The organism is Nitrosomonas oligotropha (assembly GCF_900106555.1).
In the GTDB taxonomy this organism is placed as follows: Bacteria; Pseudomonadota; Gammaproteobacteria; order Burkholderiales; family Nitrosomonadaceae; genus Nitrosomonas; species Nitrosomonas oligotropha_A.
Genome location: NZ_FNOE01000001.1, coordinates 57672 through 115342, shown reverse-complemented (window position 1 = coordinate 115342; position 57671 = coordinate 57672). Strand labels below are relative to the sequence as shown.

The 57671-nt window shown below is 48.0% G+C and carries 60 protein-coding genes and 2 pseudogenes (2 of these 62 cut by a window edge); 29 read left to right on the top strand and 33 right to left on the bottom strand.

Annotation, left to right across the window (positions count from 1 at the left end):
- The 14 genes and pseudogenes from BLU57_RS00570 to sucD all read left to right on the top strand — a co-directional run.
- Positions 1–74: the final stretch of a ParB/RepB/Spo0J family partition protein gene (locus BLU57_RS00570; protein WP_090315271.1), read on the top strand. It extends 766 nt beyond the left edge of the window; 74 of the gene's 840 nt are visible here — the last part of the coding sequence; the start codon falls outside the window, past its left edge; the stop codon is at positions 72–74.
- Between the two features lie 21 nt (positions 75–95).
- Positions 96–278, top strand: coding sequence for a Trm112 family protein (locus tag BLU57_RS00565; RefSeq protein WP_090314933.1), 183 nt, complete (start codon positions 96–98; stop codon positions 276–278).
- Positions 279–283: 5 nt separating this feature from the next.
- Positions 284–1258: an ADP-ribosylglycohydrolase family protein gene (locus tag BLU57_RS00560; protein ID WP_090314932.1), complete on the top strand. Its 975-nt coding sequence runs from the start codon at positions 284–286 to the stop codon at positions 1256–1258.
- Between the two features lie 57 nt (positions 1259–1315).
- Positions 1316–1585, top strand: coding sequence for a hypothetical protein (locus tag BLU57_RS00555; protein WP_090314930.1), 270 nt, complete (start codon positions 1316–1318; stop codon positions 1583–1585).
- A gap of 79 nt (positions 1586–1664) precedes the next feature.
- On the top strand, positions 1665–1997 hold the full coding sequence (locus BLU57_RS15725) for a hypothetical protein (protein ID WP_143026925.1): 333 nt from the start codon (positions 1665–1667) through the stop codon (positions 1995–1997).
- A 34-nt stretch (positions 1998–2031) separates the two neighbouring features.
- Positions 2032–2262, top strand: coding sequence for a hypothetical protein (locus BLU57_RS00550; protein WP_143026924.1), 231 nt, complete (start codon positions 2032–2034; stop codon positions 2260–2262).
- 77 nt (positions 2263–2339) lie between these two features.
- A complete protein-coding gene (locus tag BLU57_RS00545; RefSeq protein WP_090314926.1) occupies positions 2340–2705 on the top strand; it encodes an RHS repeat-associated core domain-containing protein in 366 nt (121 codons plus the stop codon).
- Between the two features lie 405 nt (positions 2706–3110).
- Positions 3111–3497, top strand: coding sequence for a hypothetical protein (locus BLU57_RS16170; RefSeq protein WP_218131609.1), 387 nt, complete (start codon positions 3111–3113; stop codon positions 3495–3497).
- A 12-nt stretch (positions 3498–3509) separates the two neighbouring features.
- Positions 3510–4076 (top strand): annotated as a pseudogene (locus tag BLU57_RS00540) (RHS repeat-associated core domain-containing protein); the annotation flags it as partial.
- Positions 4048–4386: a hypothetical protein gene (locus BLU57_RS00535; RefSeq protein WP_090314922.1), complete on the top strand. Its 339-nt coding sequence runs from the start codon at positions 4048–4050 to the stop codon at positions 4384–4386. The pseudogene BLU57_RS00540 and the gene BLU57_RS00535, both read left to right, overlap by 29 nt.
- A 29-nt stretch (positions 4387–4415) precedes the next feature.
- Positions 4416–4691 carry a hypothetical protein gene (locus BLU57_RS00530; RefSeq protein ID WP_090314920.1) on the top strand — a complete coding sequence of 92 codons (276 nt, stop codon included), beginning with the start codon at positions 4416–4418 and terminating at the stop codon, positions 4689–4691.
- 296 nt (positions 4692–4987) lie between these two features.
- Entirely contained in the window at positions 4988–5938 is a 951-nt protein-coding gene (locus BLU57_RS00525; RefSeq protein WP_090314917.1) for an HpcH/HpaI aldolase/citrate lyase family protein, read from the top strand.
- Between the two features lie 96 nt (positions 5939–6034).
- On the top strand, positions 6035–7213 hold the full coding sequence (locus tag BLU57_RS00520; RefSeq protein WP_090314915.1) for a malate--CoA ligase subunit beta: 1179 nt from the start codon (positions 6035–6037) through the stop codon (positions 7211–7213).
- A 9-nt stretch (positions 7214–7222) separates the two neighbouring features.
- Entirely contained in the window at positions 7223–8110 is an 888-nt protein-coding gene (gene sucD / locus BLU57_RS00515; RefSeq protein WP_090314913.1) for a succinate--CoA ligase subunit alpha, read from the top strand.
- Between the two features lie 811 nt (positions 8111–8921).
- Here the strand turns inward: sucD and BLU57_RS00505 are convergent.
- Positions 8922–10097: a M20 aminoacylase family protein gene (locus tag BLU57_RS00505; RefSeq protein ID WP_090314910.1), complete on the bottom strand. Its 1176-nt coding sequence runs from the start codon at positions 10095–10097 to the stop codon at positions 8922–8924.
- 80 nt (positions 10098–10177) lie between these two features.
- Positions 10178–11644, bottom strand: a complete 1467-nt coding sequence (locus tag BLU57_RS00500) for a DegQ family serine endoprotease (RefSeq protein ID WP_090314908.1) — start codon at positions 11642–11644, stop codon at positions 10178–10180.
- Between the two features lie 136 nt (positions 11645–11780).
- Here BLU57_RS00500 and yaaA point away from each other — a divergent pair, with 136 nt between their 5' ends.
- From yaaA to phoU, 4 genes are all read left to right on the top strand, one after another.
- Positions 11781–12563 (top strand): peroxide stress protein YaaA, encoded by a 783-nt coding sequence (yaaA, locus tag BLU57_RS00495; protein ID WP_090314907.1) that lies wholly within the window; start codon positions 11781–11783, stop codon positions 12561–12563.
- Positions 12564–12594: 31 nt separating this feature from the next.
- Positions 12595–12975 (top strand): nuclear transport factor 2 family protein, encoded by a 381-nt coding sequence (locus BLU57_RS00490; protein ID WP_090314905.1) that lies wholly within the window; start codon positions 12595–12597, stop codon positions 12973–12975.
- An 88-nt stretch (positions 12976–13063) separates the two neighbouring features.
- Positions 13064–13723, top strand: a complete 660-nt coding sequence (gene rpiA / locus BLU57_RS00485) for a ribose-5-phosphate isomerase RpiA (RefSeq protein ID WP_090314903.1) — start codon at positions 13064–13066, stop codon at positions 13721–13723.
- Positions 13724–13790: 67 nt separating this feature from the next.
- On the top strand, positions 13791–14498 hold the full coding sequence (gene phoU, locus BLU57_RS00480; protein ID WP_090314902.1) for a phosphate signaling complex protein PhoU: 708 nt from the start codon (positions 13791–13793) through the stop codon (positions 14496–14498).
- 69 nt (positions 14499–14567) lie between these two features.
- On the opposite strand, the gene BLU57_RS00475 is transcribed toward phoU, so the two are convergent.
- From BLU57_RS00475 to BLU57_RS00450, 6 genes are read right to left on the bottom strand one after another with little or no spacing between them, the layout of a single operon-like run.
- Complete coding sequence (locus BLU57_RS00475) at positions 14568–15029, bottom strand: type IV pilin protein (protein WP_090314901.1); 462 nt, start codon at positions 15027–15029, stop codon at positions 14568–14570.
- A 52-nt stretch (positions 15030–15081) separates the two neighbouring features.
- Positions 15082–18588, bottom strand: coding sequence for a pilus assembly protein (locus tag BLU57_RS00470; RefSeq protein WP_090314899.1), 3507 nt, complete (start codon positions 18586–18588; stop codon positions 15082–15084).
- Between the two features lie 32 nt (positions 18589–18620).
- Complete coding sequence (locus tag BLU57_RS00465; RefSeq protein WP_090314897.1) at positions 18621–19193, bottom strand: pilus assembly PilX family protein; 573 nt, start codon at positions 19191–19193, stop codon at positions 18621–18623.
- Positions 19190–19990: a PilW family protein gene (locus BLU57_RS00460; RefSeq protein WP_090314894.1), complete on the bottom strand. Its 801-nt coding sequence runs from the start codon at positions 19988–19990 to the stop codon at positions 19190–19192. The genes BLU57_RS00465 and BLU57_RS00460 overlap by 4 nt, the downstream gene beginning before the upstream one ends.
- Positions 19987–20490: a type IV pilus modification protein PilV gene (pilV, locus tag BLU57_RS00455; RefSeq protein ID WP_256206040.1), complete on the bottom strand. Its 504-nt coding sequence runs from the start codon at positions 20488–20490 to the stop codon at positions 19987–19989. The genes BLU57_RS00460 and pilV overlap by 4 nt, the downstream gene beginning before the upstream one ends.
- Complete coding sequence (locus tag BLU57_RS00450) at positions 20487–21023, bottom strand: GspH/FimT family pseudopilin (RefSeq protein WP_256206041.1); 537 nt, start codon at positions 21021–21023, stop codon at positions 20487–20489. Before BLU57_RS00450 ends, pilV begins: the two co-directional genes overlap by 4 nt.
- Before the next feature lie 227 nt (positions 21024–21250).
- Between BLU57_RS00450 and thiO the strand changes: the two genes are divergently transcribed.
- Positions 21251–22357 (top strand): glycine oxidase ThiO, encoded by a 1107-nt coding sequence (gene thiO, locus BLU57_RS00445; RefSeq protein WP_090314886.1) that lies wholly within the window; start codon positions 21251–21253, stop codon positions 22355–22357.
- Positions 22358–22363: 6 nt separating this feature from the next.
- Here the strand turns inward: thiO and ispH are convergent, their stop codons facing one another.
- Positions 22364–23308, bottom strand: coding sequence for a 4-hydroxy-3-methylbut-2-enyl diphosphate reductase (gene ispH / locus BLU57_RS00440; protein ID WP_090314884.1), 945 nt, complete (start codon positions 23306–23308; stop codon positions 22364–22366).
- A gap of 671 nt (positions 23309–23979) precedes the next feature.
- Here ispH and BLU57_RS00430 point away from each other — a divergent pair.
- The gene (locus tag BLU57_RS00430) at positions 23980–25242 is read left to right on the top strand and encodes an ATP-binding protein (RefSeq protein WP_090314881.1); all 1263 of its coding nucleotides are present in this window, start codon (positions 23980–23982) and stop codon (positions 25240–25242) included.
- A gap of 5 nt (positions 25243–25247) precedes the next feature.
- Positions 25248–25808, top strand: coding sequence for a response regulator transcription factor (locus BLU57_RS00425; RefSeq protein WP_090315269.1), 561 nt, complete (start codon positions 25248–25250; stop codon positions 25806–25808).
- A 9-nt stretch (positions 25809–25817) separates the two neighbouring features.
- Here BLU57_RS00425 and ribD read toward each other — a convergent pair whose 3' ends face one another.
- The 5 genes from ribD to clpS all read right to left on the bottom strand — a co-directional run bounded on the left by ribD (position 25818) and on the right by clpS (position 31794).
- The gene (gene ribD / locus BLU57_RS00420) at positions 25818–26909 is read right to left on the bottom strand and encodes a bifunctional diaminohydroxyphosphoribosylaminopyrimidine deaminase/5-amino-6-(5-phosphoribosylamino)uracil reductase RibD (protein WP_090314879.1); all 1092 of its coding nucleotides are present in this window, start codon (positions 26907–26909) and stop codon (positions 25818–25820) included.
- Positions 26910–26977: 68 nt separating this feature from the next.
- Positions 26978–27460 (bottom strand): transcriptional regulator NrdR, encoded by a 483-nt coding sequence (nrdR, locus tag BLU57_RS00415; RefSeq protein WP_090314876.1) that lies wholly within the window; start codon positions 27458–27460, stop codon positions 26978–26980.
- Positions 27461–27526: 66 nt separating this feature from the next.
- Entirely contained in the window at positions 27527–28774 is a 1248-nt protein-coding gene (gene glyA, locus BLU57_RS00410) for a serine hydroxymethyltransferase (RefSeq protein ID WP_090314874.1), read from the bottom strand.
- 454 nt (positions 28775–29228) lie between these two features.
- Positions 29229–31484 (bottom strand): ATP-dependent Clp protease ATP-binding subunit ClpA, encoded by a 2256-nt coding sequence (gene clpA / locus BLU57_RS00405; RefSeq protein ID WP_090314872.1) that lies wholly within the window; start codon positions 31482–31484, stop codon positions 29229–29231.
- Between the two features lies 1 nt (position 31485).
- Complete coding sequence (gene clpS / locus BLU57_RS00400) at positions 31486–31794, bottom strand: ATP-dependent Clp protease adapter ClpS (protein ID WP_090314870.1); 309 nt, start codon at positions 31792–31794, stop codon at positions 31486–31488.
- 290 nt (positions 31795–32084) lie between these two features.
- Between clpS and BLU57_RS00395 the strand changes: the two genes are divergently transcribed.
- Positions 32085–32288 (top strand): cold-shock protein, encoded by a 204-nt coding sequence (locus BLU57_RS00395; RefSeq protein ID WP_013964362.1) that lies wholly within the window; start codon positions 32085–32087, stop codon positions 32286–32288.
- A 123-nt stretch (positions 32289–32411) separates the two neighbouring features.
- Here BLU57_RS00395 and icd read toward each other — a convergent pair whose 3' ends face one another.
- Positions 32412–33662: an NADP-dependent isocitrate dehydrogenase gene (gene icd, locus BLU57_RS00390; RefSeq protein ID WP_090314868.1), complete on the bottom strand. Its 1251-nt coding sequence runs from the start codon at positions 33660–33662 to the stop codon at positions 32412–32414.
- 365 nt (positions 33663–34027) lie between these two features.
- On the opposite strand from icd, the gene BLU57_RS00385 reads away from it, so the two are divergent.
- Together BLU57_RS00385 and BLU57_RS00380 are read left to right on the top strand one after the other, a co-directional pair.
- Positions 34028–34996, top strand: coding sequence for a phosphoglycerate mutase (locus tag BLU57_RS00385; RefSeq protein WP_256206056.1), 969 nt, complete (start codon positions 34028–34030; stop codon positions 34994–34996).
- An 85-nt stretch (positions 34997–35081) separates the two neighbouring features.
- The gene (locus BLU57_RS00380; RefSeq protein ID WP_090314863.1) at positions 35082–36596 is read left to right on the top strand and encodes an EAL domain-containing protein; all 1515 of its coding nucleotides are present in this window, start codon (positions 35082–35084) and stop codon (positions 36594–36596) included.
- An 80-nt stretch (positions 36597–36676) separates the two neighbouring features.
- On the opposite strand, the gene BLU57_RS00375 is transcribed toward BLU57_RS00380, so the two are convergent.
- The 13 genes and pseudogenes from BLU57_RS00375 to BLU57_RS00315 all read right to left on the bottom strand — a co-directional run bounded on the left by BLU57_RS00375 (position 36677) and on the right by BLU57_RS00315 (position 49314).
- Positions 36677–38056, bottom strand: coding sequence for an NAD(P)(+) transhydrogenase (Re/Si-specific) subunit beta (locus tag BLU57_RS00375; protein WP_090314861.1), 1380 nt, complete (start codon positions 38054–38056; stop codon positions 36677–36679).
- Positions 38057–38365, bottom strand: coding sequence for an NAD(P) transhydrogenase subunit alpha part 2 (locus BLU57_RS00370; protein ID WP_090314859.1), 309 nt, complete (start codon positions 38363–38365; stop codon positions 38057–38059).
- 15 nt (positions 38366–38380) lie between these two features.
- Positions 38381–39508 carry a Re/Si-specific NAD(P)(+) transhydrogenase subunit alpha gene (locus BLU57_RS00365; RefSeq protein ID WP_090314857.1) on the bottom strand — a complete coding sequence of 376 codons (1128 nt, stop codon included), beginning with the start codon at positions 39506–39508 and terminating at the stop codon, positions 38381–38383.
- 282 nt (positions 39509–39790) lie between these two features.
- A complete protein-coding gene (locus BLU57_RS00360; RefSeq protein WP_090314855.1) occupies positions 39791–40186 on the bottom strand; it encodes an Hpt domain-containing protein in 396 nt (131 codons plus the stop codon).
- Positions 40183–43722, bottom strand: coding sequence for an FAD-dependent oxidoreductase (locus BLU57_RS00355; protein WP_256206057.1), 3540 nt, complete (start codon positions 43720–43722; stop codon positions 40183–40185). The genes BLU57_RS00360 and BLU57_RS00355 overlap by 4 nt, the downstream gene beginning before the upstream one ends.
- 189 nt (positions 43723–43911) lie before the next feature.
- On the bottom strand, positions 43912–44532 hold the full coding sequence (locus BLU57_RS00350; protein WP_256206059.1) for an EAL domain-containing protein: 621 nt from the start codon (positions 44530–44532) through the stop codon (positions 43912–43914).
- Positions 44433–45032, bottom strand: a complete 600-nt coding sequence (locus tag BLU57_RS00345) for a response regulator (RefSeq protein WP_090314850.1) — start codon at positions 45030–45032, stop codon at positions 44433–44435. The genes BLU57_RS00350 and BLU57_RS00345 overlap by 100 nt, the downstream gene beginning before the upstream one ends.
- 72 nt (positions 45033–45104) lie before the next feature.
- A complete protein-coding gene (locus tag BLU57_RS00340) occupies positions 45105–45527 on the bottom strand; it encodes a response regulator (protein WP_090314848.1) in 423 nt (140 codons plus the stop codon).
- A 223-nt stretch (positions 45528–45750) separates the two neighbouring features.
- Positions 45751–46051: pseudogene (locus BLU57_RS00335) on the bottom strand (GTP-binding protein); the annotation flags it as partial.
- 16 nt (positions 46052–46067) lie between these two features.
- Positions 46068–46766: a phosphoadenylyl-sulfate reductase gene (locus BLU57_RS00330; protein ID WP_090314846.1), complete on the bottom strand. Its 699-nt coding sequence runs from the start codon at positions 46764–46766 to the stop codon at positions 46068–46070.
- On the bottom strand, positions 46763–47290 hold the full coding sequence (locus BLU57_RS00325) for a DUF934 domain-containing protein (protein WP_218131608.1): 528 nt from the start codon (positions 47288–47290) through the stop codon (positions 46763–46765). Before BLU57_RS00325 ends, BLU57_RS00330 begins: the two co-directional genes overlap by 4 nt.
- Positions 47291–47295: 5 nt before the next feature.
- Positions 47296–49038 carry a nitrite/sulfite reductase gene (locus tag BLU57_RS00320; protein WP_090314842.1) on the bottom strand — a complete coding sequence of 581 codons (1743 nt, stop codon included), beginning with the start codon at positions 49036–49038 and terminating at the stop codon, positions 47296–47298.
- 48 nt (positions 49039–49086) lie between these two features.
- Positions 49087–49314, bottom strand: coding sequence for a hypothetical protein (locus tag BLU57_RS00315; protein ID WP_090314841.1), 228 nt, complete (start codon positions 49312–49314; stop codon positions 49087–49089).
- A 428-nt stretch (positions 49315–49742) separates the two neighbouring features.
- Here BLU57_RS00315 and cysB point away from each other — a divergent pair, with 428 nt between their 5' ends.
- From cysB to BLU57_RS00290, 5 genes are all read left to right on the top strand, one after another.
- Positions 49743–50693 carry an HTH-type transcriptional regulator CysB gene (gene cysB / locus BLU57_RS00310; RefSeq protein ID WP_090314839.1) on the top strand — a complete coding sequence of 317 codons (951 nt, stop codon included), beginning with the start codon at positions 49743–49745 and terminating at the stop codon, positions 50691–50693.
- 82 nt (positions 50694–50775) lie between these two features.
- Entirely contained in the window at positions 50776–51330 is a 555-nt protein-coding gene (locus BLU57_RS00305; RefSeq protein WP_090314835.1) for a c-type cytochrome, read from the top strand.
- The gene (locus tag BLU57_RS00300) at positions 51302–51769 is read left to right on the top strand and encodes a DUF3293 domain-containing protein (protein WP_256206044.1); all 468 of its coding nucleotides are present in this window, start codon (positions 51302–51304) and stop codon (positions 51767–51769) included. The genes BLU57_RS00305 and BLU57_RS00300 overlap by 29 nt, the downstream gene beginning before the upstream one ends.
- 147 nt (positions 51770–51916) lie before the next feature.
- The gene (locus BLU57_RS00295) at positions 51917–52780 is read left to right on the top strand and encodes a Tim44 domain-containing protein (RefSeq protein WP_090314831.1); all 864 of its coding nucleotides are present in this window, start codon (positions 51917–51919) and stop codon (positions 52778–52780) included.
- 140 nt (positions 52781–52920) lie between these two features.
- The gene (locus BLU57_RS00290) at positions 52921–53409 is read left to right on the top strand and encodes a DUF2165 family protein (RefSeq protein ID WP_090314829.1); all 489 of its coding nucleotides are present in this window, start codon (positions 52921–52923) and stop codon (positions 53407–53409) included.
- A gap of 65 nt (positions 53410–53474) precedes the next feature.
- Here BLU57_RS00290 and BLU57_RS00285 read toward each other — a convergent pair whose 3' ends face one another.
- The 5 genes from BLU57_RS00285 to BLU57_RS00265 form a co-directional block, all read right to left on the bottom strand.
- The gene (locus BLU57_RS00285; protein WP_090314827.1) at positions 53475–53891 is read right to left on the bottom strand and encodes a GlcG/HbpS family heme-binding protein; all 417 of its coding nucleotides are present in this window, start codon (positions 53889–53891) and stop codon (positions 53475–53477) included.
- Between the two features lie 29 nt (positions 53892–53920).
- Positions 53921–54802, bottom strand: a complete 882-nt coding sequence (gene epsC / locus BLU57_RS00280; RefSeq protein ID WP_256206060.1) for a serine O-acetyltransferase EpsC — start codon at positions 54800–54802, stop codon at positions 53921–53923.
- 65 nt (positions 54803–54867) lie between these two features.
- On the bottom strand, positions 54868–55848 hold the full coding sequence (cysK, locus tag BLU57_RS00275; protein WP_090315268.1) for a cysteine synthase A: 981 nt from the start codon (positions 55846–55848) through the stop codon (positions 54868–54870).
- A 140-nt stretch (positions 55849–55988) separates the two neighbouring features.
- Entirely contained in the window at positions 55989–57422 is a 1434-nt protein-coding gene (locus tag BLU57_RS00270) for an OprO/OprP family phosphate-selective porin (RefSeq protein WP_176776332.1), read from the bottom strand.
- Between the two features lie 4 nt (positions 57423–57426).
- A protein-coding gene (locus tag BLU57_RS00265) for an alpha/beta hydrolase family protein (RefSeq protein WP_256206045.1) crosses the window boundary here: on the bottom strand, positions 57427–57671 show its final stretch. 574 nt of this gene lie beyond the right edge of the window; only the last 245 of its 819 coding nucleotides appear in the window; the start codon falls outside the window, past its right edge; the stop codon is at positions 57427–57429.

Here is a 57671-nt window from a genome sequence, read left to right as displayed (position 1 = left end):
AGAACGGTCAGGGCAATATCGTGATCCACTATACCAGTCTGGATCAATTGGATGATATTCTCAGTAAATTCTAGAAAGAACGAATAAGGAAAATTATGGACGCAAGGTTATTGGATATTTTGGTGTGCCCATTGTGCAAAGGGCCGCTGCTCTACAAAAAAGACGATAAGGAATTGATCTGCAAGCCCGATCGGCTGGCATTCCAAATCAAGGACGGCATCCCAGTGATGCTGGAGGATGAAGCGCGCCGGATACCGGACGAAGTTGAAATAAAATAATAACGATGAATTCGAGTATCAAGCTTGAGCCGCGTGTGGCGGCTATTCTGGGGGCCTTGGTTGGCGATGCCGCATCGCTGGGGTTGCATTGGCTCTATGATTCGGAGCGTATCGCTCAGATTGAGGAAAGCAAAGGATTGGTTTTTCTGCGACCGGATGCCAGCGATTATGCCGGTGTCAGCGGTTATTTCGCGCACGGCAATAAGCAAGCGGGCGACTCATCCGCTTATGGCGAATTGTGCTTGTTGATGCTGCGGCATATTGCGCGGCACGGCAAATTCTATCGTGTCGATTACCAGAGCGAATATCGCAGCTATTTCGGCCCCGGGGGCGGGTATCAAGGTTATATCGATTCGCCGTCGCGCTTAACCCTGCAAACATTGCTACCACTCAAGCCGGAAGATTTTCCGCTGCAATCCGGCGCGGATGACGATCAGTTTGCCGCATTGGCGGCATTGCCGGCAATCGTGGCGATCCATGATGAATCGCAAGATGCGCTCAACGCGAAAATCGAACAAGCGGTGCGGCTGACCAATAACAATGACACCGCCGTTGCGGCGGCGCAGTACGCAGGATGCGTTTTGCTGGCGGTATTGAACGGCCAGCCAGTTCAGCAGGCACTGGCCAGTTCACTTCCGCATGCCGGTGAGAAATTAAGACCGCTGCTGGAAGTGGCGCTGCAAGTAAAAACACTGGACTGCGTGGCTGTTGCCAAGCGTTTCGGTAATGCCTGCCATGTGCCGCAAGGTTTGCCGGTGATTGCGCATATCGTCCAACACGCCCCCGATTACCGTACGGCCATCGAAGAAAATATCCGCATCGGCGGCGATAGCTGCGGCCGTTCCATCATGCTCGGCGCGATCATGGCGGCTTATACCGCACAGCAAAACGGCGGGAATTCGATACCGCTGGAGTGGCTAGGGCGGTTGCGCAGTTTAAAGGTTGCCGCTGACGCTTGCGCACAGCTCTCGTCTCAGTAGACTTTCCTGTAAATTCGAAACTTACCAAGAATTCACCGCAGCCGGAATCCATTCTGGTTGCAAGCGGCAGCAATTGGATCAACATGGGTAACCATTCCAGGGCCTGCTGGAGCTACCAAAGCCGCAGTTGCGCTTTACCTGGAGCTCAAGATGCTTTCTCAACACCAAATGTGCGTACGCGGTATAGAGCGCCAAGTAAATCATATGGACCGAATGGCGCTTATATTGATACCGGCGATACTAGACATTGAAATATTCATGTCGGTGGCTCCTGTCCAAATAACAACTTTGGTGATTCTCAAGCGCCTCGACAAGGCTGGTATGTAACTTTGGGATGTACTCGAGGTCAGAATGAGGATTTTCAACGCCGATCCAGGTATTCCGATCCCATACACAGGGCATTAGCATGAAATCATTATTACTCAGTTTAGTTTGGATTTTATTTAGCTCTTCCTTGGTATTCGGGGAAATATTACCGGCAAAAGAACAAAGGAATAAGTGGCCGACTTGCATCGCGCAATTCTGCTTTGATCAACACGCACCAAAAGAGAGATTTTTGACTCAAATTTATGGAAGTGGCGCACTTAAGAATGAAGGCGAAGAGTCTTTTCATTGCTATGAAGCTCTCAACCAGAAATTATTTTTGAAGTTTACTATCCACAATGACACTCCACCATTAATCGTGAGTATTTTAGTAAGTGATAAGCGCAGTTTGCGCGAAAGCGGAACGACCGATTAAACCGTTCGATCAGCTTAAAACGCTGGAAGGACTCGTGGTTGGAGACAAATATGAAAAAGCTATTCAGCTATATGGATCTCCGCAGTATGTTCGAATTGGAAAAGAACTGGACGAACTGATTCGTGATGAATTTTTTGCATCAAGCCAAGAAATGGGTTTTGATAAAGCAGTAGCATATGGACCAAATAAAGCTGATGATTTATTAGTGACTTGGTTGTTTCTCCGTAACGATAAAATTGCGGCAATTTTGATGTCGATATTCTGAATAGCAAGTAGCCTGGATAAGCTTGCGTCATCCAGAGGTGATGCGTCATCAAACATGTCTCACTGAGTCCGAAGTTTTTGTTCTTTTACGTTCCCGGTGGGCAATTGATCGGCGAATATCGCGACAATGCATCAACAAGCGCGCCAATCGATGATTGCCTGGTCAGACAGGAAATCGGTTTGCACTACAACTATTTCCACTATCATGAACCGGTGACCGGCAGCTACATCTCGCCCGATCCGATTGATCTAGCAGGTGGAATGAATGTTTGGAGGATTGAATGCGAATTATTGGTGAAACATGCAGGTGGTAGGAACCCGGTACTTGATAGTCCGACCAATGGCAACTGGGGGGCAAATGGAGCGGCGGTTTTGGTGGTGGGAATAAAGGAGCCGCCCCCGCCCCGGAAGTATCATGTGACAAGAAGCTTGTCGACGAATTAAGGGCATTGCCAAGTGATCCAAGACGATGGTCTAGACCACCTGCACCTGAAACGGAAGGAGATTATGATCACTACCGTCGGGGTGCCATCATTATCTTCGGTCGATGACCATGACTAGCAAATTACTAGCGGCTCTAACTATCTGTGCTGGCATGGCTGCGCTAACTTTGTGGGCACAAAAAACATACTGGCTGGGTGACAATAACTTCTTATTGCTCAACGTGCTTTTGATAGCACATGTCATTACAGCAGTTTGATCTTGAGGTTGATCCCGGGTAGTATGTTGTTCAAAATGGCAGTGATAGTTTTTTTGATTATAGGCCAATGGTGGGGGATCCAATTTATTGCAATGCTGGTAATTTGGCACCTACGAGGATTTGCTCCGTAGCAAGTAGTCTGGATAAGCTTGCGTCATCCAGAAGTAACGCGTCATCGAACATTCTCGCTGAGTCCGAAGTTTTTGTTCTTCTACGATCCAAGCGGACAATTAATCGGCGAATACCGGGATAATGTATCAACAACCACGTCAACCGATGATTGGCTGGTCAGGCAGGAAACCGTCTGGCTAGATAATATTCCGGTTGCCGTAATCACGAAACCCGCCGCCACCAATCCGCTCCGTGCATTATGTTCATACCGATCATCTCACAACACCCCACGAGTGATCGTGAACCAAAGCAACACCCCGGTCTGGCGCTGGGAAAACACCCGCGCTTTCGGTGCCAATCTGTCCAACGAAGACCCGGACGGCAACGGTCAATTTATTGAATACCATCCAAGATTCCCCGGCTAGTACTTCGATAAGGAAACCGGTCTACACTACAACTACTTCCGCTATTATGAACCAGAGACTGGCAGATACATCTCGCCGGATCCGATTGGGCTTGCGGGGGGAATCAATGTCTGGGGCTATGTGGGTGGGAATCCAGTTTTGAATTTTGATCTGCTGGGTTTGGAACTAATTTCGTTTGAGGAAGGGCAACGGATTACTGAAGTTGCTAGAACTTGGTCAGGAGTACCTTATTATGAGAATGGTGGTGCAAGGTCAAGTCGAGATAGAGCTGATTGTTCTGGGTCTATTTGGAAAATCTATGAGGAGGCAGGTTATCCTTATGAATATTCAAATTCTAAAATGTTTCTGGATAACCTGCGTTTTAAGCCTGTTCCTTATAATAAGCCTCAGCCGGGTGACGTAGGACAATGGAATGGTCATGTATTAATTTTCGATCCTAAAGCAGGCGCTAGGTATGATTCCTGGTCTGCTCGCAGACTAGGGGTGCCATTTGGTGCTGCTCAGATAACTTGGTGGGAAAAATCAATGGGGACAGTAACATGGTATCGATATGACAAACCAAACAATAATATTAAGTAGTAAGCATATAATATTCATACTCTTAGCTATTGTATGCTATGTATCATTCAATCACAGTATCTGGGCTAAATCCCTCACTGCAGTTGATGCTGTAAGGATTGTCGCGGAAAAATTTTGCCTCGCTGAATTCGAGGGTGATCCAGATATGCGAATGGATATTGCAAAATATACAACAAGCCGACGAAAAGAAGAGAGCAGAAAAGATCCTGAATTACTTGGAAAAGTTATTGCATTTGAGGCGGATCCAATTTTTGTTGTTAAGTCATTTGAAATCACAAATATTTTAGTTAAAAAAATACTGCGGTTGTAACCGTTGTTTTTGATCGGATAGCAAAAAGTATGGGTAGTGGATTACCTGGAAGAAAGATAATTGCTGATGATTTGAAACAAGATGTTGTAAAACTCCGGTTAATTCGCGATCAAGAAAAATGGTGGATTTTGGATCCTCCAATACCACGGGTGTCAGTAAAAGCGTTACATCAGTTTTATAAAGATAGAATTGATAGCATGGCTGACTGGATTTTTACAAAGCGAGCCTCTGGGTCTCAAAAAAATAATTATGAAGAAATGAATAAAACTTTAGAAATATTGAAGTCGTTAATGGTAAGTAAGTAGAAGGATGAGCTTGCATCATCCTTCCGCACGGACGGCTCAGTAGATAAATTCTCGCGGAATGGATATAATTTGCTGAATAATTAGTCTTTACAACAAAAAGCAAAAAACATTCTATCCATTCATCTCTTCACGATTGCCTGCGTTGTTAAATCACGAACCACAGTCTGTCTTAAATCCATTGCTGCCATTGCGCGCAGTTCAGATGAAATGACACTAAGAAACCCAATAATGCATTCGGCCTATTCGTCTTATTAGCCTTATCGATTATTTATAAATTTATTAATTCTGGAGGAAAAATGAGTCACACGCTTTATGAAACCACCGTTCAGCGGGTACAACGCTGTGAATTGGCCGTTCCAGGTTCCAGCCCGGGCATGTTTGAGAAAGCACTGAACAGCGGTGTTGACTTCGTTTTTCTTGATCTTGAAGATGCCGTCGCGCCGGACGATAAAATTCAGGCGCGTAAAAACATCATCCAAGCGCTCAACGATTTGGATTGGAAAGGACACGGCATTACCGTTTCCGTGCGCATCAACGGCCTTGATACACAATACATGGTGCGCGATGTGGTGGATCTGGTCGAGCAAGCCGGAAGCAAGATCGACACGCTGCTGATTCCTAAGGCCGGTGTCTATGCAGACATCTATATGGTACAAGCCATGGTCACCCAGCTCGAAATGCAACAAGGGTTGAAAAACCGCATCGGTCTGGAAGCATTGATCGAAACCGCGCTCGGCATGGCCAACGTGGAAGACATCGCGCGTAACGGCGCGGCCGGACGATTGGAAGCATTGCACTTCGGCGTGGCTGACTACGCTGCCAGTAACCGCGCCAGAACCACCAACATCGGCGGCTTGAATCCCGATTATCCCGGCGATCAATGGCATTTCGCCATCAGCCGCATGATCGTGGCTTGCCGTGCGTACGGTTTACGGCCTATCGACGGGCCATTCGGCGATATCAAGGATCCCGACGGTTATGTGCTGGCAGCCAAACGCGCCGCCGCGCTGGGTTGCGAAGGCAAATGGGCGATTCATCCGACGCAGATTCCGCTGGCCAACGATGTGTTTACGCCACCCGAGCGAGAAATTGAGAAAGCTAAACGTATTCTGGCTGCACTCAAGGAAGCCGCCGCGCAAGGCAAAGGCGCCGCTGCGCTGGATGGCCGCTTAATCGATGCGGCTTCTGAAAGAATGGCCAATAATGTGGTGAAAGTCGCTGAAGCGATTGCAGCAAAAAACGGTTAATGAATAAAGGCCGCTCAATGCGGCCTTTGTCTTTAGGGCCGGATGGTTTGAAACGATAAAAATTAACGTATTAATGCGATTGTTGAGGAAATTGAAGTGAATATTCACGAATATCAAGCAAAAGAAATACTGGCGGAGTACGGCGTCAAGATCGCGGAAGGCGGTCTGGCCTACACCGTCGAAGAAGCGGTGCAACGCGCTCGCGAAATCGAAGGTAATGTCTGGGTCGTCAAAGCGCAGATCCATTCCGGCGCGCGCGGTAAGGCGGGCGGTATCAAAGTCTGCAAAACGCACGCGGAAGTCGAACAAGCCGCTGAAGCGCTGCTTGGCAAAAAACTGGTAACGCACCAAACCGGTCCGGCGGGAAAAGTCTGCACCCGCTTGTACGTTGAAGCCGGAACGCAAATCGCCAAGGAAATCTATCTGTCGTTCATGATCGACCGCACCAGTGAACGCGTGATCATGATCGGCTCGGCGCAAGGTGGCATGGAAATCGAAAAACTCGCCGTGACCAATCCGGAAGCGATCATCAAGATTTATGTCGAACCCGCGGTCGGATTGCAGGATTTTCAAGCGCGCAAAATGGCGTTTGCGCTGGGTATCGATGCAGCGCAACTGAATCATGCGGTGAAAACCATCAAAGGCTGTTACCGCGCATTGCGCGACCTGGACGCTAATATTCTGGAAATTAATCCGCTGGTTGTTACCGCGAATAACGACATCATCGCACTCGACGCCAAAATGGTGTTCGACGAAAATGCCTTGTTCCGCCGCCATAAAATCGCCGAACTGCGCGACAACACGCAAGTCGATCACCGCGAAGTCGCTGCGGCTGAAGCCGGTTTGAGCTACGTCGGTCTGGATGGCGACATCGGCTGTATGATCAACGGCGCGGGCTTGGCGATGGCCACAATGGACATGATCAAACTGGCTGGCGGCGAACCCGCCAACTTCCTCGATGTCGGCGGCGGCGCATCTGCTGAGCGTACCGAAAAAGCATTCCGTCTGGTGCTCGCCGATGCCAACGTCAAAGCCATGCTGGTGAACATTTTCGCCGGGATTAACCGTTGCGACTGGATCGCCGAAGGCGTGGTGCAAGCCGTCAGAAACATCGACATGAAAATCCCGCTGGTGGTCCGTTTGTCCGGCACCAACGTAGAAGAAGGCCGCCGCATCATTGCGAACAGCGGTCTGCCGATCATCACCGCCGAAACGTTAGCGGAAGCTGCGGAAAAAGTCGTCCGCGCCCGTAACGACGTCGTCGCAAAAGCCTAGGAGTTCAAAGTGGCGATATTAATCAACGAAAAAACACGCATCATCGTTCAAGGGTTTACCGGCAGAATCGGTACTTTTCACGCGCAGGAAATGATCGACTACGGCTCCAACGTGGTCGGCGGCGTTACGCCCGGTAAAGGCGGCCAAACGCATCTGGGCTTACCGGTATTCAACACCGTTAAGGAAGCGGTCGAGCAAGCCGGTGCGGAAGCCAGCATTGTGTTCGTGCCGCCCGCGTTCGCGGCGGATTCCATTATGGAAGCTGCCGACGCCGGGATCAAATACTGCGTTTCGATCACCGATGGCATTCCGACGCAAGACATGATGACAGTGAAGAATTTCCTGCGTCGTTTTCCGAAAGAAGACCGCATGCTGCTGACCGGCCCGAACTGCGCTGGAACCATCAGCCCCGGCCGCGCTATGCTCGGCATCATGCCTGGCCATATCTATATCCGCGGCAACATCGGCGTGGTCGGCCGTTCCGGCACGCTGGGCTATGAAGCCGCCGATCAAATGCGCGCGCTTGGCATCGGTATTTCCACCTCAGTCGGCATTGGCGGCGACCCGATCCCCGGCAGCTCGCACCGCGACATCCTGGAACGGTTGGAACAAGACCCGGAAACCAAAGTCGCGCTGATGATCGGCGAAATCGGCGGCCCGCAAGAAGTCGAAGCCGGACGATTTGCGAAAGAAAACATGAGCAAACCGCTGGTGGCTTACATCGCCGGACTGACCGCACCCGAAGGCCGCCGCATGGGTCACGCCGGTGCGATCATCTCCTCCGCCGGTGAAAGCGCCGCCGAAAAAGTCGCGATGCTGAAAGAACTCGGCGTCACCATCTGCCCTACTCCATCGCTGATGGGACAAACGGTCGCGGAAGTGCTGGCGAAGCTGTAATTCTCAAATCGTAGTTGTTGTAAAAATAAAAAACCGGGAGCGTGCTTCCGGGTTTTTTGTTTGGTCAAGTGAAAATTGCGGTGTTGACAGTTAACAGTATCGATGCAAGAAATCTCAGGGTTGTTTGCAGAGAGTGTTGATTAAAATAAGCGTTGAGTGTTTCGTAAGGGGTTGCATTATTCAAACTCATATGGGGCTTTTACGGTATTGTAGAAGTTAATGAAACGGAAAAGCAGAATGCGCCAATCGGCGCTATCCTTAAAGCAAGTTGGCTATGCCACATATCCATTAGCGTGCGGATGACTCGTTCGGCTTTGCCGTCAGTTCCTTTAAATTCCCTACCGTTATTGGAATAAGCACGGTCGATCTGATGCAGACATTGGGCAATGACAGTGTCTATGAGAAAGCTAGCTGTGCTGTGCTGAGTTCGGCATACAGCCCCCTGGAGAAGTCGTCGATGGCCACAAACAGATATTCGCGAGATTCATTGGCGGATTGTCCTTTCAACAAGGAAAGCCGCTTGGTATCGAAGTGAACAAGCTCGCCTGGGTAAGACTTGTTATAGCGCTTGGAGTAAATTCCTGGAGTCTCGCGAGTTTCAGTACATCATAAATCGTTGGCCGGCTGACATGGAAGCGTTCCACCAAATGCGCTACCTTCCACAGCCGGGTTTGATATAGCCGCCAGATTTCCTGGCGATCCAATAAAGTTAATCGTTATGTATGCTCATCTACAGTATTCTTCCAAATACTGTAAACAACGCTAGTGATTCTTACACTTGAAACATCCTGCAATATAGATCAAAAAGAAATTAAACAAACAACTCATTTTTCACCAATTTAACCCAATACGCCGCGCCCAACGGCAAAATCTCATCGTTAAAATCGTAGTTCGGATTGTGCAGCAAGCAACTACCTTGCGAGCTGCCGTTGCCGATCCAGATGTAGCAGCCGGGTTTTTGTTGCAGCATGAAGGCGAAGTCTTCGGCACCCATGCTGGGAGTTGGTGCAGTGTCGACGCATGGCTCACCGGCAACAGCGATGGCGGCGCGGATGGCGCTGGCGGTTTCTTCCGGACTGTTGATGGTCACCGGATAACCGGGGTTTTCGGGGTTGAACAGGATGTCGGCGTGAATTCCAAAACCCTGCGCGACGCTTTGCGCCAGTTGACGGATGCCTTGTTCCAGTTGATCGCACACGGAATTTTTGAAGCTGCGGAAGGTGCCGCGAATGACGGCAGTATCCGGCAGCGCGTTCCAAGTGTTACCGCCGTGTATTTGCGTAACGCTGACCACAGCGGAATCGGCGGGATCGATCCGGCGGCTGACGATGGTTTGCAATTGTGTGACCAAGTTCGCCGCTACGATCAGCACATCGTTGCCGAGATGCGGCATGGCGGCGTGGGTGGCTTGGCCTTTTAAGGTGATTTCAAAACAATCGAACGACGCCATCATCGGACCGGTTTTAACGGCGAAATGACCAGCGGGTACATCCGGGAAGTTATGCATGCCAAACACCCGCTGCGCCGGGAATTGCTCGAACAAGCCTTCGTCGATCATTTGCAACGCCCCGGCACGGCATTCTTCCGCCGGTTGGAAAATGAAATACACGGTGCCATCGAAACGACCATGCTTGGCCAAATAATGCGCGGCACCGAGTAGCATGGCACAATGCCCATCGTGGCCACAGGCGTGCATTTTGCCGCTTTGGCAGGAAGCGTGATCGAAGCGGTTTTGTTCCTGGATATAAAGCGCATCCATATCGGCGCGCAGCGCAATGCTGTTACGGCTGTTGCCACGGCGCAGTACGCCTACGACACCGGTTTTCGCCAGCCCTTGATGTACTTCGATCCCGGCTTGTTGCAGTTGCTCCGCAATCAATTGGGCCGTTGCGGTTTCTTCAAACGCCGTTTCCGGGTGTTGGTGAATGTATCTGCGCCAACATTGCATGTCGGCCTGTAATGCTTGAATTTCCGGGGCAATGTTCATAGTTAATTAAGAGAAATTTGTAGTCATTCTTTGGCCGGTGCATGTATGCTACGGCCAAAGAACTTGCGGTAACTTACTGATCAACGCCAGCTCAGCACCACATAGCGCGACACCTCATCATCGCGCACCAATAACAGCACTTTATTATTAGCGCTGTTTTTTATCGCCTGATCGAACTCGGCAGCGGTATTGACGGCTTTACGATTGACTTCGAGGATTACGCTACCGCGGCCGATACCCGCCATCGTAGCGACCGATCCCGGCGCCACTTCAGTCACGATCACGCCTTTTCCGGCTTTGATACCCAGTTGTTTCGCCAGATCGGCGGTAATCGTTTGTACCACGATGCCCAATTTCTCGCTGGCTTGCGATGATTCTTGCGCGGCCTGCTTGTGATCGCTGAGTTTGTCGACTTTGACCGAAATGTTGCGTTGCTTGCCGTCGCGAATGATATCGAATTCCACTTTACTGCCCGGTTGCGCCAATGCAACTTGATTGCGGAAGTCACCGGTATCGCTCATCGGTCGCCCCTGATAGTTCACGATCACATCGCCGGCTTTGAGTCCTGCCTTGTCGGCGGGCGAATTCTTTGTCACTTGCGCAATCAAAATGCCCTTGTCGTTCTTCAAATCGAAGGATCTGGCCAGGTCGGCCGTCAGCGGCTGGATCATAATGCCGAGATAGCCGCGTTCCACTTCACCTTTCTCGATCAATTGATTGGCGATACGCCCGGCCAGGTTGATCGGAATGGCGAAACCGATGCCCATGTAGCCGCCGCTGCGGCTAAAAATAGCGGTATTCATGCCAATCACTTCACCGTCGAGATTGACCAGCGGTCCGCCGGAATTACCGGGATTAATCGCAGCATCGGTTTGAATGAAATCTTCATAATCGTTAATACCCAACGAAGTCCTACCTTTCGCGCTCACCACACCGACCGTCAGCGTATGGCTCAACCCGAAGGGATTGCCGATGGCAACTACCCATTCACCCACTTCCAGCTGGGAATAATCACCGATTTGCACAACGGGCAGGCCGCTTGCTTCGATTTCGATCACGGCGATGTCCGACTTAGGATCGGTGCCTTTGATTTTTGCTTCAAACTCACGGCCATCGAGAAACTTGACGCTGATTTTGTCATTCCCTTCGATTACATGATTGTTGGTCAGAATGTAGGTTTTGTTATTATTGGCGGCAAAAACGAAGCCGGAGCCTTGTCCGACCACAGCACGCTGTCTTCCCTGTTGCTTGCCTCCCGGCGCATTGAAACGCGGCATATCCGGGAAGCGGTCACCAAAAAAACGCTTAAACAGATCATCGCCGAACGGCCATTGCTGCCCGTCGCCAAACGGCGATATTTGCGCCACTTCGGTTTCCCGTTCAACCTGGATCAACACCACCGACGGCGAAACCTTGCGCGCGACTTCCGCAAATGCCTTGCTGGTTTGGCGCAGACTTTCCACGCCATTGCCCTGCTGCGCCAATAAATCAACCGGCATCAGCAGCGCCAGCGTCAACAGCAAAATAAAATTACGATATCCAAGCATGATTTGCTCCTCCGATCAGCAAAAAAATATTTGATAGATTAGACCAGCAATAGTTTGGGGCTGAGGATACAAATTACAAGTAACCTTCGTGCCGTGATTAAATCTGATAGTATTTTTTATTTCAGGATGAAAACACATGATTATTGTTATTTCACCGGCGAAAACACTGGATTTTGAAACACCCCCCTTGACGCAAGCGCATACACAACCGGATTTTCTCGACGATTCGGCGATGCTGATCAATGAACTGAGAAAACTGGAGCCCAGCCAAATCGGTGCGATGATGTCGATCAGCTCTAAATTGGCCACACTCAACTCCAACCGTTACTTCGCTTGGAATCGCCCGTTTACGCTGAGAAACGCCAAGCAAGCGATCCTCGCGTTCAAAGGCGATGTCTATACCGGCCTGGATGCCGACACGATGACCGGAAACGAACTGGCGTTCGCGCAAGATCATTTGCGTATTTTGTCGGGACTGTACGGCGTGTTGCGTCCGCTGGACCTGATGCAGCCTTACCGGCTAGAAATGGGCACTCAGTTCAAGAATCCGCGCGGCAATAATTTGTACGAATTCTGGGACGATAAAATCACCCAAGCGCTCAACCAGGATCTGGCCAAACAAAAAGATGACATCCTCATCAATCTCGCTTCCAATGAATATTTCCAATCCGTCCAGCCCGGCAAACTCAACGCACGGATTATCACTCCGGTTTTCAAGGATCAGAAAAATGGTGTTTACAAAATTATCAGCTTCTTCGCCAAGAAAGCTCGCGGTATGATGAGCCGCTACATTATCCAGAACAAACTCACAAACCCCGAAGCCATTAAACACTTCGATGTGGCAGGTTACCGCTTCAGTCAAGAAGATAGTCGCAAAGATGAATGGATCTTTACCCGCGCAGAATCACAAACAGCATGACTTTCAGCAAGTATTTATGTGAGTAGAATCAATGCACACCGTGCAATCCATCGAACTGGCAAGAAACTACGTCACTTTATCCAACAATCACGACCTGACGCAGATCGAGCGCCTATTTGCTGCCGATGCCACTTATTATTCTGCTTACTTCGGTGAATACAAAGGCAGCTCGGCCATTCATGCCATGATGGTCAGCTTCTTTGATCGCTTTCCTGATGCCCATTGGGAAGTTACCGGATATCGCGGCATTGAAAATAGTGGTGTGGAATTCGCGTTTACAATGACCGGTATGGATGCTTCTTCCGGAGAGCAGGTAAAACGGCAAGGATTGGAACGCATATACTTCACACCAGAGGGATTGATCAGGCATATTGCCGTCTACAAACCCGGCGATTTTCCCGAGCTTGATTAATAACACGGATCGTTAGAAGCATTGTCTAAATTCGCAGATAACGCTATCCTGACGGGCTATATCAATTTTTGTCTGGATAGGGCCATAAATGACACAAGACGAACAAAAACGAGCGGTTGCAGCAGCTGCAATTCAGCATATTCCTGTGGGTTGTATTGTTGGGGTAGGCACAGGCTCCACTGCTAATTACTTTATTGATGAATTAGCCAAAATTAAAAATAAAATCGAAGGTGCTGTTGCCAGTTCAGATGTAACGGCACAACGCCTCAAAGGGCATGGCATCGAAGTACTGGATCTGAATAATGTCATCGATCTTCCCGTGTATGTCGATGGCGCGGATGAGATCACCGAACATTTACATATGATCAAAGGCGGCGGCGGTGCGTTGACACGGGAGAAAATTGTCGCGGCGGTAGCCCGGAAATTCATCTGTATTACCGATCAAAGCAAATTAGTGAATATTCTTGGCAACTTCCCGCTGCCCGTTGAAGTCATACCGATGGCACGCAGCTATGTGGCGCGTGAGATTGTGCACCTGGGCGGACACCCGGCCTTACGTCAAGGTTTCGTCACAGATAATGGTAATGTCATCCTGGATGTGCATGGTTTGCAAATTATGAATCCGGTGGAATTGGAAGCAACGCTCAATCAGATTACCGGTGTCGTAACCAACGGCCTTTTTGCCCGGCGTCCGGCAGATACGTTATTATTGGGAACAGATAAAGGTGTACGCACCATTACTGTCTGATTAGTATTAAGCGTGGATAATTAAGACCGTAAAGCATCACATACTTCAAATCTTCAAAAGGCAGACCATGGCAACTAAAGAACATATTTCCAAGCAGTTCGACGCTGACCTTGAAGAAGTGCGCACGCGCGTTTTGCAAATGGGGGGCTTTGTTGAAGAACAAATCGAAAATGCGATCGATGCGCTGACCAGTGGCAACGAAGAGCTGATTGATCTGGTGATTACCCGTGATCACCGTGTCAACGCAATGGAAGTTTCGATTGATGAGATCTGCAATCAGATTATTGCGCGCAGACAACCGACTGCAAGCGATTTGCGCATGATCATGATGGTAATCAAGACAATTACGGATTTGGAGCGCATCGGCGACGAGGCTGCAAAAATTGCCCGGATGGCAAAATTGATTTATTCAACGGATCGTATGCACATTCCGCGTTTTAATGAAGTTAAGCATGTTGCCAGTATTGCCATGGATATGCTGCACAAAGCGCTTGATTCTTTCGCCCGCTTGGATTTGAATGCCGCTGCGCAAATTGTGCGGCAGGATGAATTCGTCGATGAAGAATTCCGCTCCATCTTGCGTCAACTGATTACTTTTATGATGGAAGATCCCAGGAAAATTTCAACTTGCCTGGAGATAGTATTTGTCGCAAAAGCCATCGAGCGCATTGGCGATCATGCAAAAAATATGTCTGAATACGTTGTTTATATGGTCAAAGGTAAAGATGTCCGTCATGTGACGGCTGACCAGATTGAACAGGAAATCAGGGAATAAGCTGCCGCCTCATTTTCTTTAACAGACTATTTATAATGGTTTTCTCTAACTAGGTTAGCGGAATGTGAATTATCGATTCCAACAATCTGCAACAGCCCCGCCTGCACCTTGAGCTCCGGTATTACTCAAAGTAAGTGTGCCACATACATCGCCTGCCATAGAGCCTACCGGAACTGCTTGAAGCATGAAAGTATTATTTGCCACTGCTTGAAGCGAAATATTATACTGCGGCGTGCCAGTTCTCGGCGATTGCGTAATAGGTAAAGTAACAGCCACATCATCTCCGCCAGCATTGGCTATACCATCCGCCCCGACTGTTGCATCATACTGATTATTCTGGGAATAAAATCGCTCCATGAATTGAGCGTTTTCATAAAGCAGTGATTTTGCAACAGCTCGGTTAGATTGCCTCACATAGTTTTGATAAGACGGCACAGCAATTGAAGCAAGAATACCTAGAATTGCGACTGTAATCATAAGCTCAATCAAAGTAAAACCCATCACTCTAAATAAACGGGGTGTTGAATCCATAATCTCTTTAATCTCCTAGAATCTAACTTTTATCATGTTCATTGATTTAATATCAATGCATTAACTCTCGCCACGTAACTCGGCCGCGTAATCCGGCAGCACCTTTTGCTGTTGTTGTCTGATCTAGCGTACCATCAGCTTTTGAATACACCAGCCTATCATCATCCGCATGACCTCTGATACGTGTGACACCACCTACAGAAAACCCAATTTCTATGCCTGCAGACAAACCATCGTCAAGCGCAAGAACTCTATTTCTATTGGTATCAAACGCAGGCGAAGAAAGCATCCCTCCAGTCAAGAAATCGACTGCATTTACGAATCCTCTACCTCCGAAATCACAAGGTGATGCGGATGGCACGATACTCGTGAATACAAAAATCCCATCTTCCAAACTAGGCACACCTGTAAGTCTTTCACCACTAACGGGCAGATTCACATACCAGCCCTTAATTGTGGTTGAGTAGGACACCGCATTTTGTGTCGCGATTCTAACTGTTCCATCTGTTTTCACTTGTTGAACAAGCGCACCCGACGTTACCGTTGCTGCCGTATTATTATCCCATACCCCATAGATAGTCTGCGCACTTGTATTTGTGGTATCAGCAGTTTCCAAGTACTTCCCCGTCCCAAATAAAACAAGCTGACCACCTTTCGGGTGGAAACTTACAGAAGGTGGAGAAATAATAGGTTTGGACGTACCGGCCACAAATAAAGGTGTTCGACTAATAGCCACATTCCAGCTCGAAGGTGTAGCAGAGCTCACATCAAATTTCCACAAATTTCCTTTGATATCACCCGCGTATATCACATCGGCCTTGCCATTACCATTGGTATCAAATGGTGTTGGTGTGGAAAGACCATTTCCAGTACCTGCATCGGCGATCAACTTAATGTAATCCGTGCCAACTGTCCAGGCACCATCTTCACCCCCAGAAATAAATAGGATATAAAGAACCGCCTTACCGCCTGCGCTGTTATAACCATTACCAATAATCACAGCCCATTGATTGTTCTCCATCTTGACAATTTGCGTCGCTTGACCGGTGAATGAGTTAACTTGCGGCAGATTGTGGCTATACCCCATATCGCTATCATCAGCATTGGTAAACTCCCACAACAGTAAATTTGCAGCATTCGCAGCAGTAAAAGTTGGCGCTGCTTTCGATGCATCCGCTGGATTAGTAATATCCAAGGCATAGTAGCCTTGACCACCGCCATTCAGCCCACCAACGAGTATACTTCTCCAGCTTGAAGTTGCGCTCGAATAAACATCCCCCGTCATTGGAGATCCATCCACGAAATAGCGGTGATTAGCAGTATAATCCTTGTCTGTCAGTCGACTTAGATTGTCATAAACGGTACTTGGAACATAAACTAACAGCTCTTTACCCGAATCGCCAGTCGCACATCCCGCCGTAACCCCAGCAATGCAAGCATTAAATCCGTGCAGCATCCCGTCATTGGCGCCAACGTATATCATTGGGGTACGATCCTTATAGGTATTTCTGAATGCAGCATAACCGGGATGGTCCACATCGGAATAACCCGCGATGGGTTTTCCTACATAGAGCGGACCGGAGTTGACAATATCACCCAGCTTACTGGTAGGGCGAACCCGAAAATTATTGACAGATGTAGAGCTAGCGCATGTGAATGTCCCACTTGCGCTCTCACGTGCCGAATCTCCTCGCAAAAATGACACTCTCTCGGGGCCGCAATTATCGGTAGTACCGGAAGCATTTTTGTTGAGTGCAGTTTTTTGTGCAGTAGTGAGATTACTATACTCAAATGAAACCCCATCACTGCTGCCCTTTGTAATAATAACTCGAGAAGTTGGAGCAATCGTTCTTGATGCAAGCGATACATCCCCTGCATTCCATTCAGAAGTACCCAATACGCCAGCAGAACTAATTGGAATTGACAATAATTGCCCACTCCAATCGCCACTATTGAATTTTGCCTGATAGACACGCCCATTCGTCGTCAATGAACTGGAATTGGCTGCCACTGCTGATGCTGAGCCGGTCCGTGCCACAATCGTTTTAAGTGCGCTGGTTAATGCATTGGTGAATGCTGCAGGATCAGCAGCACTAAAGAATTCCCCCCTTCCATTTACAGCCGCATGCCACAAATCATCTATTTTTACCGCATCACCCGTTGTCGGATCAGGCCAAGTTTGCGCTCCGGAAGGTAATGCGCTTAGTGTACCTGTTACCCCCAAACCGACAGTGAAAGTCACCAAATGCTGCCAAAATGCGGGATCATGCGGATTGACAGGAACCTTATTCGATAAATCCGTACGCAAATCATTTTTCCAGTATTGCATCGCTGCATCCGCAAGTGTGTTGCTATAAGCATCCGAATAAGGAAGCACCGGAACATATGTATAAGTTGCTGGAGTTGCCGGTGAAGAGTGATTCGTGATGGTAGAACCAGATAAATTGTCGGAATTATCCAAACCCGATATGGAACCCTCAGTCCAGTAGCCATCCGTCATCAAAATATTATAATTCTGCCGGCATACATGCTGTGTACCTCCGGTCGAACCCGGTGTCTGCCCCCATGGACCTTTATCGTCGGTTCTCTTGAAATATTCACCCACTGCCAGCACAGCTTCCCGCAAAGGTGTGCCCGCCGCAGGAATATCATGATCATAAAGATTGGTAAAAAAGCTTGTTCTGTCAGTTCCAGTAAATTGCCTTACACCACTCTTTACAACCGTAGTTGCCACACCATCAATGGTTGTAGAAGACTTATTGATCGCCGCAAATCCCACACGCATGGTATTTCCTTGCGCCGCGAATGCCCTGCCTACCCCTGCACGGGCCAATAAAATACGAGAACGATAGTATGTATACCAATTAGCGAAGTTCTGAATTTCCTCAGCATACGTACAAGTAGGAACGGCAACACAATCCGCGCGGTTTGATCCACCGGTATAAGTAGCAGTCGTCGAAATGATCTTAACTTCCGTGTAACTACTTGCGGCATTGATGCTACCTGAGTTGTATTTAAAATATATAGCAGGATAGAAAGATTTTGACGAACTGGACGATCTGGTACCGTTATCTTTAAGCCAGCTTGCAGTCTGTGTATTGCTAACTGTAAGATTGCGGCAGCCTGCCGCAGTATTGTAGGGATTATGGTAAGCACAGGTAGGATCGGCATTACTCATCAGTGATCCGTCGGCGTTACTCCAAGGCAAATATCTCACCGCCGGGTCATAATAAATTTTATTGACATAGCTGGATCGTAACGATGCAGCGTATCGGTTTGCCGGATCAAAATCGACAACATAATTGTTGTAATCTGCTGCACCATAAACACCTGACGCACGAGGAAACATATAACGCACATCTTGTAGAATCAAATCTTCCGGCATGATTTCGAAATGCATAGACCCGGAATCATCAAGTGTGAACATGACATTGGGAGAAATGTTGCCACCTAGAAAAAGAGGGGTATTTGAAAGGGGGGGTAGCGCCAGGACACTACCCGTCAAGATAGCCAATAAGAAGCCAATCACACTTTTCACTGCAACAAATATTCTCTTCATGATCTTGATATTCCTAACAATTTTTCGTAAATCTATGGCCTAAAAACCTCTTGTAACCACACTACAGTGCCTTGCTTGGCTCCTTGAGCTCGAACCGTAATGCGGTAGTAATATCTTAGAAAATTACCTGGCGGGGTCTTCTGAATTCCTTCAATCAAATAAGTCGGCGCTGGCACCCCAGCAGGCAAATTAGGTGCTGTATATGCAACACCGTCAACTCTAAAGATATTGCCCGTAACGTAGCTGATGGGGCAAGCAGGAGTGCAATACGTAGTCCATGACGACACAGCCGGAGCATCCACACCAGAGCCGTAATAACAAAATCCATCAGTGCAGTTCGTATCAAATTCACTCATCCCTTCTATTGATTTAGGTGAGTTCGTAGATGGATCATTATCACGAATGTGGTGTTCGGCATAACGCAGAGCCATTTCAGCCGCTTGCGTTGCGAGCATACGATCTCGTATATTGGCAGACATTCGTTCTTCTATCGTTGCCATCTTTGCGGCTGTTATGCCCAGCAGAGACAAAACCAGCAGAAAAATTAAGCCCGTCACAAATACTGCCCCACTCTGCCGCTGATGAAGATATGAATTTATATTCATGGCGTACCATTAATACGATTTCGTAAATTAAAGGTTGCTGTAAAAGCTCTTCTCAGCCGTCTGTCAGCTGGAATTGCGATTGATGTTCCACTGCAATTCAGGTAATTTCCCGCAGACACTACATTTGTTTTTTCAGAACGAACCAAAACACACACGCGAGCAGTAACCACTTGTTCCCAATCCAGAGGTGACTCCACATACCGGTCAACGGATTGATCGCCATTGGTATCCACTCCATATAGAACTTGCAAATCTTCTACATCACTTAGCAGTACTTGACCCAACGGCGCCGCTCCTGGCACCGTTGGAGTATCGGAAATCTGACCATCACACTGTAATTCAGCATTGGCAGCATCAATATTAAAATGATTCTGAATAATCCTGCCCGCTACAGTAACTCCTGTTCCCTCGCAATCACTATCTCCGGTTGTGCCTTCATATTGAACAGTCAGAGTATCAGCCACACCAGTACCGCCATTGGTGCCGCTAATGGCGGTACCCGTGAATTCAACTTTGAATCCAGAAAATGGCATTTCCACATGCCCAGCTTGTTTGATACTGCGACCAATAATTTCCAATGCAAAGCGCCCACTCTCTTGCACTCGAGCATTATCTTCCTGTTCGCGAAATACTTGACGGCTACTGACAAAAACACTGCCGATAACGAGTAGTAACACCAAGCCTATTGTCATCCCGATCATCAGCTCAACCAGAGTAAAGCCACGCTGAAAATTCGGCGCTTTATTCCACCGCTCAATTTTGAAATTATTTTGCTGGATTGTTGAAATAATTATCATGGAGCAAACCTCGTAACGAAACATCGAGTATTGACCACACCCCCGGGACAATTACGATCTACGTCGTCGTTCATTTCTTTCTCTGTCCACATCAAGATAACTGTATACCCTGCGGTTAAACTTCCATTCACAGTTCCAGCTCCACCTGGAAGCAACCTTGCATTTGCCGTATTCCATTGAGCGTGATCATAAGTTGCCATTTGTGTTGAACTACAAGTATTTGTGACGCAATCCAGACTGCTTGGAATAGTTGCTGTGAGCGCATCATATGCACCGGCAGTTACACCGGCTATGTTGGCACGCATACGATCGGCGATATCCTCTGTTTGTTTACTGGCTATCGAACGGTAGTATGCGACATTGTTACCTCGCGCACCTGATACAACCAGCGCTGCCATACTCAATAAACCAAAAGACACAATCAGAATCGTAATGAGTACTTCTATCAAACTAAAACCGTTAGCTTGAATTTGTCGTTGCATTAAGGATTTTCTATTCATCCACATGTTCCAGTGCCAGTCTCAGTACGGAAACGTCCTTGATTATTTAGGATAATAGCTTTGGAGTAAGCTGCCCCCCGATTGTCACACAATGTAAAAGTATCGTTGGATGCCATTGAGAAGCCATTGGCTGTGAAAGTAACTCGTGTCTTGGTTCCCGAAAAGGTATTTCCGCCCGAGAAAGCCACCCCAACCTGCAAAATCTCATCACCAGCTTCAACCACACCATTGCTATTAGTATCAGCAAAAACCAACCAGCCATTCGACCAAATCACCCCTCCAGTGCAGCTGGTACCGTTTGTACTAGGGCAAACCGTGACAGGGCTACTGCGCCGAATAGCTTCACTTTTCGCTAAAGCCAGCGTGGAATAAAAATTGTTGCTCTGTGTCGACTGCAGATTGTTTTGTACAAAGGTGCGATAGTTAGGTACGGCAACGGTTAACAGAATACTGGCCACACTTAAGGTGACCAGCAGTTCAGTCAAAGTCAAACCATATTGATACAACCGGTTAACTAACTTTATCTTTCCCATTTGCATATTTCCATACTTTTTCTTTTATCTCTGTAGACTCACTCAGTGCTATCTACCGGCTAGATTTTAGCGGCCATAATTTAGACAAACTTTAGCTTTTCGAGCACAATCCAGTATCCATCACAGCCTATGAATTCAGTGCAAAGCATTTTCCAACTATCGGCAGGGAATAGAATTTGCCTTACCAAGACTTCCACTTTTCAGCAACAACAAACTCTCAAGCCATTATGAAACAAGATGTCATCGTCATCGGCGCGGGAATCATAGGGCTTGCAACGGCAGAACGCCTTTTAGTTCAAGGCGCCAAAGTTACGATTCTTGAGCGCAACAAAGCCGGTCAAGAATCATCCTGGGCAGGTGGCGGTATTTTGTCGCCGCTTTTTCCTTGGAGCTATTCCGATGCGGTTACAAGTCTTACCAGCTACAGTGCGTTGCAATTTCCGGATTGGGTTTCCGTATTGCGTGAAACTTCTGGAATTGACCCGGAGTACGAAATATCCGGTATGTTGATTTTGCCGCCCTATGATGAAGAAATTGCACGACGGTGGTGTTCCATAAGAGGAATCAAACTAGAGCAGTGCAGGGCTTGTGATATTCATTCAACCCATACCGTTACCACTGATCGGATGAATAAAGCTCAGAATTGCGCTTTATTCCTGCCGGATGTTGCTCAAGTCCGTAACCCAAGACTTTTACGTGCGTTGCAAAGCCGAGTTGAACTATTGGGTGGGAAGATCATTGAAAACTGCGCAGTCAATCATCTAAAAATAACAGATCAGCACATACAATCCGTTGCTACATTGTGTGGAGAATTTACAGCAGATAACTATATTATGTGCGCAGGTGCTTGGAGTAAAGAAATCTTGGGAACTCATGCGCTCAAATTGGATATCAAACCGGTAAAGGGGCAAATGCTATTATTTAAATTTGATGCGCCTCCTATACCAGCCATTATCGTGCAGAATGACTTGTATCTTATTCCACGCCGCGATGGTCATTTGCTCATTGGCAGCACCTTGGAGGATGTTGGATTTGACAAGCAAACGACAATAGCCGCGCGCAATTCCCTGCTTGAGCGGGCTCAAACCATTCTGCCATCACTTGAAAAAATGCCCATCAAGCAGCACTGGTCAGGATTACGTCCGGCTTCTTTAGAGAATATTCCCATCATCGGACGGCATCCGGTCATTCGCAATCTTCTGATTAATAGCGGCCACTTCCGCTATGGTGTCACGATGGCCCCTGCCAGTGCGGAAATCCTTGCAAATCAATTGACAGGCTCAGTACAACCGCTTGACACCACGCCGTACCAAAGCGGATGGGGTATTAATTAATCGTTGCTAAGCCTTCGGCAATGGAAACACGACCGATTCCACCACGCCACTCAATTCTTCGATCGTCACATCTTCACCAATTTGTTCGGCTCCAATTTGCTTAAGCCGGGAAATCACTTGTTGTACCAAAATTTCCGGCGCAGAAGCTCCGGCCGTAATACCGATAATTTTCTTCCCGACAAACCAGGCTTCTTGTAATTGCTCGGCACGATCCACCATATACGACTCTACATTTGCATTCCGTGCGACTTCACATAACCGGTTAGAATTTGAACTATTGGGAGAACCGACTACGATGACCAGATCGCATTGATTTACCATTTTCTTAACAGCATCCTGGCGATTCTGCGTGGCATAGCAAATATCGTCTTTTTTAGGCCCGGTAATCATTGGAAATCGTTTTTTTAAGGCATCCACAATGCGTGCAGCATCATCGACCGACAGTGTCGTCTGCGTCACATACGCCAAATTCGTTTCGTCCTTAACCTTTAAAGTATCAACATCCGCTTCGGTTTCTACCAGATACATCCCTTTATCGTCGCCGTCAATCTGCCCCATCGTACCTTCAACTTCCGGATGCCCCTGGTGGCCGATCATGATAATTTCCTTACCCTCTTTACGCATTTTGGCTACTTCCACATGCACTTTGGTGACCAGCGGGCAAGTTGCGTCAAATACCTTCAGTTTCCGATCCGCCGCTTCTCGCCGTACCGCGTGCGATACACCGTGCGCACTGAAAATCAGAATGCTGTCTTGCGGTACTTCATCCAGATTTTCAACAAATACGGCACCTTTCTTCTCGAGGTTCTCGACCACGAAACGGTTGTGAACGACTTCATGACGCACATATATGGGTGCTCCGTGCATCGTTAATGCGCGCTCCACAATTTCTATCGCACGGTCAACGCCGGCACAAAAACCCCTCGGGTTCGAAAGTAGTACTTTGATCATCTATTTATCCTCCAACAATGGATAGCTTGCCTATACTCATTCTTTGATAAAAACATCAGGCATTAAAATTTGGCACTATTATTTTTTACGCTGTTTGATTGCGGACCATCAATCAGCAACCATAAGGCACCTGTACGATACCTTGTGCTTTTGTGCCGCCCAAAAACACGATTTCCCTCGAAAATCCTGACCATCCTATCAACACAAAGAAGGCTAATGACTTCCTCAGCGGACAACACTTTGTTTATTACCAATCAGGTAGATTTCTGTCAGCGTTTGTTCGACGCCTGCTTCAGTATGAATACGTGTCGATATTCCCAGGAAGTTGGCCAGTTGTGCCATCAACTATTTATATTCCGCGCTATCAGATCGGGTATTGGGAACAAGGATTAGAATCATAAAATAATTTCAATAAGATAACGCCAGTTCCCGGTCCACCATAAAACCAGCCCACGATTCTAACCGAAAAAACCGCTGCTTACCACGATTCCGGCAAATGTTCGTACCGTCATACCTTTCACAATGCCGTTTGCAGTACAGCATGATGCATCCGCTGATTTGCTATTTTAATTTTATCGAATTATACCTGAGACAATTTGTCGCATAGCCATACAGAGTAATTTAAGCTAATGTTATAAGTTTCCCAGGCAATTAAAGCTGCACCATCCTAAATGTTCAGTGATCTCAGTCAATCGCCCCTCAGTAAAAATTTGCAACGTTTGTTTCTGCTACGAAACATCGCCATTGCCGCACAGTGCCTAACCTTCGCTTTAGTGTATTGGACCATCGATATCGTCATTCCCTGGACGCAAATGATCGCCGTGGTCACATTGCTAGCTTTGTTAAATCTGCTGACATGGATCCGCTTGCATCGAAATTGGCCGGTATCTCATCTGGAATTTTTTTTACAACTACTGATCGATGTTATGGCACTCAGCACATTGCTGTATTTCAGCGGCGGCTCAACAAATCCGTTTATCTCATTCTTTTTGTTACCCATGACGATAGCTGCCGCCACGCTACCGTGGCGTTACACTTGGATCATGGCGATCATTACAATCACCTGCTACACCTTATTGCTGTTCAATTACGTGCCGTTACCGCACGACCACAACAAGCATCTGATTGAGTTTGCGTTGCATGTATCGGGGATGTGGCTGGCTTTTGTGTTAAGTACCGTTATCATTGCATGGTTCGTCGTGAAAATGAGCTCCTCCATCCGCGAACGGGATCAGGATCTCGCCAAGGCTCGAGAGCATGCATTGCGTAATGAGCAAATCATCGCACTAGGCACATTGGCCGCCGGCGCCGCGCATGAACTCGGCACGCCACTCTCGACCATGGCCGTCGTAGCGGGAGAATTACAGCAGGAATACACGCAGGACGCTGAATTCCAGAATAACATCCATATTCTTCGCGATCAGATCGCGCACTGCAAACAAACCTTAACGCAGCTATTGGCGAAAGCAGGTCAGGCGAGAGCCGAGCATGGCAGCGAATTACCCGTTGACGTCTTTCTTAATCAGATTCTGGATAAATGGAAGCTGATACGCCCCTCGGTTAAATTTACTTATCAATGTACAGGTGACCTGCCAGCCCCCAAAATTATGGACAATCAATTATTAAGCCAATCGCTGCTCAATCTGCTGAACAACGCAGCGGATGCATCGTCCGAATGCATTGAAATTAAAAGTCATTGGGACAATAACCTGGAGCTTAAACTGGAAATTATCGATGACGGCAAAGGTTTATCTGCGGAAGTAATGCAGCGTGCCGGCGAAGCTTTCTTTTCCACCAAAGCGCCGGGGCAAGGCTTTGGCATTGGCTTGTTCCTCGCCAATGCCAATATTGAACGATTTGGCGGCAGTGTCCGCTTGTTTAATCTCGAAGGCGGGGGAGCCTGCACACAGGTTGTTTTACCGCTAATAGGATGAATAGCATGATTGAACCCTCATTGTCGGATAATAGCGAATATCCAAGTTTACTGATCGTCGACGACGATGAAGTTTTTTGCGATGTATTGTCCAAAGCGCTCACAAAACGAGGCTTTAGCATCACCTGCGCACACACGATCGATGATGCGTTGAATCTGGCTGAAACATCCACACCGGAATATGCGATTGTCGATCTGAAATTATCCAGTGAATCGGGCTTGGTCTTAGTTGAGAAATTAAGAAACCTGGATCCGGGCACCCGAATCGTCATGTTGACGGGGTATGCCAGCATCGCCACTGCGGTAGAAGCGATCAAACTCGGCGCCACGCATTATCTCGCCAAGCCGGTCGACGCAGATGAAATCATGGCGGCTTTTGAACGCACGGTCGGGGAGGCAAATATTCCGATCAGCGCGCATCCTTTATCCGTAGGCCGGTTGGAATGGGAATACATTCAACGCATCCTGACTGAGAACGACAACAATATCTCGGTCACCGCCAGAATTTTAAACATGCATCGCCGTACATTGCAGCGTAAGCTCGCCAAACGGCCACTGCGTGAATAACAGAAAACCCTACTGAAACCCTGCAATTATCCGGATATCTTGACCGATCATACGTACATCCTGAATCTTAAGCTTTCTTTTTTGTTCAAGATTGGTCAGTTCAGGTAATGCAATCATACCCTGCGCATCGTCACCGATTAAGTGCGGAGCGAAATAAATAATTAACTCATCCACCAATCCGGCTTCAACCAAAGCGCCATTGAGCCCGCTACCGGCTTCCACCAGCACTTCATTAATTCCAGATTCAGCCAGCACTGTCATCATTTGTAGCAGATCAACCGCGCCTTTTGCGTCCGGCAAAACAATAACTCGTGCATTCATGTGACTCAGCACAGCTTTTTTTTCCAGATTTTCTGCATGGGCGGTAAAAATGAATGTTTCTTCCCGATCTTGCAGCAGGCGAGCCTCCAAAGGTATCACCAAATGGCTATCGACAACTACTTTTCTGGGCTGACGGTCTGTTTTGATATGCCGGACAGACAACTGCGGATCATCGGATTTGACGGTGCCAATGCCCGTCATGATAGCGCACGAACGAGCCCGCCACCGGTGCCCATCGCGCCGCGCCGCTTCACCGGTAATCCACTGGCTGACACCATTATTCAACGCAGTCTTACCATCCAGACTCGCGGCTGTTTTTAAACGCACCCAAGGCTTCTTTTGCGTCATGCGGGAAACAAAACCAGCATTCAATGCATGCGCCTCGGCTTGCAGCAATCCCATCTGCACGATAACTCCGGCCTGCTGCAATAAAGCCTGTCCACGTCCGGATACCAATGGATTGGGGTCTTCCATCGCCATAACGACCCGTGCGATGCCTGCTGCAATCAAGGCATCGGCACAAGGCGCCGTCCGGCCGTGATGACTGCAAGGCTCCAACGTCACATAGGCGGTCGCACCACGCGCCGCAGCCCCCGCAGCAGTCAAAGCATTAATTTCCGCATGCGGCTGCCCCGCCTTTTCATGCCAACCGCTGCCCGCAATCCGCCCATCGCGCACAACCACACAACCGACACGCGGATTGGGCGTGGTGCTATACAACCCCCGCTCGGCTAAGCGCAAGGCATGCGACATGAAGGCATAATCTGCGGCAGAAAACATCGGCACTGTTATTGCTGTGAAGTAATGGGCTGTGCTGGCAATAGAACGTCCAGAGCCATTCTATTGATTCAGGATACTTTCTTGGTTGGTGACGGCTGATGCGGTTTTTGTACTTCCTTGATTGCATCACGAAAGTCATCCACATCCTGGAAGCTTTTATAAACCGATGCAAAGCGGATATAGGCAACCTCATCGAGTTTATACAACTCTTCCATCACGCTTTCGCCAATGCTGCGCGAGGAAACTTCGCGTTCCCCCAACGCTAAAAACTTCTGCACAATGCGATCAATCGCAGCGTCGACATAACTGGTAGGAACCGGGCGTTTATGCAGCGCCCGCTTAAAACCCGTCAGCAATTTGTTGCGATCAAATTCCGCTCGGCTGCCATCGTGTTTGACCACTTGCGGCAAACGGAGCTCGACGGTCTCGTATGTGGTGAAACGCTTATCGCAGGCAGGGCAGCGGCGGCGGCGGCGAATCTTGTGACCATCCTCGCTGACCCTGGAATCGATGACATTAGTGTCATCGGCATTACAAAAAGGACATTTCATACGCAGTTAAACCTGCAATAACAACCTGAACAGACGATTATTCACTTCCGTCCAGGTTGATGAGGCTTATCCATAAACCGGAAATTTTGCGCACAATTTTTTTGCTTCAGTAGCCACTCGTGACAAAACCGCAGCATCCTCCGGAGCCGCCAATACATCGGCGATCAGATTGGCCAGTTGTTCCGCTTCCAGTTCTTTAAAACCTCTAGTGGTTATCGCCGGTGAACCGACACGAATACCGCTGGTCACGAAAGGTTTCTGCGGATCGTTAGGGATAGCGTTTTTATTAACCGTGATATGCGCATGCTCCAACGACGCTTCCGCCTGTTTCCCGGTCAGATTCATCGCCCGCAGATCAACTAAAAACATATGACAATCGGTCTGCCCGGACACAATGCGCAAGCCGCGATTGGTCAACACTTTCGCCATGACTCGCGCATTCTCGATCACCTGTTCTTGATAATCTTTGAATTCCTTACTCGCCGCTTCCTTAAATGCCACTGCTTTGGCAGCAATCACATGCATCAGAGGACCGCCTTGAGTTTGCGGAAAAATAGCGGAATTCAGTGCTTTCTCATGTTCCGGCTTAGCCATGATAATGCCGCCACGCGGGCCGCGCAGGGTTTTATGCGTAGTACTCGTCACAAAATCCGCAATGCCAACCGGATTAGGATAAAAACCGGCAGCAACCAGTCCAGCATAATGCGCCATATCAACGAACAAGTAGGCGCCTACGGCATCAGCAATTTTGCGAAAACGCCCCCAATCAATGACTCGAGCGTATGAAGAGGCACCAGCAACGATCATTTTCGGTTTATGCTCATGAGCCAGCCGTTCAACCTCATCATAATCCAGTAGCTCGGTATCCGGATGCAAACCATATGAAATCGAATTAAAAATCTTTCCGCTCATGCTCACGCTGGAACCGTGTGTTAAATGACCTCCATGCGCGAGCGACATGCCCAGCAGGGTATCGCCAGGCTTCAGTACGGATAGATAAACCGCTGCATTGGCTTGAGAGCCTGAGTGCGGTTGCACATTGACATATTCAGCACCGAAAAGCGCTTTTAAGCGATCAATCGCTAATTGCTCCACCTGATCCGCATATATACAGCCGCCATAATAGCGTTTTGCAGGATAACCTTCGGCATATTTATTCGTTAAAACAGAGCCTTGAGCCTGCATAACTGCGGGACTTGCATAATTTTCCGAAGCAATTAACTCGATATATTCTTCTTGACGTTGTATCTCCCCTTTAATCGCCTGCCATAATTCCGGGTCGACATTTTCTATTGTGTGTTTCTGCGAAAACATGGTGATACCAATCCTTTGAAATTTTTTGGAACTGAGAAAATTTGTATATTACCACTACCTGTCGAAACGCTGATAGCTGATCTCATGGCAGCAGCACAAAAAAGAAAGGAAATTCTTTATGCAGAGTTTAATCTACCTTAATTGCCGGTAGTGCGCATCTATGATTTTAGATCATTCTTTGGCTTTTCCTGGAAATTGCTTTCGACTCTCAAAAACTTGCCTTGCAAGCAGGTTTTCTCAGCAATTCCTACAAAACCTTGGCTGCGATATGCAACATTAGCTCGCCTTACAGCCGAGACATACCAATCGTCACTGATAAATCTGCACAAACGCCATCTGAATTAGATGGTAATAAGGATGGAACAAAAATAAAAGCGCGTAACAGTATTTCGTTTATTCTCCGTAAAATATCAATATCGCACTTCTATTTAGTTGCAACGGAACTCAAATAGACTCAAATAATTGCAGCTTCTTCCTCAAATAGCAGCACCACCTTATCGTTGCCGTCGATGTCAACAGTCACTTTGCCACCGCTGACTAAACGCCCGAACAACAACTCGTCGGCTAACGCGCTGCGAATGGTGTCTTGTATCAACCGTTCCATCGGACGAGCCCCCATGAGCGGATCGAAACCATGTTTTGCAAGATGATTCCGCAATTTATCCGTAAATGTGGCCTCCACTTTCTTCTCATGCAATTGAGTTTCAAGCTGAATCAAGAATTTATCGGTTACCTGCAGAATAATTTCCTGATTTAGCGACGCAAACGAAATAATGGCATCGAGCCGATTGCGGAATTCAGGTGTAAAAAGCTTCTTAATATCGACCAATTCATCACCCGCAGACTTCGATTGCGTAAATCCGATGGAGGATTTAGTCAAAGACTCGGCGCCTGCATTGGTAGTCATAATGATTATGACGTTGCGAAAATCAGCTTTGCGGCCATTGTTGTCCGTTAACGTCCCGTAATCCATGACTTGCAATAAAATATTAAAAACATCCGTATGCGCTTTTTCGATCTCATCAAATAATAGAACCGAATAGGGGTGTTTAATCATCGCTTCAGTCAACAAACCGCCTTGATCATATCCGACATACCCAGGTGGTGCGCCGATCAAGCGCGACACTGCATGGCGTTCCATGTATTCAGACATGTCAAAGCGATGCAAATGAATGCCTAATGCATAGGCCAGTTGCCTAGCGACTTCTGTTTTTCCCACCCCAGTTGGCCCCGAAAAAAGAAAAGAGCCTACCGGTTTCCGTGGGTTACCAAGTCCGCTTCTGGCCATCTTGATCGCGGACGTTAATGCATTGATTGCATTATCCTGCCCAAAAACAACCGCTTTCATATCACGCCCCAGTGTTCTCAGCTTATTGCGATCATTGGTCGAAATATTCTGCGGTGGGATTCGTGCAATTTTCGCAACCACGCTTTCAATTTCACTTTTGCCAATAACTTTACGTTTCTTCGATTTAGGTAATAATCGTTGCGCAGCCCCCGCTTCATCGAGCACATCGATGGCTTTGTCCGGCAAATGCCTATCGTTGATATAGCGTTCCGATAGTTCCGCTGCAGAAACTAATGCGCCAGCAGTATATTTAACCTTGTGGTGCTGCTCATAGCGTGATTTCAGCCCGCGTAAAATAGCCACTGTCTCATCAACACTGGGCTCATTTACTTCTATTTGCTGAAAACGTCTTGATAATGCATGATCTTTCTCGAAGATGCCGCGATACTCATTAAAAGTGGTTGCGCCAATACATCGTAATTGCCCCGAACTTAAAACCGGTTTCAGCAGGTTCGATGCATCCAAAACTCCACCGGATGCAGCACCCGCACCAATGAGTGTATGAATTTCATCAATGAATAGAATTGCACTTGGATTATCAGTGAGTTGTTTTAGCAATGTTTTTAAGCGCTGCTCAAAATCACCGCGATATTTGGTGCCGGCCAACAATGCTCCCATATCCAGTGCATAAATCTGATGCTTTAGCAGAAGATCAGGTACATCTTCTTCGACAATACGTTTTGCCAAGCCTTCAGCAATCGCTGTTTTTCCGACACCCGCCTCACCGACCAGTAAAGGGTTATTCTTACGGCGCCTGCATAACGTTTGGATAACGCGCTCGATTTCCTTTTCACGCCCGATTAATGGATCAATTTTATTGATTAGCGCCAAGTGATTGAGATTCACTGTATAACTTTCAAGCAATCCACCGGCACTCGACTCATGCTCTGTCTCTCCTTCACTCCCGGTTTTAGCGTCATTCTCTTGCGGTACTTTGCGGATATTATGCGAGATGTAATTGACCACATCCAAACGTGCCACACCTCTTTGATGCAAGAAATAAACCGCATGGGAATCTTTTTCACCGAATATTGACACCAGTACATTAGCACCGGTCACTTCTTTTTTTCCCGATGATTGAACATGCAATATGGCGCGTTGTATTACCCGTTGAAAACCCAAGGTCGGTTGCGTGTCAACTTCTTCACTACCTTTAATGACCGGAGTATGCCGTGAAATATGATCCAGCAATACCAACCGCAATTCTTCAATGTCGACTAAACAAGCATTCAATACTTCAGCGGCGCTTGCGTTATCCAGCATTGCCAACAACAAATGTTCCACCGTAATGAATTCATAGCGTTTTTGCCTGGACTCCACAAACGCCATGTGCAAACTGACCTCCAAATCTGGCGCGATCATTTCAGTTTTCCTCCATTACACATCTCAGTGGATGCTGATTCTTCCTGGCAAATTCAACCACTTGCTTAACTTTTGTACTTGCGATATCACTCGGGTAAATGCCACACACTCCAACTCCCTCCGTATGCACCTTTAACATTATTCGCGTCGCTTGCTCTTGATTCATAGAAAAAAATAGCTTCAATACCTCAATCACAAACTCCATCGGTGTAAAATCATCATTCAGTAATAGTATCTTATACAGCGGGGGCGGTTCATGCTTTACCTTATCCTCTGCAAGTTTAACGGCTTCTGTGTTGCTTTCCGTCATCACGCTTTTCCCTATCTGACTCCAATTATAAATATAATTAGCATAAAAATACTTCCTTCCAGTAATGACATATTTGACGATTACGACAAAATTTTCAAGTCTCTTAAGATAATTACCAAATCCGCAAACATAAATATTCCGTAACCTCTTGACTTTAACCCTTGATTTGCGTAAAACAGCAAATGGCGTTTGACTTCAAGTTTTCAGCGGTACTGGTTTTATCCGTCAATGGTCTTGAAATTCAAATAGTATTAGGGTTTCCGGCCCAGTTTTTTATATAGGAAGTAGAAATGGCAACAGGTACAGTAAAATGGTTCAACGATTCCAAAGGTTTTGGTTTTATTACTCCAGATGATGGCAGTGAAGATTTATTCGCGCACTTCTCAGCAATCAACATGTCCGGATTTAAAACCCTTAAAGAAGGTCAGAAAGTGAGTTTTGATGTCACTCAAGGACCTAAAGGAAAACAAGCCTCTAATATCCAATCCGCTTAACTTTTATAAAATACTGGTTTAGTACTTATTGACAATAATAAGGTTTTAGCCTGATAGTAAAATGCCTCTTCCTGTAATAGGAAGAGGCATTTTTTTACCTTCTTTTTTCAAATCCTATCTTTATTAAGATAGATATTTAATCATCGCATTCCCAAACGCAGAGCACGAAACCTGCTGAGCACCCGGCATTAATCGCGCAAAGTCATACGTAACGATCTTATGCTGAATAGTTGCTTCCATCGCTCTGATAATCATATCGGCCGCTTCCACCCAACCCATATGACGCAGCATCATCTCCGCAGATAATATAATCGAACCAGGATTTACCTGATCTTTCCCGGCATATTTAGGGGCAGTGCCATGCGTTGCTTCAAAGATCGCAACTGAATCACTCAAATTAGCTCCCGGTGCAATACCAATCCCACCAACCTGCGCAGCCAGTGCATCAGAAATATAATCACCATTCAGATTTAAAGTAGCCACCACATCATATTCTTCCGGGCGCAATAAGATTTGCTGCAAAAAAGCATCCGCGATCACATCTTTAATGATAATTCCGCCCTTTTCCTGCGGTAATTTCATCCATGGACCGCCATCCAGCAACTCTGCTCCGAATTCATTGGCTGCCACTGCATAACTCCATTTCTTAAATGCGCCTTCAGTAAACTTCATGATATTGCCTTTATGCACCAGCGTTAGCGATTTGCGCTGATTGTCTATGGCATACTGAATGGCTTTACGCACAAAACGCTCGGTACCTTCTCTTGAGACGGGTTTAATACCGATACCGGAGGTTTGAGGAAAACGTATACTCGTCACCCCCATATCCTTGACTAAGAAATCAATTACTTTCTTAGCAGACTCAGATTCCGCTTCCCATTCAATGCCGGCATAAATATCCTCGGAATTTTCCCGGAAAATGACCATATCCGTTTTTTCCGGACTTTTCACAGGACTGGGTACACCGCTAAAATAGCGTACGGGCCGCAAACAGATATATAAATCGAGCTGCTGACGCAACGCAACATTAATCGAACGAATACCCCCGCCTACCGGAGTTGTAAGCGGACCTTTAATAGATACCACAAACTCTTTTGCAGCCTGTAAGGTTTCATCCGGTAACCACACATCCGATCCATATACTTGCGTAGCTTTCTCACCTGCATAGATTTCCATCCATGAAATCTTGCGTTTCCCGCCATAGGCCTTTTCAACTGCCGCATCAACAACCTTTTTCATTACTGGAGTAATATCAATACCAATCCCGTCACCTTCAATAAAAGGAACGATTGGATTATCAGGCACTGCCAATAAACCATCGGTACTGATCCGAATTTTTTCTCCATCACTGGGTATCTTTACATGCTGATACATAGCATCTCCAAGTATTCAAATACAATTTATAATGAGCCAATTATCAGGGATTTTTATGCAAAACTATAGGGCTGTCCTATCCCAACCGTACCGCAAGAAAAATTCTCACTCTTACACTGGAATGGACTTTAAACTCGATGTGCATTATACGTTATAAACAGGATGCCTTTCCATGACAGACAATATCAGCAATAATCATTATTAATGCTGACCATTCAAATCAGTATTCAAACTCAATTCAGCAAAATCAATAAATTACAAAAATCACCTCATGTGATTTATTCACTATAATGAATTTAAATCTTCTCATACCCGATCTATTCTGGCCTGATGCATTGCAGCAAAACATTTATGATGAATTATCGATGCGTCACTTGGAAACACTGTTATCAAAAAGCATCTCCTCGACAAATCCAATTCATGCAATGGAAGCTTGGCTGTGCCAACAGTTTAATATCGCACGGCAACAAAATAACTGGCCTATTGCACCCATCATGTTGCACACCGACGCTCCTGATCTAGCAAAAGCCAGTAAAGATTTCTGGATGCGTGCCGATCCTGTTCACCTTCGCATTGAACAAAATCATATCATGCTCGCTGATAGCCAAGCTTTCCAGATCACCGAAGAAGAAGCCAATGAATTGATACAAGATATCAATCACAATTTCAGTCCCGATGGGTTCACTTTTTTGTCATTACAACCAGACCGGTGGTACATCCGCTTACCTGCAATAGCAGACATGCAAACGCATATGCTTAGCCAGGTCACTTGTAAAAACATCAATAATTTTTTGCCATCCGGTACCGACAGCATCCTATGGCATAAAATTTTCAATGAAATTCAAATGTTGTTGCATGAACACCCGGTCAATCAAACGCGTGAATCGCGTGGTGAATTAACCATAAATAGCATCTGGCTATGGGGTGGTGGCAGCATGCCTCAATTTGTCCGATCACCTTATACGCATGTGTGGGGTAACGATGATTTTCCTCGCGCATTAGCACTCGCCCACGGTACAAACCATTCAAAGTTACCGGCTGATGCCGATGAATGGCTCATGACGCAACCAAACGGTGATCATCTTGTAGTATTGGATTCATTGCGAGGGAAAGCTCAATACAGAAACGCTTATGGCTGGCGTGAAACACTTAAGGATATGGAGCAGAACTGGTTCTCTCCTTTACATGCAGCATTAAAGGCAGGGAAAATCAATCAATTGACCATCACGGCGCTAAATGAGACTTCATCGCGAAACTTTTCGTTGACACGCTCCGACTTATGGAAATTTTGGCGCATAACCAAACCGCTTTCCATCCACAGTAAAAAACACTAGCCGGATTATGAACAAACATTCTTGCGATATCATTACAGCCAATCTTTTTATCAAGAATTTCAGCTAACAGGAATAAGGAATTACCGTGCAAAAAACTTCTTTATTTAATATTGTTAAGCCTTATTTAGCCATCAGCACTGCGTTCACGCTGGCAGTCACTCTAGTAGCTGGTCCATACTTGATCGCCGAAATCGCGCCGCACTGGCAAACTGCATTATGGTTTTCATTAATCTTCATGATCTTGATTACAATCATTCAGATAGCACGCACAGAGAAAAATACCCGGAATCTTTCCGATCAACTTATTGTAAGCAAGGAAAGGTTAGGTAATGAGATCAAGCACCGGTTATGGGCGGAAAAAACCGCTTCCGAGAATAAAGTAAAATCGCAGTTTATCGATGAAAACATTCCAGTCATGCTGGCTTATTTTAATAGCGATATGCGTTGCCGTTACCATAACCGGATTTTCCGCCGCTGGTTTGGATTAAAACCCGATCAAATTGATGGTCGGTATCTAAAGGAATTTTCGAATGAAGAATTTTTCTCCGATATTCAAAATCGTATTGAAGAAATCTTAGCCGGGAAAACCATACATAACGAACGTGTTCTTAAATCCACCAAAGGTTTTCCTTATATTTTCACGGAGCAGTACCTCCCGCATCTTGATAATAAAGGCAAAACAATCGGCTTCTATACATTGCACACACCTCGGGCACAAGAAAAAACCCGTGTCTCACCAAAAAATACCAAAGAAGAAAACACAGCAAAAGCGGAACCCAAGAAATCCGATTCAGTACCTATTAAGAACGAAGCAAGCTTTCAGTCAAGCACACAGACATCTAAACAGCAGGGCATAACCGCGGCGCGTATCGCTCAGGCCATTGATGGCGGGGAATTTAATTTATATTGCCAAAAAATAATTCCCATCAAACCCTCAGTTTCTTCGTCTTCCCATTACGAAATTCTGATCCGTATGCACGAAGAAGAAAATAATCTTATGCCCCCGGGCTCGTTCCTACCGCTTGTCGATCAATTCAAGATGATGCCCAAGCTGGATCGGTGGATAATTAATCACATTATCCATTGGCTGTCGGATCACCCTAATGCCAATTCAGTATTTTATTTGAATGTAGCCAAAGACTCCTTGAGCGATCAGGCCTTCCCCGGTTTCATCCAGGATTTATTAAAGAGAACAGGAGTTCCTGCTTCCAGCCTTTGTTTTGAAGTTGAAATTTCCGATGCGGAAACTCTTACCAATGACACTTGCACGTTCACCAATAAAATTCGTGAGTTAGGGTGCCTGGTGTCACTATGTAGCTTCAATGAAACTCTGGAATCATTCAGTCTGCTCGATAAGATCAAAGCCGATTATCTGAAAATTGATGGAAGCATTGTTTGCAACATACTGCGCGATGAGGATGACTTAGCGAAAATAATAAGCATTAACCAATTTGCCACTAAGGCCGGCACTCAAACAATCGCTGAGCTCGTTGAAACGGATGACATCACAGCAAAGCTGCGGGAAATTGGCGTGGACTATGCACAAGGATTTGGTATTGCTAAGCCGCATCCATTCAATGATCTTGAGTCAGTTGCCTAGCGCTTTAAGTATTGATAAAAACAAAAGGCGCAATTACGGTTCATTGCGCCTTTTGTTTTTAGATTTTAAAATCCGCTACATCATAGAGCTTTGACCATGCTCTCCACAACTTTCTTGGCATCACCAAAAATCATCATGGTTTTATCCATATAGAACAGGTCATTATCAAGCCCAGCGTAACCGACCGCCATACTGCGCTTAACCACCATAACGGTGCGCGCTTTATGCGCATCCAATATTGGCATGCCATAAATCGGGCTGCCGGAAACATAAGCAGCAGGATTCACCACATCATTCGCACCCAATACCAAGACCACATCGGTATTCGAGAAGTCACTGTTGATTTCTTCCATTTCCTGCACTTGTTCGTAAGGAATCTCAGCTTCCGCCAGCAACACGTTCATATGACCCGGCATACGTCCGGCTACCGGATGTATGGCAAAGCGCACATTGACGCCTTTTTCATGTAGCTTTTCAGCCAATTCTTTCACCGCATGCTGCGCTCTGGCAACAGCCAAACCGTAGCCTGGCACGATAATCACGCTATCGGCATTTCCCATCAGGAAGGCTGCGTCGTCGGCACTACCACTACGGTAGGTTTTTTGCTCGCCGCTATCCACTGCCGCAGTACCGCCATCGCTGCCAAACCCACCCAGAATAACGGACAAGAATGGACGATTCATCGCTTTACACATGATATACGAGAGAATCGCACCAGAACTGCCCACTAACGATCCGGCAATGATCAGCATTGGATTACCCAACGAGAAGCCGATACCTGCTGCAGCCCAGCCTGAGTAGGAGTTCAGCATGGAAATCACCACCGGCATATCCGCGCCACCGATTGGGATGATAATCAAGAATCCCAGCACAAACGCGATTGCGGTCATGGCAATAAATGCGGTCCAATTGGTCGTTTCACTGAAGAAGAACCATAAACCGCAACCAACCATCGCGAGCGCCAACAGCAAATTAACCGCATGCTGACCGCTAAATACGATCGGCGTGCCACTCATGCGCCCCGACAGTTTTAAGAATGCAATGACGGAGCCTGACCATGTCATGGCGCCGATAAATGTGCCTAAAAACAGTTCCAGCTTACTACCCGCAGGCAATACTGCGGGCAAACCGAACGAAACTGGATTATTGACTGCTGCAATCGCGATAAAAACTGCCGCCAAACCAACCAGTGAATGCATAAATGCAACCAGCTCCGGCATCGCGGTCATTTGCACGCGTTGCGCCACGATTGCACCGATCAGACCGCCCACGGCGATACAACCTAAAATCAAAATCCAGTTTTGCGTCAGCGTCAGTGTTGTGGCAACAGCAATGGCCATGCCAATCATGCCAAAAAGATTGCCGCGGCGCGCAGACTCGGGCGAACTCAGCCCCTTTAACGCCAGTATGAAGAATACCGAAGCTACTAAATATGCAAGTGCAACTAGATTTGCTGACATTTAGGCGTTTCCTTTTTTATCTTTTTTCTTGAACATTTCCAGCATGCGCTGACTTACCAGAAACCCGCCGAATACATTAATCGCAGCCAACGTAACCGCTGCGGCGCCCAGCCAGACACCCCAGTCAGTTTCCGCAGGACCGGCCGCCAGCATGGCACCAACCAGGATAATACCGGAAACGGCGTTGGTTACCGACATGAGCGGGGTATGCAGTGCGGGTGTGACGTTCCACACCACATGGTAACCGACAAAAATAGCCAGCACAAAGACCGTTAAATTGACAATCACCGGATCGACTTCACCAATCATGATTACTCCTTTAAATTATGACGTAGCGGCGATCTCTCCGCCGCCGCACAGTAATGTTCCCGCAATGATCTCATCCGTACGATCTATTTTTAATTCACCACTTGCCGGATCAAGCATCAGATTCAGAAAATTCATCAGGTTGCGCGCATACAAAGTGCTGGCATCCGCTGCCACCAAACCGGGCAGATTCGCAATACCAATCAGATGCACGCCATGTTTGACTACATTTTGATTTAATTCCGATAACGGGCAATTACCGCCAGCTTCCACCGCCATATCGACGATCACCGAACCCGGCTTCATCGCCTGAACGGTTTCTTCCTTGATCAGCACAGGCGCTGGTCGTCCTGGAATTAGCGCGGTGCTGATAATGATATCTGCCGCGATCGCACGTTCATGCACTAATTCACCCTGACGCCGCTTGTAATCATCCGACATCTCAGTCGCATAGCCGCCTGCTGTTTCCGCTTTGGCTTTTTCTTCGTCGCTGAGTGGCACTTCCACAAACTTGGCGCCCAAACTTTCCACTTGTTCTTTCACCGCCGGACGCACATCAAAAGCTTCAACCACAGCCCCTAATCTTTTCGCCGTTGCAATCGCTTGCAAACCAGCAACACCCGCACCCAAAATCAATACCCGCGCTGCTTTGACAGTACCTGCCGCAGTCATCAACATGGGAAAGAATTTTTGATACACATTGGCCGCCATGATCACCGCTTTATAGCCTGCAATGTTTGCTTGCGATGACAAAACATCCATATTCTGCGCGCGCGAAATACGCGGCAATTTTTCCATCGCAAATGCGGTCAACCCATGCTGCGTCAGCGCATCGACACTTTCCTTATGATGCGGCGTCAATAACCCCAGCAATACCGCATCCTTGCGTATCATAGCCAGCTCGGTGGATTCCGGGCCACGCACTTTGAGTATAATTTGCGCTTGCGCATACAACTCAGCTACGTCAGCGACAATCGTCGCACCGGCTTCCTGATAGGCCGAATCCGGTATACTGGCTCCAGCCCCAGCGCCTGATTGCACTGAAACCTTATGAACACCCTTGGCAGTATATTTTTTCACGGTCTCCGGTGTAGCTGCTACACGCGTTTCTCCGCCGCGAATTTCTGCTGGTATGCCTATATGCATTGATAATCTCCCTTTTCTTGCCAACCTGCTTGCAAATAAAAACTAAAATTGTGCTTAATTTTTTAATGAATTGCGGATTATAAATCAATTTGCGCGCAATGCCATTAATTGGATCAGGAAAAACTTGATATGACTGGATTCTTTGATGACTCACCCAGTTTATTGTAGTGATAATGACAACACATGAAGCGTACAGAGCAGTGGATGAAACCGGCCGCTCCGACACTCACCTCAATGCATTTTTCTTAAGCTGCCTGGAAAACTGCGGTTTTTACTGCGCAGTCACTCATCCATTTTGCTAAATTCGTTTTCCAATTGTTGCGTAATCCGCTCCAACAGGGGTGGGATCTTCGTTAGTAACGATTCCGCGCCGGACCAGTCATTATTGACACCCGCGGTCTCAAGGGCCTCGCACAAATCAGCAAAACTCGCAGCACCGATTGTTCTGGCCGAAGATTTCAATTTATGCCCTAAGCGGCCAAGCGCAAGCAAATCTTTTTCAGCTTGCGCGGCTTTCATTTCCACTAACGTATCATTGGCCACTTCGATAAATTTGAGGCCGAATTTACGTACCAACGCTGAGTTGTTATGAAACATCTGACTCATCACTGAAATATCAACCGGTAAAGGCGCTTCCGGATCCGGCCCTGCTTCGACTTGTTTTATCACTTCCGTCATACTCCGGTTTTTAAACAACGATCGATCCAGCGGCTGGTCAGTTTCTCTTGCACCGTATTCTGACGCAAGCGCGTTGCAAGCCCAGGGAAATCGACCTGATCCAATGGCTGATCCTGATTGAAGCAGGAGAATACATACGTAATTTTTCCGGTCTCAGGATCTTCATGCGGTTGTAGACACTGCGCGCAGATTTCCTTCATCATGCACTGCATCGGCGAGTTGATCGAACCGATCGCAAAATGATCCGCTTTCAAGTAAGGCTTCAACTGATGATGACGCGCAACCCCAACCGCCGCCATCATACGATCCGAACCGATCGCAATAATATGATCCGCATCGGACAAGGCTACCGGTTGCACACCCAGTTCACCACTGGCATAAGCCACCATGGCCTGGACGATATTCCCAACATAACTTTTATCTTGCGGGCGCGTCGCCGTGAAACCCGGCGCTTCATCGCAGCACCATACCACGATGTCAGCCGCAGCTTCAATTTCCGCCACTTTGTAGCGGTCGGCCAGCTTTTTGTAGCCGGCGAAATACAGCACTTTCGATCCGGCTGCACGTGCCGCCGCACCAATGGAAAACAGTACCGCATTGCCTAAACCGCCACCCACCAGCACCACGGTTTCATTGGATGGAATTTCTGTCGGTGTTCCCGTTGGTCCCATCAGCACAACCGGCTCACCCGGTTTCAACATCATGCACAGATCGGAAGATCCGCCCATTTCCAGAACAATGAGCGAAACCAGTCCGCGTTCAATGTCCACCGAAGCCCCCGTCAATGCAAGACCTTCCATCGCCAGCCGGGTATTCTCGGCCTGTGTCGCCAGCGTGGCAAAATTCTGAAAGCGGTAGAACTGACCCGGCTGAAAATGTTCTGCCGCCATCGGCGCATGAACAACCACTTCGATAATATTCGGCGCAAGCCTTTCCACTTTATGAACTATTGCCCGCAACCGGTTGTTCAAGTTTGCGAAGAACTGCCCGGCGGGTTGATCCAACGATGGTTTGATCCGCTCCAATACCCGGCTTACCACCGGATAACCTTGTTTGGCGCTGGACATCGCTTTCACGACGTTGCCCGAATAAGAAGGGTGCAAATCGCCGAAGAAACTGATGAAACGGCCATCTTGCGCATCCTTGTAACGGCTCAGCAGTACCGATGGATAATCCGGTTTGGGATTGGCATACGTCGGCTTGATCGGGTTACCTTCTTCATCGCAAGCATTGAAGTAGCGGCCATCGAGTTGATAAATTTTTTCATCTTCACGTGCCAGTACCGTATTGGGTTGCGTGCCTGCGGCAACGAGCAAAGCGCGCGCCGGTAACTCAACCTTGCCGCTATCCTGCCATTGCCCGGTCTCATCACGTTTCTGTACGGTAAATTGCACCGACTGAGTATGCCCCCAGGCATCAATATTAACCCGCGTTGGCGTCATTCCCTCGGTAAACCAGATTCCTTCCTCCAGCGCTTTCTCCACTTCTTCATGGTTCAGCGTATAGGAGGGACTGTCGATCAATCGCTTGCGGTAGGCGATGGTTGCGCCACCCCAGGATTGCAGCAGAGGGATGATACGTGGCGTGCGTTTTTCCTGTCCGGCCGCCGCGCGTTCGGCGCGAATGGCGCGGGCGTGCGCGAGAAATTCATCGGCAATTTGCTGTTCTTCCTCATCCCATACTGCACGGATTGCCGCTTCCCCCTGCACCGCCGTTAGAATTTCATAGCGCTGCAAGAATTTTTCCACTTGTACCGGATAATACGCCAGTGCTTCCGTTGCGGTATCGATTGCGGTCAAGCCGCCGCCAATCACCACCACCGGCAAGCGTAACTGCATATTGGCAATGGAATCGCTCTGCGCGGCTCCTGTCAGTTGCAGCCCCATCAGAAAATCCGATGCCGCCCGTACACCGCGCGCCAACCCATTCGGCAAATCCAGCACCGTCGGACGCCCGGCACCTGCAGCCAAGGCTACATGATCGAATCCCATGGCAAAAGCATCATCGGTCGTCAATGTGCCGCCAAAACGTACACCGCCGAACAATGCGAATTCTTCCCGGCGCTCCAGTAACAAGCGGATCAACTTCAGAAAGTTTTTATTCCAGCGCACGGTAATGCCGTATTCCGCCACTCCGCCAAAACCGCCCGGCATGCGTTGATCCAGATTCTCTTCCAGCGTACTGGCAAGGCGGATCGCTTGAAATGGCACACGTTCACCCTTCTGGTTAACACCCGAGATGTCTCCCGGCAGAGGTTCGATCTTAAGTCCGTCAATACCGACGACGGTGTGCCCTTCATTCATTAAATGATGCGCCAGCGTGTAACCAGCGGGCCCCATGCCCACCACCAGAACCTTGCGTCCGGATGCCGGTTTCGGTACCGGACGGTGCAGGTTCAAAGGATTCCAGCGCGTCAGCAGACTATAAATCTCAAATCCCCACGGCAGCGCCAATACGTCCTTCAACGTACGAGTCTCGGCTTGCGGAATATCAACCGGCTCTTGCTTCTGATAAATACAGGATTTCATGCAATCGTTGCAGATACGGTGACCGGTTCCGGCACACATCGGATTATCCAGCGTAATCATGGCCAAACTGCCCACGGCGACACCCTGCGATTTGAGTTTATGAAACTCCGAAATACGTTCTTCCAGCGGACAACCCGCCAGCAATGCGCCCAGTTCGCTACGTTTGAACGCGGATGGCTCGTCCGGAGACTTGGATTTTTGTATCAATCCCTTGGAACACGAGTCCTTGCCCTGCTCATGGCACCAGATGCAGTAATTGGTCTCATCAAGCGCCCCCATCAGATCGGTGCCGTCATCGGTCAATGCGAAGCCGTTGCGTTCACGCAAATGCCCAAGCCGGTGCATCGTATAACCGGCCGAATCATCCGTTTGCAGCGACAGCAGATGCTGAAAATCCAGTTTTGCAGGGGATTTGAACAAGATACCCTGATGCGTATGCTGCTGGCCTGCCGGTGTGCGTAGCGCCCAAGCGGCATAGTGCAACGCCTTGTTCAAGCGCGCCTCGTTTTCTGCTTCCGCGTCCATCCATTGCGTTACTTTGGTCGCAAAAGCCAGCTCTGAGAAAGCCTCACCGAATTCCGCCGCCAACTCTTTTTCCAGCGCCAAGCCATTAATACCGGCCAACTCCTCATCACTCACTTTGCCTTTGGCGCGGCGCTGAACAAATTGCCGCTTACAAAAATACAGTGGCGCCAATTCATGATGCCGCGCCGCCAATTGCTGCACTTCGGTCTCTATGTTGAACAACCGGGCAATGAAATCTTCCAGCCAAGGCGCAATCTCGATCAACAAAGCGGATTCGTCTTTTGGCAGCAAATCATCGGGATGCGCGCGCGCAATCTCTAATTGTTTATACAGGGCTTCATCGCCGGTGCGAAGAAAATCCAGAAATACTTGATCCAGCTTGACCAAGCCGCTACGCTGGTAGAAATCGGCAATGGTAAAGCCAAAACTAAAATTTGAAGTATCAGCGATTGTTTCTGTTTGAGTGTGCAACGTTGCATCCATTTTTGTCATATTCTTAATCAATTAGTCTCTTATTACTTAATTTTATACGAATGTACTTCCAGCCGGTATTTGGTTATTGTCCGAAACCCTGATGGTTTAGAATCGCTCATCGATTGTTTTTTCATGCTTCGATAGCCATTCGGTAAACTCACCGCCGGGCATCGGTTTTGCAATATAAAATCCTTGAATTTAATCACATCCGAGTTCTAACGCCAATTGGTAATCTGTTCCGGCTTCAATGCCTTCCACCACCACATTCAAACCCAGCGCCTTGCCCAATTTTATACTCGACTCCAGATTGGCACGAGTCGCCGGATCTTTTGCCGCGCCATGCGCGAAAATCCGATCGACTTTGAGTTCGGTAAAGGGCATATGTTTGAGTGTTTCCATCGATGAATAGCCGATGCCAAAATCATCGATAGCCAATCCAAACCCTTTCAATCTAAGTCGAGTCAGGATATCCAAGGATTGTGCAAAATCCTTTCCCAGCTTGCCTTCGGTAATTTCCAATGTTATCCGGTCAATCGGCACATAACACTCGCGCACGGCTGCCTCATAAATTTCCGGCAAATTAAACCGATCCAGATTTTCCATTGAAACATTGACAGAAACTTTTAAATCAAACCCTTCCTGCAGCCACAAATCCAGTTGTTGCGCGGATTTTCTTAATACATCGCGAGTAAAGTCATTAATCAATCCACTTTGCTCAATCACGGGTATGAAGTTATCCGGTGAAACATATCCGTATTGCGTATGGCGCCATCGCGCCAAGCATTCGACACTGGTAACACGGCGGTTGGAAACGGCGATTTTAGGTTGATAAAATAAATCAATCTGATCCGCCGCCAAGGCCTGCTGGATCTCTTCCACCGTGAAAATCTGCCGTATCCGGGCAGGACAGGGCGCCTCGAGATGGGTATCGATAGTTGCGCCAAAAAGGCTGCCAGCGAACCGACCGTTACCGGTTTAGCCAGCGTGCCAATGACATTCAATCCGCGTACGGAAGCCAAGCGTTCTGTTGCTTTGAGCAAATCGGGATTAACACCGGAAAATAACACGATCTTACCGCTGTAGTACTGATCCGCAATATTGCGCAAGAACTCAATGCCATCCATACCCGGCATTTCAATGTCACAAATCAGCAAGTCAATCGCAGAGACTTGTGCAGACATCACAAATAAACCAGCCTTGCCATCTTCAGCAACCAGCACTTCGCTGACACCCAGATCCCTGAGCAAATGACTGACAAATTCAAGCATAAATCTGTCATCATCGAGCACCAGCACACGTATCGGCTTTTCGTTATTCATCCAGAAAATTAATACTCAATCAAATGCCACCGATTCAGCAAGAAAAAACCATTCATTTTTATCTCTTAGCGCTCATGAAATCCGTACATCCGGCTTGGGCATCAGCCACTTTAATAGCGTATTCACCAATCGCTCTGGATCAATTGGTTTTGTCAAAAAATCATTCATGCCCGCGTTTTGGCATAAATCTTTGTGATGCTGATCTGCATTGGCTGTTACCGCTATGATCAAAGTATCCGGACACTGCGGGTTGGCACGGATTAATTGCGTGGCTTCCAAGCCATCCATCACAGGCATTTGAATATCCATCAACACGCAGTCAAAGGGAAATTCACTTAACATTTCCAATGCTTCTTTCCCATGATTAGCTATCGCTACAGTCGCGCCATTATATTCTAGCAAGCCTTTTGCAACTTGCTGGTTTAACTCGTTATCTTCCACCACCAGGATAGTAAATCCTTTCAGTCTTTTGTCTTGTTCTTTTATTAAATTCATACTGTTAGCTTGATTTAATATTTCCTTGCACTTCCAGCCCGATGGATTCCAGCCGATATTCTACCTGTATCTGCGAATTTATCGCATACTTGATTTGATATCACTCGGAAATACGCACCACGGCCGCGATGAATCTCTACAGGGGAAATGCACGGCAATATTAAACACAAGTTCAGGTTTATTTTCGTTCAGATCCCACGACAGTCATTCAGCAATTATTCGTAATTACCAGACTCGCTATCGACGCGCCGGTAACTGTATTACGGGTATATTGTTCATGTCCGGGCGTATCGGCGATGATGAATTTGCGTTTGGGCGTGCGGTACGCCACATCGATGGTAATCCCTTGCTCACGTTCGGCCTGCAATCCGTCAGTCAGTAACGATAAAGACACCCTCGGCGCCGTGTTTACGTGTTGTATGGGTGATGGAAGGTAATTGATCTTCAAGAATAGACTATGAGTCATGCAATACACAGCCAAGCTGATTCCAACCGAACTCAGCCGGTTTACAACGAAAGCCCATCAACAAATCGCAGATGTTATTTTATGGGTACAACCTTGCCGCTGTGCAATCCGCATTCTTTGTTTTCCGGTGCTTCCCACCACCAGCGCCCAGAACGGATGTCTTCCCCCGGCGTAATGGCACGAGTGCAGGGCGCGCAGCCGATACTGGGATAAAATTTGTCATGCAGTTTGTTATAAGGCACGTCATAGTGCTTGAGATATTCCCAAACTTCCGCATTGGACCATTCCAGCAATGGATTGACCTTCTGCATGCGATTATCCATATCGTAAGCCGATACTTTTAAATTCGACCGGGTCGATGCTTGTTCGCTTCGCATTCCGGTGATCCAGGCGCGCTTACCCTGCAAGGCGCGGCGCAGTGGCTCGACTTTACGAATATGGCAACATGCCTTGCGCAACTCGATACTGTCATAAAACCCATTGACGCCATGCTCGGCGACATAGGCCTCAACTTGTTTTACATTGGGAAAATAGATACGCAACGGTGTTTTGTACCGCTCCCGCACGACTTGCATCAAATCATAAGTCTCTTGCGGCAAGCGGCCAGTATCCAGACTGAACATATCGATATCGAGCTGATAGCGATCAATGATGTCGGTCAAGACCATATCTTCCGCGCCCAAGCTGTTGGCAAAGGTAACCGGCGCAAAGTCACGGATTGTTTCGGTCAGAACCGCGACAACCTGCTCGATTTTTTGTTGCAAATCACTCATTGACCGGGTGCCGCTTCATTGGCTTTGCGCTGTACACGCCGGAACAACGGCAGTTTTTGATCAAACGAAGTTTGATACACTTCCGAAAAATCGCTCAAACCTTTTATTACATCTTCAATTTTCCGGTCCGGGTGCGGCGCAAACGCGTCAAAACCCACGCGCTGCAAATAAAATAACTGATCGCGCAATACATCGCCAATCGCACGCAACTCTCCGCTATACCCTAAGCGCGCGCGCAGATTAAAGGCGATCGAGTAACCACGGCCATCCGAGAATTTCGGAAAATCAACCGCAATCACGGAAAATTTTTCTATATCGCCTTTCAATTCTTCAGGTCGCTCATCGCTGGCCAGCCATACGCCGATTTCCTTGCGATCCTGCAATGCTGCGCGCTGCGCTTGCCATACTTGCAGCGGCACGATGACTTTACCGGCTGCAACAATGACATTTTCAGGTTTTTCTTGTTCCTGCAACCGCAACACGGTCCAATCATCCGCGACAATAGCTTTATTTTTGATAATCATGTCCATTAAAACCTAGGTGAATAATAAGGCACCTCATATTGCGCGGGCAGCACGACATGTTTGCCGGCGGCTTCATCTTCTTGCGCAACGAAATCGGTCGCATAGACATGTTCTTTGAAAGGCGTATGGCCGATGCGGCGTACCGTGCTAATAAAACTTTCATCTTCGAAGCGTTCACGCAAATAGACATGAATCAAGCGTTCAATGACTTCCGGCACTTGATGAAAAGTAAAGGAAGGACCGATAATTTTGCTGATCGAGCTATCGTTACCTTCCGCGCCGCCGATTGATACTTGATACCACTCATCGTGATCTTTCTTCTCCACACCGGTGATACCGATATTGCCGATGTGGTGCTGTCCGCAGGCATTGACGCAACCTGAAATATTCAGCGTAATTTCACCGATATCGTACAAATAATCCAGATTCTCAAAACGCTCGGCAATCAATTTCGCCAGCGGAATCGAGCGTGCATTGGCCAGCGTGCAGAATTCCGCGCCCGGGCAACTGATAATATCCGTCAGCATACCGATATTGGGCGTCGTCAGCTCTTGAGCGGAAGCCTCTTGCCACAGACTGATCAAATCCTTTTGCCGGACGTCCGCCAATACCAGATTTTGTTTATGCGTGATGCGCAACTCACCGAAACTGTAGCGATCCGCCAGATCCGCAACAAAATCCATTTGCTCAGCGGTGGCATCGCCGGGTGCATCGCCCGGTTTTTTCAATGACAATACGACAATCGCATAACCGGGAACCCGGTGCGGCTTCACGTTGCGCGAAAGCCAATTCGAAAACGAGCGGCTGTCCGCTTTGAATTCATTCAACTTCGAATCATGATCGGGTAATGTTTCATACACCGGATCGGTAAAGAATGATGCGACCCGATCGACTTCCTCGCCGGTTAACGTGCCGGGACCGTCCTTCAGATCCGCCCAGTCGGCTTCGACTTGACGTTTGAATTCATCGATCCCCAGCGCCTTGACCAGAATCTTGATACGCGCTTTATATTTATTGTCGCGGCGGCCATATTGGTTATATATCCGCAGAATGGATTCGACATACGTCAAAATATGCTGCCATGGCACAAATTCACAGATTTCACTGCCAATAATCGGTGTCCGCCCCAAACCGCCGCCCACCACAACCCGGAAGCCAACCTCGCCTTGCGCATTTTTGATAGCCGCCAATCCAATATCGTGCGCATAAATGGCTGCACGGTCTTCTTTACCACCGCTGATGGCGATCTTGAATTTGCGCGGCAAATAGGCAAATTCCGGATGAAATGTGCTCCATTGGCGCAAAATCTCGGCATACGGACGCGGATCCACCACTTCGTCCTGTGCAACACCGGCAAATTCATCCGAGGTGATGTTACGCACACAATTGCCGGAAGTTTGAATACCGTGCATTTGCACCGACGCCAAATCGGCAAGGATATCGGGTGTATCCTGCAATTTGAGCCAATTAAACTGAATGTTCTGACGTGTGGTGAAATGACCATAGCCGCGATCATACTTACGCGCGAGATGCGCAAACATGCGCATCTGCTGCGCAGAAATCAGACCATATGGCACCGCAATCCGTAACATGTAGCCATGTATTTGCATGTACAAACCGTTTTGCAGCCGCAACGGCAAAAACTCTTGCTCGGTCAATTCACCGGAAAGTCGACGGCGCACCTGATCGCGGTACTGCCTGACACGTTCATCCACTATTTGCTGATCATATTCATCATAGCGATACATCGTTAATTTCCCCGCCTATTTATTCAAAGATACCCAATGGATATGCCTTTAGGATTCTTGCGTATACCGTTTCGACACCGGCAGCAATAGGGCCGCATCCAATGGAAATTTGGCGCCATACTTCATGATATGGTCCACATCATCGTCTTCATCATGCCGCAATGCCATACCGATATAGGCATGCTCACCGCTTTCACCCACCACGATACCGATCCGTCCGCCACAACCATTAAACCATGTTACTTGTTTCGGTTTATTCTCAATATTTGTACTCATTAATCAATCCTAGTTTCATTAATGGGAAATTGCCAAGACCTGCCAATAATCAGCAATCCGCCACCCCAGCCGCTCACTTTATCATCCTGATGCACGGCATCAGCTTTTTCATTTTTATTAAAATCAACATACTGCAATCGTACTGACCAGCCGTTACCGACGTTTAGCCGTCTTTGTTCACATTTTTTTACGGAGCTTAGCGTAATTTGTTATTTTATCAAAAAACCAAGCGGAATCGCCTGTAACTTGTCACGGCAATCAATTCTAGTGTGTATGATAAATGAAACTGATCAGAGAACCTGACAGAATAAATCTTGCAGCTGCATTTTTCCCTTTTAACCGCATGGCATGATATCAATACCTATTTATAAATCAAAATAATATTATATTAGATATATATCACCATTTTCTATTAGCAGGCGTGACCTATGAAACTTCAGCAATTGCGCTATTTATGCGAAACTGCCAATCAGGACATGAACTTATCTAGGGCGGCAAAAAATCTGCACACCTCTCAACCGGCTATCAGCAAGCAAATCCAATTGCTCGAAGAAGAACTCGGCGTCGATATTTTTCTACGCAATGGCAAACGCATTGTAAAAATAACACCGCCAGGACAATTGATCATAAAAACAGCCGTCAAGATGCTGCGTGATGCTGACAACCTGAAGAAAATAGCGCAAGAATTTACCAATGAAGCTGGCGGCACGCTAACCATCGCGACCACACACACCCAAGCGCGCTATTCTTTGCCACCTGTAATCAAGCGTTTTACCGCGCGTTACCCGAAGGTCAAACTCATTTTGCGGCAAGGCAGCCCGGTACAGATTGCCGCTTTGGTCACCTCAGGTGAAGCGGATATTGGAATCGCCACCGAAGCGCTTGAACAATATAAAGAACTGGTCATGCTGCCCTGCTATCAGTGGAACCGCTGCATCATCGTGCCGCCCAAACATCCGTTGCTGAAATTAAAAAAACTCACGCTGGAAGCGATCAATCGCTATCCCATCATCACTTATGATTCGGCTTTTACCGGCCGTTCAAAAATCAACCAGGCATTCGCAAGCTGCGGATTGGAGCCCAATGTGGTACTCACCGCAATTGACTCTGACGTGATTAAAACCTATGTGGAGCTGGGACTGGGTGTTGGCATTCTTGCCAACATGGCTTTCGATGCCAAGCGCGATAAAACCCTCAGATCCATCGATGCCAGTCATCTATTTGAACCCAGCACCACACGCATCGGTATCAGCCGCAATAGCTATATACGTGGTTATATTCTTGATTTCATCGAAATGTTTGCGCCTCATCTTGATCACGCCAGTATTCAAAGCAAGCTGGAAAGAGGCAAATCCGCCGATCCCGAGAATGCAAGTTGATTCTCACCGGAATTGAAAGTACGATGATCGCAAAGCTATCCGGCCCAAGCAACCAATGCCCAATCATCTGATGAGGTGAAACATGAAAAAGATTCTGAGTTTGTTTTTGGCATTACTCGTTCTGATCATAACCGCTCTTGGTTCCGGTGCTTACAATATGGCAGCCACCGAGAAACATTGGGCCATTACTGAAAAAATCATCGAATGGGTGCGTGAAAGCTCTATTGAAGCACGCGCCAAGAATCTGGAAGTACCGCCTTTGGATGATGAAAAGCTGCTGCTGACAGGCGCGGTTCACTACGATGCCATGTGCCCGGTCTGCCATCTTGCACCCGGCTTGAAGCCTACGGAGCTCTCCGCCGGTTTGTACCCCCAGCCGCCGGTATTTCATCAGCGCGAACCGGTCATCGATCAGGCCGAAAAACAGGATCGCGCCAAGGAATATTTCTGGGTCATAAAAAACGGTTTGAAAATGACCGCCATGCCGGCCTGGGGACTCAGTCACGACGATGACTCGATCTGGGCGATGGCAGCCTTCATCCTCAAAATGAGCCATATGACACCCGAGCAATACGATGAGCTCGTCCATTCAACCAAGGATCACGCGCATGACCATAGCCATGCGCATGAACATTAACCGGAAAAATCCGATTTCCTCAACGATCTCCGGTTCACTGATCGCAAACTACACCCATGCGGATTACCGGATCGGCACCGCGGCTGACTGCATTACGCTCACAATCGATCAATACTCCGAATCGCTCGCGCAATTCCTGGTGACATTAAATCAATCGTGCGCGGCGATCATCAGCGCCTATAACCCCTACAGCCAATTAGTCAGCGATGAGGAAAACGTAGTGGCGCATGAATCGCTCAGACATTTCCTGACGTATCATGCCTATCAAGGTATCGAAAGTGTGCACACTGATCCGGCTGGCGTATGGCCGGCAGAAAAAAGTTTTTTTATTCCCGGAATCGATATACACAGCGCAAAATCATTGGGGCAGCTATTTAACCAAAATGCGATTGTTTGGGTTGATCGTGACGCAATTCCCCGTCTTGTCTTGCTGCGCTAGTCGCGTAAGACACTTCATCCATTACCAGCAGTAACAAAAATAACTTGAAATTTTTCAGAACATTCAAGGTCGAAAAATTCTGTATAGCTGGCAATACAAGCACGATGCTATACTCAATCTTTTAATAACAGTTTGGGAGACAAAACGATGAAGCAGACACTCACCTTTCTGACTTTGATTTTTCTTAGTTTTGGATTACTCGCTTTCGATGCGGAAGCAAAACGTATGGGCGGCGGTAAAAACATAGGCACGCAACGCCAATCGGTCAATCCGGCACCCAATACACAAAAAGCAGCACCTGCTACAACACCAGCCGCGGCTCCTTCCACTGGTAGCAAATGGGGCGGCGCGTTAGCGGGCCTGGCAGCAGGCGGCTTATTGGCTGCGCTCTTCATGGGCGGTGCGTTTGAAAATATCAACATGATGGATTTTGTGATTATGGCGTTACTGATTGGCGTTGTTTTCTTCGTCATCCGCATGCTGCGAAAACCCAGGGCGGAGCAAGCCGCTTCGATGCAATATTCCGGCATGGGTGCTGCGGGCACACAAGACCGCTTCAATGCGCCCCCTTTCACTGCACCGGCAGAAACTGCGTCCAGTGAAAACAGCGGAAGCGCATATCAGCAGCCGAATATTCCTGCAGATTTCAAAGTAGAACCTTTTATCCGCAACGCCAAGGCTTCGTTCATCCGCTTACAAGCAGCGCATGATCGTGGCGATATCAATGAAATCCGTGATTTCACAACTGCGGAAATGCTGGCGGAATTAAGCGAACAGATGCAGGAAAGAGGCGATACGCAACAAAAATCGGAAGTCATGTTTATCGATGCCAACTTACTGGAAGTGGAAACTACCCAGGATATGGCGATTGCCAGCGTGCGCTTCACCGGCCAGCTACGCGAACTTCCAAATGGCGAACCGGAAGCATTTGATGAAATCTGGCACGTGCAAAAAGATCTGAAAGATCCTAACGCGACTTGGTTATTGTCCGGAATTCAACAAGTTTCGTAATTCTTTACGCAATGTAACACTGTAAATTAAACCCCGGCCAGACATGTCTCTGACACTATAATCTGGCCGGGTTTCAACAAAAACAGAATCGCTTTTCTAACTCCTCATCAATTCTCAGCATTTCCACTTCAGTTAGAGCCATGTCCACGAGAATATCAAAACTTGTCATGGTGTTGGCTTTCGCACTATATGCTTCACTGGTGGCATTCAATAACCTCACCGATTACAACTCGAATTTCACGCTGGTAGCACATGTGCTGATGATGGACACCACATTTCCCGGCAATGAAGGGTTATGGCGCGCCATTCATTCTCCGGCTATTCATCACACCGTTTACAGCCTCATCATAGGCACCGAAATCATGATTGCTGCGCTGTGCTGGCTGGGCGGTTGGCGTTTATACCGGAGTATCCAAAACCCCGCTGCTTTCAATCAAGCAAAAGGTTTGGCAATTCTTGGACTGACACTGGGCTTTTTACTGTGGTTTACCGGATTCATGACGATTGGCGGCGAATGGTTTCTGATGTGGCAATCGGAAACAGCTAATGGGCAGCAGGCTGCATTCCGTTTAGTGATGATCATTGCCGCCATCCTCATTTACCTAACCCAAGCGGATGATCAACAGTAAACAGCAGATCTGAAGACTGCCGGTTTTTCCGGGCGATATAAAAAACAGCCTGCAGATACTACGGCTTACTTATTCGATAACAAAACATCAATCCCGGCCTGAGCAATCTGCGCATCCTGATGCGATCGTACGCCACTGACACCGACTGCACCGGTAAATTGATTATCGACCGTAACCGGCAGGCCGCCTTCGATCGGTAATGTTCCAGGCAAATTCAAATAGCGCAAATGCCCGGCGGCAATATTTTCTTCCCAAATTTTAGTCGGACGGCGGAATGCAATCGCCGCACGCGCTTTCTCAATCGCGACTTGGATACTGACGTACTGCGTCCCATCAAGGCGTTGCAGATGCAATAAATGCCCGCCATCGTCGACAATAGCGATGACAACCGGCCAGCCGTTCTGTTTGGCTTCCGCCTCCGCTCCGGCGGCTATTTTCTTCGCATCATCCAGCGTCAGTATGAGTTTATGAGCCGTCATCATTTCCCTTGTTTAAAATAAAATCGTACCAATCAAATTCCGGCGCCATTTTCGTACACTTCCTGCCGCATCTGCGCTTGGGAAATATTGCTGCCCGGCGGCACGCTACGCGTTAACCAGACATTGCCGCCGACGGTCGATCCGCGCCCGATGGTAATGCGCCCCAATATCGTAGCGCCGGCATAAATCACCACATCGTCCTCGACAATCGGATGGCGCAGATTCCCTTTCACCAAGGCGCCGTTCTCGTCCACCGGGAAGCGTTTGGCACCCAGTGTCACCGCCTGATACAGCCGGACATTCTGACCAATGATCGCGGTTTCTCCAATCACCACACCGGTGCCGTGATCGATAAAGAAACTGCCGCCGATCTGCGCTCCGGGATGGATTTCGATACCGGTTACCGAATGCGCAATTTCCGAAATCATACGCGCGATCAACGGCACCCCCAAGCCATGCAGAACATGCGCCAGCCGGTAGTGCATGATCGCCATGATACCGGGATAACAAACCAGCACTTCATCGACATTGCGCGCCGCCGGATCGCCCTCATACGCCGCCTTGATATCGCTCTCCAGCAGCAAGCGGATTTGCGGTAACCGTTTGGCAAAGGACTGCGTAATGGCAATCGATTGCGCACGATCCTCATCGCTGAGCATTTCCAATCCCGAGTTATAGTGCAATTCATTTTGAATTTGCACCATCAGCTCGCGCAACGTCATATTCAGTATATGCCCGACATAGTGATCGATGCCTTCATCCGCCAGCTCCGACGACCCCAGCCGGTTCGGAAACATGGCCGCGCTCAAGCCTTCCGCAACACTGGCCATAATCCTGCGCGACGGCAACCTGGGCGGCCGGTCATGCCGGTTGCGGCTTTCCAATGACGCCTGCCGCAGCGCGCGCAGCTCCATTACGATACTGTCCACATCCAGCTGCGTGCTGCGCAGCAAAAGGTCTCGTGTCTGCTTACTATTGTTCACTCTGTTGCCAAGCCTTGCGCATCAAACATACCTTCAAAAAGAATACTGCTCAGATAACGTTCGGCGGAATCCGGCAATATCACCACGATGGTTTTACCTGCATTTTGGGGTCGTTTAGCCTGACGAACCGCAGCCGCTACCGCAGCGCCGCAGGAAATACCCGCCAAAATCCCCTCTTCGCGCGCCAGACGCCGCGCATACAGTATGGCCTCTTCGTTACTGACTTGCTCAATTTCGTCCACCAGCGAGAGATCGAGATTATCCGGTACAAAACCGGCGCCAATCCCCTGAATTTTATGCGGTCCGGGTGCCAGCGACACGCCTGCACGCTTTTGCGACAGCACCGGACTCGCGGTAGGCTCAACCGCCACCGAGGTGATAGCTTTGCCTTTGGTTTGCTTGAGATAACGCGAAACACCGGTAATCGTGCCGCCCGTTCCCACACCTGCGACAAAAATATCGACAGCACCATCGGTATCGTCCCAAATTTCCGGACCGGTAGTTTTCTCGTGGATGGCCGGATTGGCCGGATTTTTGAACTGTTGCAACAATACATAGCGCCCGGGGTTAGAAGCGACGATTTCTTCCGCTTTGGCCAAAGCGCCGTTCATGCCGCGCGCGCCTTCGGTCAATTCCAGCTTGGCGCCGAGCGCAACCAGTAACTTGCGCCGTTCCACGCTCATCGTTTCCGGCATCGTCAAAGTCAGCGGAATTCCCCGTGCCGCTGCGACAAACGCCAATGCAATCCCGGTATTGCCGCTGGTCGGTTCGACAATCTCTTTTCCCGGACCCAACAAACCTCTGCGCTCAGCGTCATCGATCATCGCCGCACCGATGCGGCATTTCACCGAGTATGCCGGATTGCGCCCTTCGATTTTCCCCAGCACCAGCGCTGCCGCACCATCCGTCACCCGATTGAGTCGCACCAGCGGGGTACGCCCAATCGATAATGAATTATTTTCAAACCAATTTGCCATGAGTTTTCCTTTTTGTATGTGATGCAATTGCCCGCGCATCATAACTAAAATGTGATACCGGAACATAACCATTTCACTATAGCGCATTCATTCCGAAGCTGAAAGTGAAAACCGGTTGATTTGAATCCGTGAGAAAAAACTCAAAACGCAATTTGCATGCGCGAAAACAACACTTTCTCTTCCGCCCGGTTCGCTCCACCACCGGCACCGCCCGTGAAATGGGTCTGATTGTAATCCAGTTGGAATTTAATATTGCGATTGAGATACCAATTAATGCCGATACCGAAATCCTGCGCTTTTCTAACCGCGTGATCCGCGTCAAACAGGCCATGCGCAAACGCTTTGTCATCGAGGTTTAATACCGCATATCGCCCGACCAGTTGCACTGCGCCCAACGAACTGATGTTTTCCAGTGTAAGTGGACTGTGCGGCCGGATCCGGCGAAAGGAAGCATCGCCGTTAAACAGCACCCAGGACAATTGCGCTTGAAAAGCATCATGGGTGACTTTATCAGTCACTGCACCAAGCTTCACATTCTGTTGAGAGACCGTATACTCGCCCAGCACCCCCCATGGTCCGTAGGAATAATAAAGCTGCGGACCAATCCGCTCGCGGCTGCCATCGGCAAAAGCGCCTCGCGCATACGAAGCGATCGATTGCTGGCCGGGAGAAATAAACACCGGCAAATGAGACTCGCCACGCTGTGCATTGCCTTGCTGCGTGCCATAACTGTAAGCAATTCCCAATCCGAGGCCTTTTACAAGCGCAACATCACTGTGCTTGAGCGGATGGGAAAACAGCCGTGCTACGAAATCAACCCCGCTGTAGTTTGAATAAATCACACTATCACGCAACCCGCTGCTATTGTCGACCATGCCGCTGAAGAGTCCGACTTGATATTCGGTGGTATCCCACAAAATAGTGCCGAAAATTTGCCCGCCTATTTCCCGGTTGGGCGCCAGATTGGTGGGAAAAGCACGTTCATTGAAAGCCAGTGCAGTGGCTGACTGCAAGCGCTCCAAACCGAATGCCGGTTTAAACTTGCCCGCACGGATATTCAACGGCTTGGCAAAGTTGCCTTCCCAAAACACATCCAGAATCCCCGGCGCCGACGCAAAGCTCGACATGATATAAAGACTATGCGTCTGATTGAATTTAACCTCGAGTGAAGGCTGAATCCGCCGCAACAAAAAGTTGTCTTTACCGGAATCCGCCGCATCGTCAAAATAGGTGCGGGTATCCGCCTGCATAAACCCAGCCAGCCGCACTTCACTTTTGCCTTTATTCCATCGGAATCCGGTTCCCGCATTACCATAGAAAAAACCCGGTTTTCTTTTTTTTCTTTTTTTGTCTTGGGAAGATTTTTTGCTGACAGTTTGCTGCGATCGGTCAGAAATATCTTCCTGCGCAAAAGCAGCCGTGCTGGCAAGAAAACTGCACAGAACCCCACTCAGTATGAGCCTTAGCCAGGTAACTTTCATCGGAATGAAGGATGAGGCCAGTAAATTCACGATCCCAAAATGGTTCTGACACCCGTTCAATGAGCTTGCTTTGCCGGACGAAAGTGATTGCACATGCTCAGCTCTCCGGAAATAAAAAATCAAACGTTCTTTCCCCCATACCGCCACGCTCCATGCTGATCGCAAAGGAATGCGGCGAATCCGGCAGCAGATGAAAATCATAAGTAGTCGGCAAGCCCAGCAGCCGGGCCTGATAGCTCATTTCCTCCACCCAGCGCCGGCCACGTTCGATCCGGGTTTTACCTTGTAGTCTGTCAATGGTTGTTGATTTGTTCAGTTCTGCATCACGCCGGTTATCTTTTT

What these genes read in the sequence shown, in the direction of transcription:
- pilV (WP_256206040.1), bottom strand. Translation starts at nt 20,490, where the DNA reads ATGAATAGAAAATCCTTAATGCAACGACAAATTCAAGCTAACGGTTTT.
- BLU57_RS00345 (WP_090314850.1), bottom strand. Translation starts at nt 45,032, where the DNA reads ATGAATAACGAAAAGCCGATACGTGTGCTGGTGCTCGATGATGACAGA.
- BLU57_RS00530 (WP_090314920.1), top strand. Translation starts at nt 4,416, where the DNA reads ATGGGTAGTGGATTACCTGGAAGAAAGATAATTGCTGATGATTTGAAA.
- BLU57_RS00505 (WP_090314910.1), bottom strand. Translation starts at nt 10,097, where the DNA reads ATGAACATTGCCCCGGAAATTCAAGCATTACAGGCCGACATGCAATGT.
- epsC (WP_256206060.1), bottom strand. Translation starts at nt 54,802, where the DNA reads ATGGAGCTGCGCGCGCTGCGGCAGGCGTCATTGGAAAGCCGCAACCGG.
- BLU57_RS00465 (WP_090314897.1), bottom strand. Translation starts at nt 19,193, where the DNA reads ATGAATATAAATTCATATCTTCATCAGCGGCAGAGTGGGGCAGTATTT.
- BLU57_RS00370 (WP_090314859.1), bottom strand. Translation starts at nt 38,365, where the DNA reads ATGATTGGTGAAGTCGATCCGGTGATTGTCAATTTAACGGTCTTTGTG.
- BLU57_RS00315 (WP_090314841.1), bottom strand. Translation starts at nt 49,314, where the DNA reads ATGAGTACAAATATTGAGAATAAACCGAAACAAGTAACATGGTTTAAT.
- ispH (WP_090314884.1), bottom strand. Translation starts at nt 23,308, where the DNA reads ATGATCAAAGTACTACTTTCGAACCCGAGGGGTTTTTGTGCCGGCGTT.
- BLU57_RS00360 (WP_090314855.1), bottom strand. Translation starts at nt 40,186, where the DNA reads ATGACGGAAGTGATAAAACAAGTCGAAGCAGGGCCGGATCCGGAAGCG.
- BLU57_RS00450 (WP_256206041.1), bottom strand. Translation starts at nt 21,023, where the DNA reads ATGGGAAAGATAAAGTTAGTTAACCGGTTGTATCAATATGGTTTGACT.
- BLU57_RS00460 (WP_090314894.1), bottom strand. Translation starts at nt 19,990, where the DNA reads ATGATAATTATTTCAACAATCCAGCAAAATAATTTCAAAATTGAGCGG.
- BLU57_RS00305 (WP_090314835.1), top strand. Translation starts at nt 50,776, where the DNA reads ATGAAAAAGATTCTGAGTTTGTTTTTGGCATTACTCGTTCTGATCATA.
- yaaA (WP_090314907.1), top strand. Translation starts at nt 11,781, where the DNA reads ATGATTATTGTTATTTCACCGGCGAAAACACTGGATTTTGAAACACCC.
- phoU (WP_090314902.1), top strand. Translation starts at nt 13,791, where the DNA reads ATGGCAACTAAAGAACATATTTCCAAGCAGTTCGACGCTGACCTTGAA.
- BLU57_RS00355 (WP_256206057.1), bottom strand. Translation starts at nt 43,722, where the DNA reads ATGGATGCAACGTTGCACACTCAAACAGAAACAATCGCTGATACTTCA.
- BLU57_RS00290 (WP_090314829.1), top strand. Translation starts at nt 52,921, where the DNA reads ATGTCCACGAGAATATCAAAACTTGTCATGGTGTTGGCTTTCGCACTA.
- BLU57_RS00330 (WP_090314846.1), bottom strand. Translation starts at nt 46,766, where the DNA reads ATGAGTGATTTGCAACAAAAAATCGAGCAGGTTGTCGCGGTTCTGACC.
- BLU57_RS00395 (WP_013964362.1), top strand. Translation starts at nt 32,085, where the DNA reads ATGGCAACAGGTACAGTAAAATGGTTCAACGATTCCAAAGGTTTTGGT.
- BLU57_RS00525 (WP_090314917.1), top strand. Translation starts at nt 4,988, where the DNA reads ATGAGTCACACGCTTTATGAAACCACCGTTCAGCGGGTACAACGCTGT.
- BLU57_RS00320 (WP_090314842.1), bottom strand. Translation starts at nt 49,038, where the DNA reads ATGTATCGCTATGATGAATATGATCAGCAAATAGTGGATGAACGTGTC.
- BLU57_RS00430 (WP_090314881.1), top strand. Translation starts at nt 23,980, where the DNA reads ATGTTCAGTGATCTCAGTCAATCGCCCCTCAGTAAAAATTTGCAACGT.
- BLU57_RS00470 (WP_090314899.1), bottom strand. Translation starts at nt 18,588, where the DNA reads ATGAAGAGAATATTTGTTGCAGTGAAAAGTGTGATTGGCTTCTTATTG.
- BLU57_RS00285 (WP_090314827.1), bottom strand. Translation starts at nt 53,891, where the DNA reads ATGATGACGGCTCATAAACTCATACTGACGCTGGATGATGCGAAGAAA.
- cysK (WP_090315268.1), bottom strand. Translation starts at nt 55,848, where the DNA reads ATGGCAAATTGGTTTGAAAATAATTCATTATCGATTGGGCGTACCCCG.
- BLU57_RS00365 (WP_090314857.1), bottom strand. Translation starts at nt 39,508, where the DNA reads ATGCATATAGGCATACCAGCAGAAATTCGCGGCGGAGAAACGCGTGTA.
- nrdR (WP_090314876.1), bottom strand. Translation starts at nt 27,460, where the DNA reads ATGAAATGTCCTTTTTGTAATGCCGATGACACTAATGTCATCGATTCC.
- BLU57_RS00425 (WP_090315269.1), top strand. Translation starts at nt 25,248, where the DNA reads ATGATTGAACCCTCATTGTCGGATAATAGCGAATATCCAAGTTTACTG.
- BLU57_RS00535 (WP_090314922.1), top strand. Translation starts at nt 4,048, where the DNA reads ATGACAAACCAAACAATAATATTAAGTAGTAAGCATATAATATTCATA.
- BLU57_RS00375 (WP_090314861.1), bottom strand. Translation starts at nt 38,056, where the DNA reads ATGTCAGCAAATCTAGTTGCACTTGCATATTTAGTAGCTTCGGTATTC.
- clpA (WP_090314872.1), bottom strand. Translation starts at nt 31,484, where the DNA reads ATGATCGCGCCAGATTTGGAGGTCAGTTTGCACATGGCGTTTGTGGAG.
- ribD (WP_090314879.1), bottom strand. Translation starts at nt 26,909, where the DNA reads ATGTTTTCTGCCGCAGATTATGCCTTCATGTCGCATGCCTTGCGCTTA.
- clpS (WP_090314870.1), bottom strand. Translation starts at nt 31,794, where the DNA reads ATGACGGAAAGCAACACAGAAGCCGTTAAACTTGCAGAGGATAAGGTA.
- BLU57_RS00295 (WP_090314831.1), top strand. Translation starts at nt 51,917, where the DNA reads ATGAAGCAGACACTCACCTTTCTGACTTTGATTTTTCTTAGTTTTGGA.
- BLU57_RS00385 (WP_256206056.1), top strand. Translation starts at nt 34,028, where the DNA reads ATGCGTCACTTGGAAACACTGTTATCAAAAAGCATCTCCTCGACAAAT.
- thiO (WP_090314886.1), top strand. Translation starts at nt 21,251, where the DNA reads ATGAAACAAGATGTCATCGTCATCGGCGCGGGAATCATAGGGCTTGCA.
- BLU57_RS00475 (WP_090314901.1), bottom strand. Translation starts at nt 15,029, where the DNA reads ATGGATTCAACACCCCGTTTATTTAGAGTGATGGGTTTTACTTTGATT.
- BLU57_RS00300 (WP_256206044.1), top strand. Translation starts at nt 51,302, where the DNA reads ATGACCATAGCCATGCGCATGAACATTAACCGGAAAAATCCGATTTCC.
- BLU57_RS00560 (WP_090314932.1), top strand. Translation starts at nt 284, where the DNA reads ATGAATTCGAGTATCAAGCTTGAGCCGCGTGTGGCGGCTATTCTGGGG.
- BLU57_RS15725 (WP_143026925.1), top strand. Translation starts at nt 1,665, where the DNA reads ATGAAATCATTATTACTCAGTTTAGTTTGGATTTTATTTAGCTCTTCC.
- glyA (WP_090314874.1), bottom strand. Translation starts at nt 28,774, where the DNA reads ATGTTTTCGCAGAAACACACAATAGAAAATGTCGACCCGGAATTATGG.
- icd (WP_090314868.1), bottom strand. Translation starts at nt 33,662, where the DNA reads ATGTATCAGCATGTAAAGATACCCAGTGATGGAGAAAAAATTCGGATC.
- BLU57_RS00340 (WP_090314848.1), bottom strand. Translation starts at nt 45,527, where the DNA reads ATGAATTTAATAAAAGAACAAGACAAAAGACTGAAAGGATTTACTATC.
- BLU57_RS00325 (WP_218131608.1), bottom strand. Translation starts at nt 47,290, where the DNA reads ATGATTATCAAAAATAAAGCTATTGTCGCGGATGATTGGACCGTGTTG.
- BLU57_RS00565 (WP_090314933.1), top strand. Translation starts at nt 96, where the DNA reads ATGGACGCAAGGTTATTGGATATTTTGGTGTGCCCATTGTGCAAAGGG.
- BLU57_RS00500 (WP_090314908.1), bottom strand. Translation starts at nt 11,644, where the DNA reads ATGCTTGGATATCGTAATTTTATTTTGCTGTTGACGCTGGCGCTGCTG.
- rpiA (WP_090314903.1), top strand. Translation starts at nt 13,064, where the DNA reads ATGACACAAGACGAACAAAAACGAGCGGTTGCAGCAGCTGCAATTCAG.
- cysB (WP_090314839.1), top strand. Translation starts at nt 49,743, where the DNA reads ATGAAACTTCAGCAATTGCGCTATTTATGCGAAACTGCCAATCAGGAC.
- BLU57_RS00490 (WP_090314905.1), top strand. Translation starts at nt 12,595, where the DNA reads ATGCACACCGTGCAATCCATCGAACTGGCAAGAAACTACGTCACTTTA.